Source organism: Ketobacter sp. GenoA1, assembly GCF_003671475.1.
GTDB lineage: Bacteria > Pseudomonadota > Gammaproteobacteria > Pseudomonadales > Ketobacteraceae > Ketobacter.
In genome coordinates, this window is the sequence record NZ_RCHM01000020.1 from 1 (window position 1) to 57,671 (window position 57,671).

A 57,671-nucleotide genomic window follows, 5' to 3' on the forward strand; every position below is an offset into this window, starting at 1 on the left:
GCATGATCCTTATGCGTATCTGAAGGATGTATTGACCCGGCTGCCGACTCAGCCAGCTAGCCGTATCGGCGAGCTGTTACCTCATGGATGGGGTGCGCCTACAAAAGGGTAATCGCCGGACGCTTACGTTTTACCCACCAAACCCAAAAGCCAACTTAAACAAGCTGCTCAGTTACGATGGTGGCAATCTGAAATTGGTTACCTAACGCTTTCGGAAGTGACGCCAGCACGTTTAGGCGAGGCAAGAGACAAACTTCAAAGGGGGCGTCAGCCAGCAACTGTGGTGAGGTATATGGCAGCCCTCTCCCATGCTTTCACCATTGCTTCAAACGAATGGGGTTGGTTAGAAGACAACCCGCTACGCAAGGTACGAAAGCCTGTAGAACCAAGGGGCCGAGTACGCTTCCTTGATGAAGAAGAACGCTCCAAACTACTGACTGCCTGCAAGCAATCTGACTGTGAATCACTGTACCCCGTAGTGGTATTGGCTCTTTCAACAGGAATGAGACAAGGAGAAATCCTATCGCTTGAATGGCCTCAAGTAGACTTGGTTCGCGGCTACATCTACCTATCAGACACGAAAAACGGTGAGCGCCGCACTGTTCCACTGGTTAGCCATGCAAAAGAACTTATTCTTGAACTGTCAAAAATCCGCAGAGTCGATACAAAATTGCTGTTTCCCAGCACGGTGAAGCCTCAATCCCCAGTCGCCATCCGAAGACCCTGGGGGGAAGCTCTCAAAGCAGCCGACATTCATGATTTCAGGTTCCACGATTTACGCCATACTGCCGCCAGCTACCTAGCTATGAACGGAGCATCTTTGGCTGAGATAGCTGAAATATTAGGTCATAAAACTCTCCAAATGGTGAAACGTTACGCCCACCTTTCCGAGCAGCATACCAGCCGAGTTCTGGAGTCCATGAATAGGAGTATGTTTAATGGCTAATGTTTCAGATTCATCCTTAGAACTAGAACTCAGCCAGAATTCTTATTACCTGGAAAGTGCCAGCGAAAAACTCAGTGAATTAATGAACAAGCCTTTTAACGTGTCTAGACTATTCGAGCTAGCGGAACACGGTGAGATTGCCATAGCGTTCTCACCTGAACCCAGCCTTGCTCAGCGTATGTATGCCCAAAAAGACTCGAAAATAAAGCGGTTCTTATATTTGAATCACTCTGACATTCGAGAATTTAGCCCACACAACAGAAACAGAGAAATTCTAAGAAGTGTCACCGCATTCGAAGATGCGAATTATGCGCGAATGTACAACGCCCATGCATCCGGCAATGATACAAAAAAGTTTCCCACAGACAACCATGATTCAACGGACAAATTATTTTGTGAAAATCTAGCTAGAACTGAATTAGTAATAACCAAAGAAGAGCTAGAGCGATTCATTAAAGAGTCAAAACCTACAGCTTCCCTCGAATTCTGTAGTTATCACGATGCTGGACACATTCTATTTAACAATGATGCCATAATCCCCAGGATGAGAGAGCATGAATTAGAAATGTGGACCTATATTGACCATAACAGTTTGCAGCTCTACTTAGACAAAAACCTAACACAAAAAACCACCACAAAAGAATGTCACGACCTAGGGTTAAGCATTGAGAGTTGTTACTTCTCTAAAAGTCAGGTGGAGTCATTTAACCCTAACAGCCCAGAAAATAGCGGACGCTGGCTAACGTTTCAAGAAGTCGCTAGACGCTGGTACTCTTTGGCTCCCAATAGCTCTCCAGAATCGATATACAACCTTATTAATGGCGTTCACATCAGGACCATAAAAAAAGAAGAATTCTTATTACACCCTCTATCTTCTTTCGAGGATTTTTTTGCTGCTGACCCGTACACTGATGTGGCAAATCAGCCTACTCAAGGCATGTTCCAAGAACGTCAGATTGAAAATTTCGAAAAGCATTACTTCAGAGAAAACTCACCATGCTTTCCAGAGCCACAATCTATCGGATATGAGGTTGCCTTTAAGATTCTAAAAGATAAATTTCAATGTTCAGCTGAAGAATTCACAATTTGGTGTTACTGGCAACGAGCAGACCTTAAACCGTACGAAGACCCAGAGTTAAAACGCCCATTTTCAGCATCTAGAGAGGAAATAACTTCATTATCAATATGTTTAATTGGGACCTTTTACAACAAAACCCAAATTGAAAGCTTTTACCCAAATGATCGATATTTAACCCACAAGCAATTTGTTGAACTAATAGTTGACTCAGCAGATTACCCAGAGGAAAGAGCTGAACAACTTATTGTTAATAAGTTCAACCAAGACAGAGGTAAGAACGAAGCTCCAGATGCCATATCAGATACAAACACACTTGGCATGACATGGACATTCAATTTCAAGGGAAAATCCCCTAAAAATGCTGTATACGAAAAAGAAAAAATCGAGTCATTCTTACGACATTCTTTTCAAGGGTATAACAGCTCATCGAAGTCAGCCCGCCCCAGAGTCGCTACCCAAGATATAGAGCCAAAAACTCGCACAAGACACACTAAATGGCACTTAGTTCTAGATGAAATAATAGAGAAACTTGGCGAAGTCCCCCAAATCCACAAAATGATTATAGAGCTGAGGCGCCTTGGCGAATCAGGCCACCCAATCATCGAAGAAGTGACCCAAGACGACTTCATATATGTAAAAGGTAGGGAAAAACCTATCGGAAGAAAGACTTTGGAAAACCTATTATCAACCCGGCGAAAAAAAAGTCCCGAATAAACTCACTTTAACAATCGGGAGTTTATCCGGGAGATTTCTCGGGAAATCCCTATGTTCTACTGCCCCCAGCGACTGACAAATGGTCGCAGCACTCATTAAGCACTGCCAATTGGAGGCATTAGAATGAAACTACAAACAGATCGAAGTAGAAGACTAGCCACCGTCAGAAACACAGCCTTGAAATACCCTGATGCTGGCATAACGGAAAACAGCATTCGTTGGTTAATCTTCAATGGAGCAGAAAACGGTTTCTCAAGATGTATCGTTCGAATGGGGCGTAAAGTATTAATCGACCTGGACAAGTTCGAAAGCTGGATGGATGAACAAGCAGCCAATGGGGGTGCAGTATGACTCTCAATATCAGTTACCCTAATCCAAACTGCTTATGTGCTCGATATTTGGCCCGATTCTTACAAGGCGAAACACTGAAACACAGAGAGGCTGACAGCGCTACAGGGAGCTACCGGCTCGCATCACATGTCCATTACCTTCAGGAAAAGCATGGCTGGCACATTGAGCGCAGGGAAGTTACTGAAGCTACCAGGGACCCCACAGGGAGGGCAGCCACCTTCATGGAGTATTGGCTGGCTACCAGCTTAATTGAATGGGCAGGTTCCCAAGGCCAAGAATATGTTGAAAAGGTTATGGAATTGGAAGCTATCAGAATTGCGGAAAGGCTGGCGGCCACCAGCCCAACCGCAGATGACAATCCTGACGGGACTGACAACTTGAAGACTAGCATGGATTTAGATTCATGTAACGAGAACGACGATGGGCCTGAATAGGAGCAAAACCAAAGGGCGCAAGGATGCGCCTGGAGGTTTCGCAGGCATACCCAGATATGTAATGGACCACCCTGACTACAAAAGCTTGAGCGGAAACGCGGTTAAGGCACTTATGATGTTGGCCTACCAGTACAAAGGCAAAGGTAACGGCAACTTGACGGCAGCTTGGTCAATTGCCCAGAAACACGGTTTTCGGTCTGAACCCACCTTGAGCAGGGCCATAAGGGAATTAATGGCGAAACGGTTGATTATCCGAACCCGTGAGGGCCGATTTCTAAACCCTGGTGGCCAATGTGCCCTGTATGCACTGGCATGGAAACCCATAGATGAATGTCCCGGCAAACGCCTTGAAGTTGGGCCAACAACACGACCGCCACGCCAATTCAGCATCAGAGACAAACAAGGCAACCCGCTTTAGAAATGGATGCCAAAGGCTTTAGTTTCGGAAGCGACAAGGACGTCAAATCCACCTATTGATTCAATATAAACGGTTCCATCACTTCCAATTCTGAAGCCATGGGAGCTTTTACTGCTTTCATATTTGGAAGCCTTCTTATAATACCAGGGGTTACGGAGATATCATTGATACATCAGTTTCAGATTTCTATCGAAATCATTAGGCAAATTGAGGGTTAAACCATGGGTGGCCTTGGAAGTGGAAACAAAAGTCGCATCAGCAACACCATGACAACCGAAGAGTACAAGAGAATCGACATCCGGTTTTTGAAGAGCTTGGGTGTACTTGGCAAATACCGAAGCGGCATCCTCTCCTGGTCCTGTAATGGCTCTCAAACAGGATTTATCAACTATTCCATATCACCCAGCCAATTGAACCTCGATTATCGTTTCCGAGCTTCTGGTGAAGACTGGCAGCCAGTTAAACAACAGATCGATCTAATCCAGACCAATTGCAACTATGGAGGTTCGAGGATGTGGTTTGCCTGCCCCAAGTGTAACCGGCGCTGTGGCGTTCTATACGCAGGAGGACCCTTATTCCTGTGCCGCAAGTGTTACCGGATACCATATACCAGCCAAACCAAAGGGCCAATCGACAGGTTAATTCATAAGCTGCACAAACTGGACGACAGGCTATTCGATGAAACAGGATATCGAAAACGGAAAGGGATGCACTGGAGCACCTTTGATAGGCTCATAAATATCCGTGACGACCTGGAAGGTAGGATCGACCAACTAATATACGGTTTGCACCTTGAAGGCATTCCCAGGGGTGGATATACCAAATAGCCCAGGCACACTGCTGTCACACTAGGGGTTAACTAACCATCACCCCCAACAAGAACCGACAACAGCCATTGCAACCATAACTGACTGATATTATTGTAATTTATTAGCGTGGATTGCTGTGCTTTGTGAACAAAAACCGATTGAAAATCCCCGTGTCGGTGGTTCGATTCCGCCTCCGGGCACCATATAAAGCCCAAGCCTACAGAATATGTGGATTCACCCGTAAAAATGGCTGTTTTACCACTTTATGGTAAAAATCTGCATATGACAGGCTATGGTAAAAAGCCTCTAAGATATTGATCCTAGGGGCTTTTTGTTTTTTAGGCGTTATCAAATCCTCTGTAACTCACCTATTTTTTATCCTTCAGGAGCTTTATCTAGATAACAGCGCTCTTGATCCTTATCCCACCCCAAAAGCACTCAGGTATATTCGTGGCAGATGACGGCTTATCTATGCCGGAATGGTTGTATTAAGCGTTTTCAATTCACGCCTCAACATGAAGGTGATCCATCTGCTCCCACGCCAAATACCTCAGGATGCCCAAAAACAATAAACGAGTCCTTCGCGCGGGAAACTGCCACATTTAGCATGTTGCATCCTCGATCATAGAATTTTCCATTTGCCTTGTTGTTTTCGCCATAAACACTGGAAAATAACACTAGCAACCGCTCATCGCCCTGAAGTTTGTGAACCGTACCAACTGTAAGTCCATAAATACCGTGCTGCTGAAGAAGCTTCTCAATGACTTTTGCCTGTTTATTGAATGGCGTAACTATTCCCACTGACTTTTTCAATACTTCAGCATCGCTCAATTGAATCAGCTTTTTGTCCTGCCTTCTCGCGTAATCCAGAATAGTTGTTCGCTCATCGCATAACCAGCGCACAATGGCTTCACCTGAATTCGCTCGACTCCCACCCATGGATTGCGATGGTGCAAACACCTCATAAAGGAAGGCTATTAAAGATAATCCAAGTCCAGCTATTCGTATTAGTCATATTGCTTCCAAACACAGTGTCCGCTACACCACGATTAGAAATATTTTTCCTGAGGAATACAAAGTTCTTATTCAACGACGACGTTCCTGGGAGAGCCAACTTCGGAAAAATACGCATCAAGCACGTATTGAGCAGCTAACTGAGGGGATTTTTAGCCTTGCCCGCCACGGCATATATCCTAGCGAGCGGAAGCTTAGAGACCTGAAGTATGTAAAACCATATGACTTGAGGCGCGAGGACATAAGGCTACTGCTATGTACATTTCAGGACGTATACAAATCACATGGCTTTTTAGTTGATTAAATCAAACAGATCTTCAAAGCCAAAGATGAACATCGACACATGATATCAAGTATGGAAACCACTCATTATACTTGAGCAAGCATTTCATGACGTGCTCGCCTTGCCATTACTCGATACATATTGGCAAGTATGATTAAGACAGCAACAAACAATGTAGCCAGTGTTAGCTTTAGGTTATCTGTCTGTGACATATAAATAAGGGCTAATACAGTAATGCCATACAGATAAAACCACGCTGAAAACAGGCAGTACAATCCAATTTCAAACCACTTTATCAACTTCAGATTCCTTGGGCTCGGTTCTTGATCATCGACCCTATTAGCCTTTATGAGCTCGTCAAAGCACCTCTTAATGAAACCTGAAATATTACGAATCGCACGCCGATTATGTTCTTGGAATAATTTTTCCGAGATATACGAAAAAGCACCGACAGTAAGCACCATCGCGGACACAAGTGATACCCACCACGAAAATGGTGAGTCCATGAGAAATTCAGCAAGTTTTAAGTCCATAATCTGCTCCGATATAGAATCAATGATGGACAATACTACGGGAACAAAAATACGTTATTCAACAGTGGGGTTACCAAATACTATCTGCTCCAGGGTCTGCTCAAGCTGATGACGATCCGCTTTACGCTTGGCCTTCGAACGACGAGCAAGATTTTGCAACTTTCTCACCACGCTCGGCAGTGTGGCCGCCCTCTCTAGACCGATCAAGCCAAAATCAGGCTGTTCTTCTTCGATAGACCAAAGGAAGTCACATGACGGTTTATTGAGATTGTCGGCAATCCAAGTCAACAACCGCTCCCTATTACCCAGGAGTTGCGCCACTGTCACTGGTTCGGCCGTCATCCCTTTGAAGTGGGCATCAAAGATCGCCTCAAAGTCCACAGGGTCGCGAGGGGCCAGTAGTTCCCAAGCCGGTTTGGGACTGCTGGTCAGGTAGACCAAAAAGGTACGCCACAACGTGGCGTCAGCCCGTTCATCTTCCATCAGCAAACCAATATCGAACAAATCCCTGGGGTGTTGACGGGACAAAGCCGCTGCCAGCTTACCGGCGTACAGATCGGCAAAATCGAGCACTTGTGTTGAAGCAAAGCCGAAGGCCTGTTCCACCTTGGGCTGGACCACCATGGTACGAACCGGATGCACGGCGCCACGCATCACCGGGGTCGTTTCGATTTGCACGCGAGCACGGCCGCGACTGCATATCAACCGCGTGACCCCTCCTGTGTTTGAGCCACCCGAGGTCTGCACTTGTAGCTGTAAAGGGCGGGTACGAAATGTCTCCGCCAACTGCTCTAGCGCCGCCGAAATGCCTGCCACGTCCGCCTCGAAATCCTGCACAGGCAACCAGGTCAGGTCGATATCCACCGACAATCTCGGGAGATCGTGCTCAAACAGATTGATGGCCGTCCCACCTTTCAAGGCAAAGCGGGTTTCTTTCGCCAATTCCGGCAGGATATCCACCAGCAGTTGCACCCGATCGCTATAGCGTTTATCCCAGCTGCTCATCGAGGTCTCCCGGCAGGGTGATCTGATATTTGGGATGTAGACGGCCACCGGGAACCAGCGATCGCTTACCACAACCGAGATTCACATCATCAAGCGATAGGTGCGAATACCAGGCGTGCCCGTGACGTTCGGCCAGAGCGAGAAACAGGCGTTTAGCCTTGATGCTGTGGCAACGGCGCAACAACATTTCAAGCCGTTGTGGACGCAGGGTGGCCATGCCCTGCATCAATGCGTCGGCCTCATAGACCCCGCTGGCATCAGACGCCTCATCACACAATTCCAGCATGGCCCGCTCCGGAGTCGCGCACACTACCATCCCGCTCGGCATTGCCTCACGCCTTTCCAAACCTTGGCTCATTAACGACTGATCCGTTGTCTCATCGGTAAAATGAAGGGCTGGCAGATCAAAAGGGCCCTTGCCGCAGTACTCGACATGCTCCGCCAACGGCAACTTATGCACCCAGCCTGGCAAACGATCCGGCCCATAGAGTGTGATCGCGGCAACCTCGCCCAGCCGCAGGTAGTGTTCATGCCCCTGCCAGGCCAAGGCAAAGCGTCCGCCTACATACAGCGACAAATCTTCCATGCATTGCAGTGTCCGCACCACGCCTTCCCACTTCAGGGACCCACCTTTGCGCATGTACACACCACGGGCCGGCGATACCAACCAACCGCTGGCCACATAGCGGACAACCAGACTACTGGAATAGCCATGCGCTCTTAGCCACCGGCTGGAAACCACACTGGTATCACCGAGTCCAGCTAATAGACGGTTTAATTTACTCTCATTATGATCACTCATAGTGACTATATTACGACTTTAGTAAACCAAGGCAAATACCTGCTAGTTTAAAAAATTAATAAAAAGCCCACTTTCAGTGACTCTATAAGGTTATTTGTAAACTCACAGTCCACTCCCTTTGCCCCAATTCATGGAACGGGGGCTCGTGGATTTTTCAGCGCATCCACCGTATAAGACCTATTCATACCAATGACTTCAATGCTGTTACTGGCAAAACTCATTGGTGGCAGCGCGGGACGCTCAGGAAAAGCTCCGTGTCGCCTACAGTTGAATGGCTGGCGCTGGCATGATGTGCCAAATCTCTCCTACCACAAAGAAAATACTTATATATCAAAATGTTAGTGATTCATTTTTATGGGTGAAACCTGAGCATTTGAAGGCAAGTTATGGGTAAATGGCGGGACACTATGCTGTAAAAGAACGACTTTGGGTGATTAAATCAGCCGATAATGACAGGATATGGGTGATTCAGACGTCATGTAATGGGTGAATCCACAAATAGATTTGGCACCTTACACAAAAGCCCGGTTAATTCCGGGCTTTTTCGTTACTGGACTAAACCACACTCCTCCACGCTACCCTTCACAGACGCGGCACAGCACCGAAACCAACCCATAACTGATTGTTTATATTCACATATCATAGCAATACACGGTGATCGTCAGCCCCTCAGCGCTTCTGAGCAGGCGTAACGCCGTTTTTTGATTGACCCGGCGATACGCCAAACCAGGTTTTGAATGCCCGACTGAAGTGACTCACATCCTGATAGCCAAGCAGGAACGCCACTTCGTCGGAGGTGTGGCGGCTATCGGCCAAGTGCTGCAATGCCAGCTCCTTGCGCAGTTCTGTTAGTAAATGGCGATACGTTTCACCCTCATCGCCCAGACGGCGCTGCAGTGTCCGAGGCGTGACGGCAAGCAGCTCCGCCAACACGTTCTTGTGAGGCTCGCCGTAATACATGAGGATCTCAAGCAGAAAACGGCAGCGATCTGTCCAGCGTTCTTCACCGATCTCCTTACGCTTGACAGCCTCCATCAGTTGAATCCGGGAGACGCTGGCTTTACTGGGATGATGGCGCGTGGCACTGACATCACCTGCATCATTAACAAACAGGATCCGGGTGCGTGGTTGATTGAACGCGGGCGCAACACCCAGAACGGATTCATAGATCGTGGTATCCCCTGTTGTATCCGGATTGGCATGGACCAGATCGATTGCAACCGGGGTTAGTTTACGCGCTTGTTTAACCAGGTCACACAGGGATGCCACAAAACCTTCGGTTTGATGGATGCTGATGCTGGCAGCGCAATTGGGCAGCACATGGAGGGCAACGTTTTGCGCTGTGGCAACCACTTCGATGCGGACCACTTCGGAACTGATGCAGAGGTAACGCGCCAGCATGCGGAAATAATCCAGCAGCGATAGGCGGGATTCCTGAAAAAAATAAGCAAGACGATTTTGTTGGCGGGATGAATAAGGCGATACCTTCAGCCCCAGATTGGGTTCATGCAACCACTGGGCGATAAGATTCAGATTACGGGCAACCTCATCAATGGGAACGCGAGCGCGTGCCTGGTAAACGGCAAGCTTCTGAATCTCTTCACCGTATTGCGCGAGCAACGATGCATAGTCCCCTCTGTTCTGCAGATACTGAATCAATGCATCCCCGTGGGATGCCAGGGTTTCAACTGAAACCGTATATTGCTTTCCCGCTTTTGTCATCGTGATGTTTGACGCCTTGCTGCCACTGGATTGTCTGACTTATGGTAAAAACAGACATCACTATAACCCAGCCAAATGCTGATCTGGAATGCTAAAGGGCCTGAATCGGCCCCACAGAATTTGTCTCAAATTGGCATAAATCCGCCGCTACAAGATCGCTAGAATCCGGAGACGACAATCCAAATACACACCAACAAGAAAGGCTGGATGATAACGATGAAATGGCTTAACTACGTGATTTGCCAGGTACGCATGAACACAGTGCGCCCTGGCACGCGGTCACTTGCGTGTCTGCTGTTGGCGACACTGCCGTTGGTTTCCCAGGGGGCTTCAACTGCCGCCATCACAGCTGAAGGCTATGTCTATGGCTTTCCGCTGGTATTGATGGGGGAAACCATGCAGGGCCTGACCGGGGCCGAGCGTGTCTGTGGTTTGGGCACTGATCTGAATACCTTTGCCCATGTATTTGATCGCCCCGACGCCAGCTTCAAGGCGGTGGTGCGACCCAATGTGGATACCCTCTATTCCTCGGCCATGCTGGATCTTGCGCAGGGTCCCTTGTTGCTGGATATGCCTGCCGTACCGGACCGCTATGTATTGATGGCCCTGCTGGATGCATGGTCCAACAATTTTGCAGGGGTTGGAACCCAGAGCCATGGGGCAGGAGAAGGACACTATGTGATTGTCGGGCCCAATTGGGAAGGGTCGCTGCCGGATGGCTACGAGCGCATTGATGCTCCCACGAATCTGGTGTGGATTGTCGGCCGCACTGAAGTGTGGGGAGAAGAGGATATTCCGCAGGTAAATGCCATTCAGACCCAATATCGCTTAACGCCGTGGGCCCACGAATACCAATCATCGGGTATCGCAGGTTGCATACCCGCCTCAGAAAAAACACCACCGATTGATGTAGTGAAATCACTCAGTACCCAGGAATTCTTTTCCCGCTTGTCTGACTTGATGATCCTCAATCCACCCCCAAAAGAAGACGCCGCGATGGTGAGAGCGCTTGGACAAATTGGTGTGGGGCCAGAGGCGTATTCAACACAAAATTCATTGTCGTGGAGAAAAAGGCTGGCCATGGAAATCGGACGCCGCACTGCCCAGAGCAGTCTGGTATTCGCTACCCGGTTACTGGGTCTGACCGGGTGGGGGCCGGATCCGTCGCTGATTCCCCTGGGCGAGTATGGCCAGCGTTATCTGATCAGGGCTGTGGTGGCGCAGGTGGGATTTGGTGCCAACCGCGGGGAATATGCGGTGTACCAAAATGCCAGCCGTGATTCCAGGCATCGATTGCTGGGCGGGAAATCGGTTTACACGATGACTTTCCCCGCCGAGCAACTACCCCCGGTAAAGGCATTCTGGTCGCTCACTGCGTATGGCAGCGATGGATTCCTGCGTGACAACCCCGTCGCGGAACAACTGGGTGTGAGCTCTTATGCAGTGGGCAGCAACACGGGGCTGGTGCCGTCAGCGGATGGATCAATCACGATCTATATGGCTGCTGAACCGCCTGCTGGTGCGCCGCTTGCAAACTGGTTGTCCACGCCAGAGGGAAGATTTGAGGTGACCATCCGTTTGTACGATCCACGCGACGCAATCCTGAAGAGTGAATGGAAAACACCCCCCATCATTCGGCAATGATCACAACCCAGCGGATTCAGGCAACCAGACAAACCCGCTCAGCACCACCATATACAGATCCGGTTGCTGCAGATAAAAAATCCCGTACTTTGAAGGGTAAAAACCTGCCTCCGGCGCAGCCGCAGGCAGGGTCACGTCATAGTAAGCATTGGGCGCTGACAGCAGAAAATCTTGGGTGATCATGGGCTCCCAGAATGACAGCGCCCCCTTCCAGGTGCCGAAAATCCAGGTGTGGGTGAACAGTTCACCATTGAATTCCGGTGACGACAAATCCAGCAGATGGTTGCCCATGGCCGGCTCCACCGCGCCTACGCTGGTGTGTTGCGGCGGCATCATATCGGCGGGTAACGGCTGCATGGCCAGATCGAAGTTTTCACAACTGAGGGGAATGTCCACCGCGCACATTTCCTCGGCGGTGGGGGCCTCGATGGCGTAACGCTCCTCGCGGCTGATGGTGTAGAAATGGAAATCAAAATGCGGCGGACGGTAAATCCCGGTGGGCGGCGGATGGCCTTGCGGATTCCAGTTCACCACGATGTGCTCAAACGCCGTGACACGACGCACATTGTCGGGCACGTCAAAATCCAGTTCATGGCCGCAACAGTACCAGGTCACATTACCTGCGGCATCCAGTATATCCCACTTGCCGTCACTTTCCGTGGTGGGGGCATTGCTGAATACACCGCCATCAAACAGGATACCCACACTCACCGGATAACGGCCGATCACGGTGCCGAACACCCGGATCTCTCCGTCACCCAGTGACTGCGGTTTGCTAAACTGAATAATGCCCCCTTTACTCCAGGTGAGGGTTGGAAACAGCAATAAGACCGACGCAAAGATCAACAGCGCTTTATTGTTCATGGTATTCCCCTTTTTATGTGCCCCAATGTGTTTTGTATACACCAATCTTTCGTGGTTCACCAGGTTATTGAAACCGGTTCACTAATTGTTCGATCTGCGCCGCCGACAGGGCACCAGCCTGGTCAAATTTCACCTCACCCCCAACGAACAATTTAAAATTGGGAATACTGCGAATACCAAAACGCGCCGCCAGTTGCGGTTGTGATTCAGTATTCACTTTCACCAGTACCGCTTTGCCTGCCAGGGCCTGGGCCGCCTTACTGAATTCCGGCGCCGTCATTTTGCAGGGGCCGCACCACTCGGCCCAGAAGTCCACCAGTACCGGTACCGGGCTGTTTTGAACAATATCATCAAAGGTGCTGGCGTCTGCTTCGATGGGTTGGGATTGCGGAGGCAAAGGTTGTTTGCATTGCCCGCACTTACCCCGGGCTGCCAGATAGCGGGCGGGGATGCGGTTTTTGGTATGACAATGGGAGCAGGTGCGGATCATGCCGGGCCTCAATCAACGGGTTTTGCGTTATATGGGGCCGCTGCAGGGCATTTTAAAGCGTGGCTCGGGCTCTATTGCCCGCGCTCCCCCATCACCGCGTTCACATAGGGCTCCGCCTCTTTCTTCACCCGCATAAAGGAAGGCCGTTGCGAGACCTCTTCCCAATACCGGTAGATGTTGTCAAAGGCACCAAACGGCGCAAAGGAATTGGCGTAAAACAGCACCGGCATCACTGCGCAATCGGCCATGGTGAAGGTATCCCCCGCCAGATAACCCCCTTTGGCCAACTGATCATCCATAAAGCGATACATGGTACCGATGCGTTCGCTGCTGTTACTGATCAATGTCTGATCCCGTTCCGATTCCGGTTTCCAGCTTTCAAAAATCAGGCTCACCACCGGATCATTAAGGTAGAGATCACACATACGGTCCATAAAGCGGGTACGGCGCCCCAGCTCGGCATCCCGCGGGATCAGTACCGGCCCCTGCTCAAAGGTGGCATCAATGTATTCCAGAATGATGGTGGATTCGGGAATCATGCGGCCATCATCACGCACCAGCAGCGGCACTTTGCCGAACGGATACAGTTTGCGGTACGCCTCACGATCCTCGAGGTCCGTTAGATCCACCATGTGCGCGGTAAAGGGCACATTTTTTTCGTAAAGCCCGAGCAAAACTTTCTGTGAATAGGTGGAGAGATAGGAAAAGTACAGATCCATAGCGCGGTTTCCTCTTGGTCGATGATGCAAGTGCATCGGAAAATCCAGAGGGCAATGTTGTTATTCTACTGCACCGGCTGTGCCCCCGGTTATGTCCATAAGAGTAGCCGCTCCCGGGCGTTTCGCCCAGCCCGGGGGGGCTCTGACGAGATTTGATCAGGATTTAAGCAAAGTTTCCCATTCAATGGCCGGATCGCCCAGGGCATAAAATTCCGGATTCAATACACTCTCTTCACGGTTGTAGGTGAGTGGATCAAACTCGGTGTTGATGACGCGGCCTCCGGCTTCCATCAGTACCGCCTGGGCAGCCGCGGTATCCCATTCACTGGTGGGGGCCAGGCGGGGATACAGATCGGCTTTGCCTTCGGCGATCAGGCAGAATTTAAGGGAACTGCCCATGCTGGTCATGTCGGTCTGGTAGCCTGCGGCTTCCAGTTTGGCCAGCAATGCATTGAGTTTTTCGGCGCCGTGACGGCGGCTGCCCACCACCACCAATTGACGGTTTTCCACCGTGCGCACCGATATTTTACGCCATGTGCCCGCATCCACCTTGAACGCACCCACACCCTGGCCACCCAAATAGGCCTGGTTTTTCAGCGGCACGGTCACCACCCCCAGCACCGGCTCATGATCTTCAATGAGGGCGATGTTGACGGTAAACTCCCCGGTACCATTGATGAATTCCTTGGTGCCATCCAACGGGTCCACCAGCCAGTAACGGGGCCAGGTCTTCCGCTCGGCGTAGGATACGTTTTCCGACTCTTCGGAAAACACCGGTATATCCGGTGTCAGGGCGGTAAGCTTATCCACGATGACATGGTGGGCGGCGTGATCCGCCGCGGTGACCGGGCTGTCATCGGACTTGGTGTGCACGGTCACCGGGTCGGCCTGATCATAAACCACCTTAATGGCCTCCCCCGCCTGCTCGGCAATGGCCAAAACGCTTTCCATCAATTCTTTGGTTACCAGATCACTCATTTATTATTTCCTGTTTCGGATTATGTCGCGGGCCATGTACAAAGCGGCCAATGATCGCGCCTCGGTAAAATCGTCCGCGGCCAATAAACTGTCGATGTCTTCCAGCGGGTGTTCAATCACTTCCAGTGGCTCCGGCTCATCGCCGGGCAGTGATTTTTCATAAAGATCCTCCGCCATCACAATGTGAATCATGTGCCCCATGTAACCCGGGGATAAAGACAGGGCTTTCAACTGGGTAAACCGGTGGGCACCGTGGCCCGCCTCTTCCATTAATTCCCGGTTGGCGGCTTCGAACACAGTTTCCTGCCCGTCCATGGCACCTTTGGGCAGCGCCAGCTGATAACTGTGGGTACCGCAGGCGTATTCCCGAATCAGCAACACGTTGCCGTTGTCTTTTATTGCCACCACCAGAACCGCCGGAATGCGCGGCGTGCGCAGGCGTTCGTACACCCGCTCCTCGCCGTTGGCAAAACGCAGTTGTAAACGCTCGATGCCAAACAGGCGGCTTTCCGCCACTAATTGATGATCGAGTATGGTAGGCTTTTGCGGCATGGTAATGGCTCAATTCAAGGAGTAACGACAATCATGATTTGCTGGGATCACATCGAAACCGTGCTGTTGGACATGGACGGAACCCTGCTGGATCTCTACTTCGACAATTTTTTCTGGATGGAGTTGGTGCCCCAACGCTTTGCCGAGGCGAACCATATTAGCCTTGATGACGCCAAAACCCAACTGTTCGCCCGTTTCGGGGAGCACCGCGGCACCCTGAACTGGTACTGCCTGGATTTCTGGAGCGCGGAAACCGGCCTCAATATCGTGGCCATGAAAGAAGAAGTGAAAGACCTTATCGGCCTGCGCCCCAATGCCATCACCTTTCTGGAGAAAGTGCAGCAATCCGGCCGCAAGGCGGTGCTGGTCACCAATGCCCACCGCGGCAGTCTGGACCTGAAGCTGAAACAGATTCCCATGGCTCCCCATTTCGACGGCATTTTCAGCTCCCATGACTTCGGGCTGCCCAAGGAGGATCCGCAACTGTGGAGCCGCCTGCAGGAGGTCATGCACTATGAACCGGCCCGCACCCTGCTGATCGATGACAGCCTGGCGGTGTTGCGTTCCGCCCAACAGGCCGGTATTGCCTACACCCTGGGGGTGCTGCAACCGGACAGCAAGCAAGGCAGCATGGACACAGAAGAATTCATCGGCCTGGATTGTTTCAGCAGCATTTACCCACCGGACGCCGCCGGGGAAGCCTGACCCAGGCTCCGTTTCCTGTTGCTGGTCAATCAGGACAAACGTGCGCGGACATCTGACCATTTGCGCCATGGCATCTGGGCTTCCGACAAGCGGTTTTCTACCATTGGCTCAACACTAGGCACACAGTGTTGCAGTAAGCCCATCATCTATATGAAGCATTTGAGTTGTGTAGTCGATACTTTGGCGCCGCACCGGCGCCTTTTTTTCACCCGCGCAACCCACTTCGATTCCCGGTATAATCCAATATTCCTGTCACGTTCTTATCCACCGGCGCACTCGGCCGGTCATGCAGTCATTCACGGTTAACAACATCATGGGTCAGCACCACAAGCCAAACCACAGTTCAGCCCCCGCCAAGCCCGGCTCGGAAGCAAAAATCCGCCTGGACAAGTGGTTGTGGGCGGCGCGTTTTTACAAAACCCGCTCCATCGCCAAAGACATGATCGAGGGCGGTAAGGTGCACTATGAGGGGCACCGGGTAAAAGCCAGCAAGGAAGTGACTGTGGGGGCTCAGATCCGGTTGCGGCAGGGCTTTGACGAAAAAACCGTGATCGTAACAGCCCTCTGCGAACGCCGGGGCAACGCCACCGCAGCGGCCAGCTTGTATGAAGAAACCCCGGACAGCATCGAAAAACGGGAGCTGGCCGCCGCCCAACGCAAATCCATAAGCGCGGCCACCCCCGGCAGCGCCAACCGCCCCAATAAAAAGCAGCGCAGACAGATCATTCAGTTTCGACACCAGCAGAGCGAGTAACATGAGCGAATCCGACATCAGCCATCGATTTATCATCAACGACAGCGGCGTGCGGGGGCAATGGACCCTGTTGGATGCCAGCTACCAGACGGTGTTGGCAAAGCATGATTACCCCCTGGAGATCCAATCGGTACTGGGGGAAATGATGGCGGCCTCCATCCTGCTGACCGCCACCCTCAAGTTCGAAGGCAGCATGACCATTCAGGCCCGGGGCAAGGGCAATGTCAGCCTGCTGTCGGTGGAGTGTACCCACGATCAAAAACTGCGCGCCATTGCCCGCTGGGAAGGGGACACCCGCGGCCTCGACTTTCAGGGCATGCTGGGGCAATCCACCCTGGCCATTACCATCACACCGCAACAGGGTGAGCGCTATCAGGGCATCGTGCCCCTGGATCGGGCCACCCTGGCGGAATGTCTGGAGGAATACTTCGGCAGCTCCGAGCAGTTACGCACCCAGATCAAGCTGTTTCACGGCAACAACCGGGCCGGAGGGCTGCTGCTGCAGGTTCTGCCCACCCATTCCGGCATTAAAATTGCTGAGGAAAAGCAGCAGGAAGAATGGGAACGCATGACCACACTGGCCAGCACCTTGACGGCAGAGGAACTGCTCAATCTGGACTGCGCCACGGTGCTCCACCGCCTGTTCCATGAAGAGCAGGTGGAGTTATACCCGGCGGAGCCCGTGGTGTTTGAATGCAGCTGCAGCCGCCAACGGACCGCCGATGCACTGGTCCAGGTCAGCCGCGCAGAGCTGGAGGAGATCATCGCCGAACAGGGCCACATTGAGGTCACCTGCCAGTTCTGCAATGAACAATACCGGTTCGATGCCGTGGATGTGACGCTGTTGTTCACGGCGGCCAGCCCCAGTGACACCTCAGAAGACAAGACTATAAATTAGTCAAAATTGCTGGGGGCATGGGCACTTAGCCGTCCGACACGTTTTGTTTGTGAGTGGTCACTTTCAATCCATATCAGACTTGGCAATGTTGCCCTGAAGTGGGGCCCGGATTACCCGGCTTGGGGCGAACAGGAAAGGCTTAGCGTTTTTCTATGAAATTTGCCATAATGCGCGGCTCGAATTCGGGCTGGCGTTAAGCCGAGCAGGTCACCGCCGCAGCAACCATGAAATTCATCGGTCTGCCACGGGTACAGCCCAGTATCAAACCTGCTTGCGAGAAGCTACCGTCGAGGCACTGCCTGCGGGAACGCTATCTCATAACGATAGCCAAAACAGCTTTAATTTCAAACTGTTAGTAAGCGCGGTCACAAGCCGTTTAAAGTGAGGTCATAGGAAACATGTCAAACGCTCCCCAGATTTTTACCGATCCGAGCAGCACGTTATTGATTGAAGAAGCCATCAAACGTGGAGAAGGTGAACTGGCCCATAACGGTGCCTTTGTCGCCAAAACCGGCGCCCGCACCGGCCGCTCCCCCATGGACCGTTTTATCGTAGACGAGCCCAGCACCAGTGAATCCATTCACTGGGGACCGGTTAACCGCCCCTTCCCTGCTGACAAATTCGACGCGCTGTGGAGCCGGGTGGCAGAGCATGTTTCCCAGAGCGATCAGTTCATTTCCAACCTGCACGTGGGCGCCGATCCGGATCATTACATCGCGGTGAAAGTCACCACCCAGACTGCCTGGCACAACCTGTTCGGTCGCTGCCTGTTCATCATTCCGGAGAAATTCAATCCCAAGACCAAAGAGCCCTGGGAAATCCTCCACGCCCCCACGTTTGCATGCGACCCGGAGCGCGACGGCACCAACAGCGACGGCTGCGTGATTCTGAACTTTGCGGCACGTAAGGTTCTGATCGCCGGTATGCGCTACGCAGGCGAAATGAAGAAAGCCATGTTCTCGGTACAGAACTTCCTGCTGCCTGAGAAATCCGTACTGCCCATGCACTGTTCCTCCAACGTGGGTGAAGACGGCGGTGTTGCCCTGTTCTTCGGCCTGTCCGGCACCGGCAAAACCACCCTGTCCGCAGACCCCAATCGTTACCTGATTGGCGACGACGAGCACGGCTGGGCCAAGGGCTCGGTATTCAACATGGAAGGCGGCTGCTACGCCAAGTGTATCGACCTCAGCAAGAAAAATGAGCCGGTCATCTGGGAAGCCATTCGGTTCGGTGCGGTTCTGGAAAACGTGGTAATGGACGAGCAACGGGTACCGGATTACACCGACTGCTCCCTGACCCAGAACACCCGTGCGGCCTACCCGCTGGAAAACATTGAAAAGCGTGTACTGGAGAACCGTGCCGGCGAGCCCAAGCACGTGATCTTCCTCACCTGTGACCTGAACGGCGTTATCCCGCCGGTTTCCCGCCTCAGCAACGAAGCCGCTGCCTATCACTTCCTGAGTGGTTACACGGCGCTGGTGGGCTCCACCGAAATGGGTTCCGATGCCGGCATCAAAACCACGTTCTCAACCTGTTTTGGCGCCCCGTTCTTCCCCCGTCAGGCAGGCGAATACGCCGAACTGCTGATCAAGCGCATCAAGGAATTCGATTCCAAAGTGTATCTGGTGAACACCGGCTGGACCGGTGGCCCTTATGGTGAAGGCAAACGCTTCGACATCCCCACCACCCGGGGTGTCATCACCGCCATCCTGAGTGGCGCGCTGGATGAAGTGGAAACCCAGCACATCGATACCCTGAATCTGGACGTGCCCGTTGACGTACCCGGTGTTGATCCCAATCTGTTGATTCCGAAAAACACCTGGTCTCATCCGGAAGCCTACGAAGCCCGTGCCCAGCACCTGGCCGAGTTGTTCAACGAAAACTTTAAAAAGTACGCTGAAGTGTCTGACGACATTCGCAATGCTGGCCCGAAAGCAGAGTAATCTGCGCCAGCGCCCCGTTCGTTAAGAACGTTAAAAAGCCGCCCCCTTCTGTTACGGTTGGGGGCGGTTTTTTTATCCAGTGAGAGCCCCATGGAATACGACAGCCCGTTTGGCCGTTTTACATTATTACCCCTGCACCACCACCCCAAATCCCCACTCCAGGCCTGGAGCGCCGCCGATGACCTGCTGCTGAAAGAACTGGCCAGCCTGGAACCCGCGCCGCAGCGGATACTGATCGTGAACGATGCCCACGGTGCGCTGGGTACCTGTCTGCATCACAGGCGCCCCTATAGCTGGAATGACAGCTACTGCAGCAAACTGTCCTTGCAGCAAAACCTGCACCGCAACCAGTTGCCGTTTTCTCCTGAGCACTGGCTGGATGCCACCGAGCTGCCAAAGGATCTGTTCGACGCCGTGCTGATCAAGATCCCCAAAACATTGGCCTTGCTGGAATACCAACTGACACGCTTAAGACCGATGCTGTCGGCGCAAACCCGGATCATTGGCGCGGGCATGGTCAAACACCTGAGCAAGAGCATGGTGCAGGTTTTCGAGCAGTGCATCGGCCCCACCCACACCTCACTGGCCACACGCAAGGCCCGCCTGGTGTTCTCGCAATTTGATGCCACGCTGAACCCGCTGACACCCCAGCCGACCCGCTACAGTGTGCCCGGTACCGAGCTGGAACTGGTGAATTACCCCGGTGTGTTTTCACAACAGAAACTGGATCTGGGCACCCGCTTTTTGCTGGAACATTTTCCCGATGCCAGCGCTGCCGAGCACATCATTGACCTGGGCTGCGGCAATGGCGCCCTGGCCTGCTTTGCGGCCCGCCACAACCCCGGCGCCCACCTGAGCCTGCTGGACGATTCCTGGCTGGCCCTGCAAAGCGCCCGGGAAACCATTGAACTGAACAAGATACCCAACCCCTGTGAGCTGATCGCCAGTGACGGGCTGGATGGATTTGAAGACAAGGCCGACCTGATTCTGTGTAATCCACCGTTTCACGAAGGTACACGGCTGGATTCCAATATTGCACTACGGATGTTCAAGGGCGCCAAACGTTGCCTGAATGACGAAGGCAAACTGGTGGTGGTGGGCAACCGGCATCTGGACTATCACCAAACCCTGCGCGCCCATTTCAAGGCGGTGGAACTCTGTGCCAGCAACCCCAAGTTTGTGGTGATAAGCGCCAGCCGTCCACGCTAGCGGTTCAGCCGCAACCGGAGCAGGTTAACCCACCTGCTCCGTTACATGTTTGCTGCCGGAAAACAGGCGCTTTAGTTTCAACAGGCCAAAGTAGGCCGCCCAGACACTGCCCACCAGCACGCGCTGCACCCAGGAGAATAACCGCACTCCCATGGGTTGCTTGCGGTAAACCGTCACTTCCTGGGATTTACCGGTTTTATAATCCTTGCTGATCACCAGGCTGGCATCCTGTTGTCGGGGATCCTTGGCCCATTTCAGTTCATAGGTGTTGCATTGGAAACGATGTTCACCGATGGGAGTGAAGTGATAAACAATGGGCAGACCGCGGATCTTGACCGCCAGCATGCCGTCACTGACAAACACATCGCCGGAAATGGGAACCTGCAAACCCAGCAACGGCCCCCGCACCACCAACGTCCCACAATAGGCCCGCAGTGTTTCCTCATCCATGGCCACCGGATTCAATTGCAGAATGTCTGACTCACTGCGTACCTGCTCGATGAAGGCATCGGGAAACAGCTCAAGGGTTTCCGCCGTGATCGGGCAGTCCATCACCAGATGCACCCGGGTAACATCGCTTTTGTTGCGCAGGGAGTGGGGCTTGCTGAAATCACCAAACCAGAATTCGCCCGGCTTCCAGTAAACCGCCTCATCACCAATGCTGAACTCCACCCGGGGATCGGTAACGATGGGAATATGCAGGCGCACCATGCCGTAGTTCCAGCCGAAGCCCGCGTCGGTGTGCTCACCAATGACTTTACCGGGAGGTAAAAACAGAATTCGCGCCACGTACACGGGGCAGCCGATGTTATCCAGTACCTCCTTAAAGTAGCGGCACTTTTCCAGCACCGCCGTATCCTTGCTGTGGCCGGTATGGGCCGCCAGCGTGTTGCCGTGATCACCGGAAAAATTACGCAAGCCTATGCCGGTCCAGCTGCCATCATGGTACTTACCCACCTGCGGCGCCGATTTAAAATGCTCCGTGGCGGTGTCCAGGTCAGCTTTCAGACGCGCCACATCAAAGCTGCCCCTTAACTGTACACTGGTGGTTTTCATGTCACACTCCTGTCGGTGATCTCACCGTTTTTGTTCTTAGTTGTATTCCGGCAGGGTGCTTATTCCTGAAACACCGCTGCCAGATCCCCGGCCAGCACTCTGGAAAACAGTGGCCTGCCCTGATCCATGGACAAATGGGTCACGTCATAGAAATCATCCCCGTCGAAGGCGGGATGATTCTGGTAATTACGAATACCGACACCACTTTGCCGTGCCAGATGGGCCAGCATCTGCTGCAGCCGCCGCTGCCCCTCCGGCGACAACTTTACCCAGTCACTGTTACGGGGCATCAGCACGATCTCAACCCGCTGCGAAAACCGCTTGGCGGTTTCAACAGTATCAAGAAAATCCCCGATAAGCTCGTCATTGAAACTCAGATTTTCAATATCACAACATTGTATCCGGCCCTGCAAATCCATCTCCATGGCCTTGGGATGACGCATCTGACTGGAGATTTTCACCACCAGATCCCGGGCCTCTGTGGACAAATCCATCATGTCAATGAGGCCGCCCTGAGTCACCGGATTCCAGACGTGGGATTTGTAGGTCACCGGATGTTGCTGCCGGATATACTGGTTTAACTGGTTGCGAAACGCGGCCAGTTGCTGGATATGATCCAGCTGATCCTTCGTCAGCTGTTCCAGCATGGGCGCCTGGGCCTGGGCCTGATTCACCAGAAAACGGATGCCACCGGTGATGGCCTCCGCCGACACACCATGACGCAGGTACTTGATGCTGAGCAGGCGGGCAAAGCGCTCCGGATCTTCCCACAGGGTTTTGGTCACCTGCCGCGGCGACATCAACACCGCCTGAATCTGTTCGGTCATAAACGGGCGAAACGCCTGCCGGGCATCCGTCACCAGAAACGGATTGAACTCCAACAGGGTCAGGCGGGCTTTGCTGTGCTGTCCGGCATAGGCTTCCGCCATGCGCTGGACCAGTAACTTTTGATAGGTGGGTTTCATGTTGCCCATGCCCACATTGAAGCTGGTCACCCGGGCACCGTTTGCTGCTTTCACTGCCTGATCGAAAATACGCGGCGAGAAGCCGTCCTTCACCAGCGACGAACCGATAAACAAGGCAGTATTGCCCTCCGTGGCAGCCATGTAATCCAGTGCGTTGGTCACCGAGCGGATACGCTGAATACCGAAGATGTCACCGGCGTTGCTTTCCGCTGAACGGGTCAGCCAATTCACCAGCCCCATGGCCGGCAGCAGGGTAACGGCGGCAATCAACATGGTGTACAGCGCCGTTTTTCGGCTAGAACTGGAAGTAGATGAACTCATGGCCCGGTTCTCCGATCAGGAAGGTAAAGGTCAGCCCCAGAATCATCAGAGGCACAAAGCGTGGATAACGACGGGTGATCAATTCCCGGCGGTGCACAATGCCGTAATCAATGCAATGAATCAGCAGGATCACCAGTGCCACCATGGCCAGTACACCACCGGCAAAAGGCGGCGCGTCTACGCCGGAAGCCGGGCTGTGCAGCGCAGTAATAATACTGAACGCATCCCCCAGGCTTTCCGCCCGGAAAAACACCCAGCCGATGCACACCAGGTAAAAGGTAAACAGCCATTGCAACCAGCGGAAGGCCGACAGATTGATGCTGCCCAGCCATTGCCCGACGCGGGTTCCACGCAGCAGATGCGTCAGCGAAATAATGGTGCCGTGATAGGCCCCCCACCAGACGAAGGTCCAGGCGGCACCGTGCCACAACCCACCCAGTAACATGGTGATGAACACATTGCGTATCTGGCGTCCATTGCGATTGCCACCCAGGGAAATATACAGGTAATCCCGCAGCCAACTGGACAGGGAAATATGCCAGCGTTTCCAGAAATCCACCGGTGACAAGGCAAAGTACGGGGTATTGAAATTCAATGGAATCTTGATCCCCAGCAGCAACGCGATGCCGATGGCAATATCGCTGTAGCCGGAAAAGTCGCCGTAGATCTGTCCGGCAAAGGCCAGCACCCCGGTGACGGTTTCAATCCAGCTGAGAGGCCCGTCACCATTGAACAGGGTCTGTGCCGGCGCCGCCAGCAAATCGGCAATGGTTTTCTTGAACAGGCCCATGGTGATGAGCACGAAGCCGAATTTCACATCCTCGGGGGTTACCTGGGGAAAGCGCTCGATCTGCGGCAGAATCTGCTTGGCCCGCAGGATGGGCCCGGCAACCAGTTGCGGAAAAAAGGACAAGGTGGCAAAGAAGGGCACGAAATCCTTACGCGCTCTGGTTTCGCCGCGGTACACATCAATGGTGTAACTCATGCTTTGAAACGTATAAAACGAGATTCCCACCGGCAACACTACTTCCAGCGTACCCAGCGACACCGGCATACCGAAAAAGCTCAGGGTTTCCTGCACCGAGCCAATCATGAAATTGGAATACTTGAAGATGCCGAGAATGCCCAGATTGACGGCAATGGACACCAATAACCACTGTTTGCGCTGCCGGGCCTGACTGTGCCCTTCAATTTGCTGGGCAACAAAGAAATCCACCACCCCGCTGAACACCAGCAAGGGAACAAAGCGGTAGTCCCAACCGGCGTAGAACACCAGGCTGGCTGCCACCAGAAACAGCGCCCGCAGGCGGGCCTGGGTGAACACGAAGAAATAGAGGACAAAAAACAGGGCAAAAAAGCCCAGGAATAGTGGCGTATTGAATAGCATTCAGTCGGTCTGCAATGTTCTTTTTATTATCCCGGCTTGCTTTACAACCAGCCTGGGAACTCTGGGGCGACTATTGTCCAGCACGGTTACAGCTGACGTCAATTGATGTCAGATAATCGGTCAGATCAGCCGACTGGCCCAAAATGACCAATAATTAGCACAGCCTGACTGCGTTCTACACCCGGACATTCCTTATACTGGCTATATTAGTGGTACGTGAGCGCCAATTTTACCGGACCGATTGACACATAACCATGACAAGAATCATCAACGGCGCCTTTTTCGGAGGAACACCATGACCGCAGCAGCCCATCAGAATGCCAACCGCATCGGCACCGATGCCATCCCTGTCAGGCACATGGATTTCGAGTTCGACGATTCAGTTCCCACCTTCTGGTTTGCCGGCGATCCCCTGCGCACCATGATCCTGACCGCGCTTTCCGGCACCTTCCCGGAGGGGGAGCGCATGTTCATGCGCTCGGTACGCCACTACCAGAAGGCCATTAAAGACCCGGAGCTGCAAAAGCAGGTAAAGGCCTTCATCGGTCAGGAGGCCCATCACGGCAAGGAACACCAGACCTTTAACGACATGATGACCCGCAAAGGCATCCCGGTGGACTTTATTGACCGCTACACCAAAGAAGGCCTGAAACGCATCGAGAAGTTCTACTCACCGCAGCGCCTGCTGGCCAAAACCTGCGCCCTGGAGCACTTTACCGCTCTGTTCGCTGAGCTGCTGCTGGCCCATCCGGAACTCATTGATGAAGTGGACGACCAACTGAAACCCCTCTGGGTCTGGCATGCCATTGAGGAAAGTGAACACAAGGCGGTGGCCTATGATGTGTTCCAGGAGCAGGTGGACAGCTATTGGATCCGGGTCAGTGAAATGGCCGTCACCACAATCATGTTCAGCTTTTTTTCCACCCTGCACACCGCGCAACTGCTGCAAGCAGCCAAACAACAGCCCGGTCAGCGCCGTATGGGCGTGGGCCAGCGGCTCAAGGGCCTGTGGCAACATCGCGACGTGCTGGCCGAGTTGGGCAAACACTATCTGGCCTATTACAAACCGGATTTTCACCCCTCCCAGAAGGACAGCCGCGCACTGCGTGACAAGGGCCTGGAAATGCTGAGCCGGTACGTGGGCGACAAGGCCTACTTATCCGTTTGACCCTCTGTAACGCCTGGCGACTTTTTTGAGCCTGTATTAGGCCCTACCCGTGCCGGTTCCGATCCTATGATTGAAACCGGCACTTTTTTAGTGCCCGGTTTTCCTGTTTGATCAACGCTGGTGCCTTCACCCCTTCACGGCAGGTTGCCCGGGCCCGCACCTTACACCCGACACCACTCCCGCCGCTGGTTTAGCCCCGCTGAAACCGGTATGATCTAAACCCATTCAGGGCCACTTTTTTCATTTATTTCGACGCCATTCGGCGCTCTTCAGACGTAACGGGACCGCATTCATGGAAATCATCAAGACTCTGGGCGAATTCATCATAGACCGGCAAATGGAATATCCGGATGCCAGCGGTGAGCTGAGCTCGCTGTTCTCCTCCATCCGGCTGGCGGCAAAAATTCTCCACCGGGAAATCAACAAGGCCGGCCTGGCCGACATTACCGGTGCGGCCGGCGATGAGAATGTGCAAGGCGAAGAACAGCAAAAACTGGACGTGTACGCCAATGAACGCTTCAAGAATGCGCTGGCGCAACGGGGCGTGGTGTGCGGAATTGCCTCGGAAGAGGAAGAGGAATTCGTCAAATTCGAGGAGACCAAAAACTGCGATGGCAAGTACGTGGTGTTGATCGATCCCCTGGATGGTTCCTCCAACATCGACGTCAACGTGTCCGTGGGTACTATTTTCAGCGTCTATCAACGGGTGTCACCGGTGGGTACTCAGGTCACCGAAGCCGATTTCCTGCAACCGGGCCACAAGCAGATTGCCGCCGGCTACGTGATTTACGGCTCATCCACCATGCTGGTGTATTCCACCGGCAATGGCGTCAATGGCTTTACCTACGATCCCACCATCGGCGTATTCTGCCTGTCCCATCCCAACCTGGAAATCCCCACAGACGGCACCATTTATTCCATCAACGAAGGCAACTACGTACATTTCCCGGAAGGGGTGAAGAAATACATCAAATACTGCCAGGAAGAAGATGTCGACACCAAACGCCCGTACACCTCACGCTATATAGGCTCCCTGGTATCGGACTTCCACCGCAACCTGATCAAGGGTGGCATCTACCTGTACCCCACTTCCAGCCGCTACCCGCAGGGTAAATTGCGCCTGTTATATGAATGCAACCCCATGGCTTACCTGATCGAGCAGGCCGGGGGCAAAGCCACCGCCGGCAACGGCCAGCGCATACTGGATATCGAGCCCACCTCATTGCACCAGCGCTGCCCGCTGTTTGTGGGCTCGCCCAACATGGTGGACAAGCTGGACGAATTCATCTGCGAATTCGGCTGATGGTGTCATCATGAAACCCCTGCTGACGATGTTGCTCGGCCTGCTGTTAACCCCGCTGCTATGGGCGGTGGAATCGCAGCAGGCCAACTTCCGCGTCGAGGTGATCGCACGCAATCTGGATCACCCCTGGGGGCTGGCCTTTCTGGACTCCGGACAACTATTGGTCACCGAACGCTCCGGCCAGTTGCGCCTGGTGAAACAGGGCCGGGTGGGCAAACCCATCGCCGGCCTGCCGGAGATCTGGGTTGGGGGCCAGGGTGGATTGCTGGATGTGACGGTGCAGGGTGACTGGATCTACTTCAGCTATGCCGAGCCCGGCACACTGCCCCTGACCAACTCCACCGCGGTGGCCCGCGCCAAACTGAGCCCGGACCAGCGGCAACTCACCGATCTTGAGGTGATCTTCCGCCAGCAACCCAAATACGTATCCCGCGGTCACTTCGGTAGCCGCCTTGCGTTTTCCAACGACGGTTACCTGTTTATCACCCTGGGGGAGCGTTACCTGCCCCGGGATGACGCCCAGACCCTGGACAACCACCACGGCAAGGTTATTCGGCTGTGGCCCGATGGCCGGGTGCCCGGGGATAACCCCTATGCCAAAACCGGCGGCGCCAAACAAGGCGCAGCGTCGCAGGCCCTGCCCGAGATCTGGTCCATCGGCCACCGTAACATCCAGGGGGCCGCCATCCACCCAGGCAGCGGACGCCTGTGGATTCACGAACACGGGCCCCAGGGGGGTGACGAAATCAACGTTCCGGCCGCCGGCAAAAATTATGGCTGGCCGGTGATTACTTACGGTGAGGAGTACGGCGGCGGTAAAATCGGGGAAGGCACCCACAAAGCCGGCATGGAACAACCGCTGCATTACTGGGTGCCATCCATTGCCCCCTCGGGTATGGCGTTTTACACCGGGTCAGCCTTTCCCCAGTGGCAGGGGGACCTGTTTGTGGGCTCCCTCAAATTCCAACAACTGGTGCGGCTGGAGCTGGACGGTGAAAAAGTGGTGGCGGAAGAGCGCCTGTTAAAGGCAGAAGTCGGTGAACGCATCCGCGATGTGGTGCAGGGGCCGGACGGTTTGCTGTACCTGCTCACCGACAGCGATAACGGTAAAATCATTCGACTGCAACCCACTCCCCGTTGACCCCAATGGCCATTGAAACCATCACCGTGGACTATCGCAACCCCAATCAGGCCCGGGATCTGATCACGCTGCTGGATGAGTACGCCCATGATCCAATGGGTGGCGGCAGCGCCCTGTCGGCCCAGGTCAAGGCCACCCTGGTGGAGGAGTTGGCCAAGCGCCCCCAGGCGTTCAGCCTGCTCTGTTATGTGAACGGCGAAGCGGCTGCACTGGCCAACTGCCTAGAGGGCTTTTCCACTTTCGCTGCCCGCCCATTGCTCAACATCCACGATTTGATGGTGCGCACGGGCTATCGCGGCCAGGGCCTGAGCCAGATCCTGCTGAGCAACATTGAAGACATCGCCCGCCGTCGTGGCTGCTGCAAGATCACTCTGGAGGTGCTCTCCGGCAACACCCCGGCCCAGGGGGCCTATGAAAAATTCGGCTTCCGGCATTATCAACTGACCCCCGATACCGGCCAGGCCCTGTTCTGGCAGAAGAATCTGTAAAAAAAAGTGCCACCGGCCAAATCCTCATTGCCAGCGGGGTGAAATCGTTATATTAGTGGAACGATTGTTACCTGCACCTGCCCATCCATTCAGCCGAGATGTCGTTATGGAAAACCTGGAAGATGAACTGCGCTTTACCGCAATTAAATTTGGTGTCCTTATTGCCACCCGCGAGTTTGCTGCCGCTCACGCCCTGCTGGCGCCGGAACTCTCGGCCGACATCAGCCCCGGTGATCTGGAACATGAATTCGATGAGATGATTGTGCACTTTGATACGGAAGACGTGGCACCGGTACCGGAAGCATTACAGTGGGTGGATGAAGATGAATTCGGGCAATGGGTTTACGTGCCCATGGAAGGTGATGGCGAACTGGAGGCCATCACCCTGGCCCTGAAAAAAGTGGCCGGCGAGTATCGTATTACCGATCTTGAATGGGGCAAGGAGTGGAAAGGTGCCTGAGCACCGGCGCTGAACCAGCGTATTTATTTTAGTTTTTCATTGACTGAACAGGGAGTTAAGGATGGTAACGTTTCTTATAAAACTGATCACGGGATTGATCGCGGTGGTATTGTTGTTAAGTGCGGGCATGGTGGCCGCCACCTGGGAACCGGATCGCAGTGTGGAAGAACTGCGCGAGCGCTGGGCGCCACCCCCTTCCCAGTTTATAGAGGTTGGAGGCCAGTTAGTGCATTTGCGGGATGAGGGCCCGCGCCAGGATACAACCCCCATCGTGTTACTGCACGGCACCTCAGCCAGCCTGCACACCTGGGATGGCTGGGTTGCCGAATTAAGCCAGACCCGCCGCGTGATCCGTTTTGATCTGCCCGGCTTCGGCCTCACCGGCCCGGCGGCGGACGGCAACTACAGCCTGGCAGCCTATGTGGACTTTGTCATCGACGTGATGGACACCCTCGGTATTGAGCGCTTCGTGCTGGCGGGCAATTCCCTGGGCGGCAGCATCGCCTGGCGCACCACGGCGGCCCACCCCCAGCGCATCGAGAAACTGATCCTGGTGGATTCCGGTGGTTATCCCTTTGAAGCAGAGTCTATGCCCCTGGCCTTTGTGATATCCCAAACCCCCCTGCTGAACCGGATTATGGAGTTCACCCTGCCGCGCTCGGCGGTGGAATCCAGTGTACGGGATGTGTACGGCGACCCGTCACGGGTGACCCCGGAGCTGGTGGACCGCTATTTCGATCTCAGCCTGCGGGAGGGTAACCGTGGCGCCCTGCGCGAACGCTTTGCGCAACTGGAATATCAGGATCAGAGCGCGCTGGTACAAACCATACAACAGCCCACGCTGGTGATCTGGGGCGCACAGGATCGCCTGATTCCACCCAGTATCGCCCGGCGTTTTGAGCAGGATCTTCCCAATGGCCAACTGGTGATGTTTGCAGAGCTGGGCCATGTTCCCCATGAAGAAGCCCCCACCGAAACCGTAGCGGCTGTCACCAAGTTTCTTCGAAATATCAATAATCTGCATTGATGCCCCACCCCCCGCAGGGGGTGGCCGGCATGCCCTTCCGGAATCTGTCACCGCCGGCTGCCTTCCCGAACACATGCCGGGGCGGGTGTCCTTAGCCCCTCCGATCTGCTTTCGCACATAGTGCAATTAATAATTATTTGCATTATGATTTAGAAATGTTTTGGGGAATTAAAGGCCGAGAGTATGATTTCGCTAGATCAGGTTTGCGTGTCGCGGGGTGGGCGCCGCATCCTGGATTCCGTCTCAATCCAGCTGACACCGGGGAAGATCACCGCCATCGTGGGGCCCAACGGGTCCGGCAAAAGTTCCCTGCTGAAAGTCATGGTGGGGGCAATCGCGCCCACCGAAGGGACAGCCTGCGTGGACAGGCGGCCGCTGGCGGATTGGAAACGCAAGGAACTGGCCAGAGTACTGGCCTACCTGCCGCAAAGCTCCGAGCGTCCCAATGGCATGACGGTGGAAGAAGTAGTCGCCTGCGGACGCTTTGCTCACCTCCCCCCCTGGGCCAACCTGAACGCAGAAGACCGCGCCGTTGTTGCACAAGCGCTGCAGCAAACCGAGATGCTGAGCCAGGCGGAGGTGGTGGTGGACAATCTGTCCGGCGGGGAAATGCAACGGGTATGGCTTGCCACCGTGCTGGCTCAGGGTGCGGACCTGCTGCTGCTGGACGAACCCAACTCGTTTCTGGATCTATCCCACCAACTGGAACTGATGGAACTGATCCAACGCCTGAACCAGGATCTGAATAAAACCATTGCCCTGGTCATTCATGACCTGAACCAGGCCATCCAGTGGTGTGATGAGGTGGTGGTCATGAAAGCGGGCAAAGTACAGGCCGCCGGCGCCATTACCTTGCTGCAGGATCCGCTTCTACTGAAAGAGGTGTTCAACCTGTCCTGCCAGTTTGTCCGTGTGCCCGGCAACCACAAACCCGTGTTGCAAGCCAGCCTCTATAGAATGGAAAACGGTGCAGCATGAACCGTAGCGTGCTTATCCTGATATTTTGCAGCCTCTTGTTTGCCTGCTCGGACGCACTGGCGCTCACGGTGGTGCACGACGCCGGCACCACCGACATCAACGGCACACCGCAACGCATTGTGGCACTGACCTGGTCACAGGCGGAGATTCTGTTGACACTGGGGATAACCCCGGTGGGTGTGGCCACGGTACCCGGTTATCGCAAATGGCAGTCAAACTACCCACCCTTGCCGGATTCCGTGGTGGACCTTGGCCACCGTGGCAATCCCAATCTGGATGTGATCGCACGCCTGCAACCGGATTTGATTCTGGGTTATAACTTCCGCCACCAGAATCAACTGGAACGCCTGCAGGGCATCGCGCCCACCTTACTGTATCGTCAGTACCCCAGCGCCTCTGACCCGGATTTTCGCTACTTTCAGCAGATGCTGCGCATCACCCGGGAGTTAGGGAAACTGCTGCAGCGGGAGGCGGAGGCGGAGGCGGCCATCGAATCCCTGTTCACCACCATTGCCGATGCCGAGGCACGTATAGCCGCGGCAGGATTGGCGGGGCAACCGGTGGTGCTGGGCAAGTTTGTAGGCATGGGCATGGGCCTGCGGGTGTTCACCGATGCCGCCATGGCCGCCGACGTAGCCAACCAATTGGGGCTCAGCAATCAATGGCATCACGCTTTGCCGGGGCGGGATTTCAGTCATATCCAGTTACCGCAAATGCTGGCCCTGGGCAATTGCCACCTGATTATTTTTGGCGACGATTCCGATGAAACCCGTATCATGCAGCAATCCGCCATCTGGCCCCACCTGGAGTTTGTACAAAGTAATCGCGTTTACCGTGTACCGAACAGCTGGGGCTTTGGCGGCCCCGCCTCAGCCACGCGCATGGCACAACGCATCAGCGACGCCCTGTTGGAGCGTGCCCCATGAGCCCGGCCGCACCGCTGAATCCAGGCCGGGTCTATCTTCTCTTCAGCGGCTTGACCTGCGCCGTGGTGCTGTTGTGGCTGCTGGTGCAGCTCCCCCTGCCCTTGCATGAGCAACAAAAATTACTGCTGCGCCTGTATGAATTGCCCCGCTTCAGCCTGGCGCTGTTGTGCGGTGGCGCCATGGGCCTGGCGGGATTGCTGATTCAGCAGGTTATCCGCAACCCCTTTGCCAGCCCCTCCACCCTGGGCATCAACGCCGGCGCCATGCTGGGGGTTACGTTGACCGCCAGCATCGGCAGCCACCCGGGATTTTCGCCGGTGGGTGGATTGCTGGGTGGCCTGTTCGCCGGTGGTTTGACCCTGCTGCTGGCCCGGCGCCTTGGGGGCGGGCCGGTGCACATGGTCTTGATCGGCATGATCATCAACCTGGGGCTGAATGGTTTGGCGGCCATCCTGTTGCTGTTCTTTGAGAACTCCCTGGATGGCCTCTACATTTGGGGCGCCGGCAATCTGCACCTGCATGATTATTCCCTGTTGTGGTGGATCGGCACGGTATTGCTGTTGATCTTTCTGGGTATGGTGCCCCTGGCCCGCTCCCTGGATCTGTTCGCCCTGGGCGAAGAACGCGCCAGCAGTCTCGGGGTGGCGGTAAAACCCATTCAGATCATCGCACTTTGCGCGGCCATTCTGTTGGCTGCACTGGTCTGCAGCGTGGTGGGCATGATCAGTTTTGTGGGGCTGATTGCCCCCCATCTGGCCAGTGGCTGTGGCGCCCGTACCAGCGCGCAAAAAGCACTCTGGAGCATGGCCTGGGGCGCACTGATTCTGCTGGGAGCCGATGTGCTGGCACGGCTGCTGGGAGGCGACAACATCAGTGTGCCGGCCGGTGCGTTAACCACCTTGCTGGGGGCGCCCTGCCTGCTGTATTTCCTGCGTCACCGCAGCAAGCATGCATTTCACAGCCCCAGCAAACATACCTTGTCGTTGAGCGCACCCTTCCGGGTGCATGCCGGCCACGCCGCCGTGGTGTTGCTGGCCCTCACCAGCGCGGGAATCGCCTGTACCCTGTATCAAGGTGACCCCACGGCGGACTCTTTTGCATTACGCCTGCCGCGCCTGCTTTACGCGGTGTGCGCCGGCGCCGGTCTGGCCGCTGCCGGCCTTATACTGCAGCTGTTTTTGCGCAATCCATTGGCCAGCCCGGACATCACCGGCCTGACCCACAGCGGGGTATTGTGCGTGGTGCTGGCGGGGGTGTTCCTCTCCGGTATGAGCCAGGCAACCACCATCACCTTGTCCCTGCTGGGCAGTACCACGGGGCTGATGATCATGCTGTGGCTGAACCGGGGTGCCTTTTTCTCACCGGTGCGGCTGGCGCTCACCGGCATCGCCCTCACGGCCATCACCAGCACGGTCACACCCATCGTGTTTGCCCTGAGCGCCAACCAATCCACCGATGCCCTTATGTGGTTGTCGGGCACGACCTACACCGCCACCCTGCCAATGGCACTGGGTTATGCGTTACTAAGCCTGCTGCTGATGGCCACAGTCTGGTTGACCTGGCGTGCTATGAATTTGCTGCAATTGGGTAATCAATGGGCCATCAGCCTGGGCCTGAACCTGCAACGGGCGCGACTGCTGCTGTTGCTTATCGCCTCGGCATTCAGCGGGTTAGCCGTTGCCTTGGTTGGCGGCATCACCTTTATCGGTTTGATGGCACCCCATGCCGCACGCCTGTTGGGGTTATCCAACCACCAACAATTGATACCCATTACCTTACTGCTGGGTGCCTGCCTGATGGTGTGGGCGGACCTGGCAGCCCAGACCCTGATGCACCCCTATGAACTGCCCGCCGGGCTACTGGTATCCCTGCTGGGCGGGCTGTACTTCATCGGATTGATGTCAGTGGGCATTCGAATTCAGAAATAGAGATCAACACAAGTCTTTGGAGAGAGAGGCTTCCATCGCAGTTCTTATTGGGAGTAACAACATGAAAGACACATCGATGAAACACACATCGGTTAACATGAAGCCGGCCAATCTCAAACCGCTGGCCTGTGCCGTGGCCGCGTTCAGCGCCGCGGCCAGCTGTTCTGCCTGGGGGGCGGAACAGCTGGACACTGTCATGGTCAGCGCCTCACGGGTAACCGAAAGTGTGGCATCCATTCCTTACACCACCCAAATCGTAAGCGGTGATGCCATCGCCGAGCAGGCGCAACCGGGGCGTAATCTGGGCCAGATCCTGGGCCAGATGGTGCCGGGGCTGGCACCGGGGGACGACTCTGCCACCAGCGCCTACCAAACCCTGCGCGGACGCAAAGTGCTGGTGCTGATTGACGGTGTGGCGCAACGGGCCAGCCGTGACATTTCGCGCCAGCTCACCACCATTTCACCGCAGAACATCGAACGAGTGGAAATCATATCCGGTGCCACCGCGGTGTACGGTGCCGGTGCCACCGGCGGGGTGATCAATATCATCACCAAACGGGGCATCGATCAGGATACCCGTTTCAATACCAAGGTCGGTTTCACCATGAACACCCAGGATACCGATTCCGACGGCCTCACCTATTTTGGCTCACAAACCGTCAGCGGCATGGTCGGTGACATGGATTACCTGCTGAACATCAACTACGAACAGCGGGGCAATTTCTACGACAGTGAAGGCGATCAGATTGCCACCGATCCCAACCAGGTAAGCCGCGATAACAGTGATACACTGGATATTCTGGCCAATGTGGGCTGGCAGATTGATGAGCAAAGATCACTGCGCGTCAGCCTGGAGCACTTCAAGGAACAGCAGGATACGGATTATGCCGCGGACTTTGGTGAGCCCAGCGCCGCCTATCTTGGTTTACCCGCTGGGATTTTTGCCGCCGGCGGTGACTATACGCCGCGGCCGCAGGATGGCCTTCGCCTCAGCCAGCAACCGGAAACCAGCCGTGACAGCATTACCTTTGATTTTAATCACCAGGACTTTTTCGGCCACACCCTGCTGACGCAATTAAGTTATCGGGAGAACGAGTATTTTTACTATCCCTATCCAAGCAGTCCGCTGTTTCTGGACATCAACTGGTCCGGCGTGGTGGCAGCAGGCCCCACCAACATGAACCAACTGCTCGCCGCCGTAGCCGCCAACATTGACGGCGCCACCGGCACCCTGTTCCAAAGTCAGGTCAACACTGAAGTTCTGGATTTCAAACTGGCGCTGGACAAGCAATTTGCCTTCGACAGCAGCACACTGGACCTGACTTACGGCCTGGACTACATCCACGACGAAAGCGAACAGCGCTCCATCGTATACTCCTACAACGACTGGATCGGCAGCGGACAAACCGACTACAACCGCACCGGCGCAACCTATGACGCCGGCCCTGCCGCCACCACCGAAACCACCGCCCTGTTCCTGCAGGGCAAACTGGCATTGGATGAACACTGGACCTTCAAGGCCGGTGTGCGCTATGAACGGGCTGCAGTGGACGTGGACGACACCGTCTCTGGCATTGACATCGCCAACGCGGAATATTATCGGGCGGAGTTGCAGGACCCATTCCTGCAAGCCCTGGCCGGAGGGGTGGGCATGACACCAAACGCGTTCCTCGGCACCATTGTCAACACGGCGTCCAACCTGTACGGCTATGAGAACTACCTCACCTACAGCGATACCGCATACGAACGTGAAGGCGGCAAGGAAACCTATTCGGAAGCCCTGTTCAACGCCGGTGTGGTTTACGCGTTCAATGCCCAACAGGAAGCCTTCCTGAACTACTCAGAAGGCTTTACCGTACCGGACATGACCCGCCTGCTGCGCTCGGTGACGGTGTTGAGTGATGGCGGTGATCAGGGGCCGATCCTGGACGGCACCAACATCGATGCCACCAAAACCGATTCCTGGGATCTGGGCTGGCGTGGCCGCTTCGATACCATCACGGCGCAAACCTCCCTGTTCTACAACACCTCCGATCAGAACGTAGAGTTCGATCGTGAGACCGGCGTAGTGGTAATCCGGGATCAGGATGAACGCTTCTACGGTTTCGAAGCTTTGTTGGATGCCCGCTTTGATAACGGTACGATGGCCGGCTTTACCTACGCCCGTACCGTGGGTGAAACCAAATCCGATGATGGCCAATGGTATGCACTGGGTGTGGATCGGGTGGCCCCGGAAAAAATCACAGGCTATGTGGGCTACACCTGGGCCGATAGCGCAGACGCCCGCCTGCAAGTGACTCATCTGAGTGATTACAAGAAGGGCAATCAGGAAGCACCCGAAGATCTGCAAGCACAGGTGGTGCCGTTTGAGGGTTACCGAACCTTTGACCTGATTACCAACTTTTACACCTCGGTGGGGGATTTCACCGCGGCTGTGCGCAACCTCACCAACGCAGAGTACTACTCGGTATACAACCAGGTTCGCGGATATCCATCCGGTGGTGCATCGGCGTATCTGCCGGCTCAGGGTAGAACCTTCACCCTCAGTTACAGTATCGATTATTAAAGGCCGACCGGGCCCATCAGCAATAAAAAAGGGAGCCGATCATGTCGGCTCCCTTTTGCTTGTGGCTGCTATTGAGTTTTTACCGGTGGCGCGCAATGCCCGCTTAAGGTGTTAACTTTTCCTGCAGCCAACCCCTGGCCACCGCCTTATCCACGGAGGCAAAAATGGGGCATGGCATGGCAGCCTGCATTTTTGGCCCGGCCAGCCGCTCCACCGCACTGTCTTCCGCCGCCACTCGCGCCACCCCAACGCAGTACTGCGCCAGAAGCTCACGGTTCTGTTTAAACCATAACCCCATGGCGCGCCGCCCCGCATCGGAAAAGTCACTGTGTGTTGAGGTCATGGTCAGCAGTCCGAATGACTGCTGACGCTCAAACAGGGCATTCATTACTTCCAACCACTGATTGACCTGCGCTGCTGATGCCGGCCCGTTAAAGCATACTTCCACCAACGGCCAGCCATGCACTGAAATTGGTGCCTCTGTGTCATGCAGGTTACGCAACGTATCGCTCCTTTTCCGCCTGACCTTTGCCCCATTGCACAAAGCTGTTCTGCTCCAGATTATATAAACGGTAACCCAGCAGATCATTGACAATATTGGCTGAGCGCCAGGCCATTAGACTGGTTTGCGGATCAACAATACCATGATGGTGTCGGCTGGCGTTCACGGCGTAGATGTGATTTTGCTGACCATGCTCCCAGCGTACCTGGTAGTTATCCTGCATGGCCAACAGACCATCTTCTTCCCAACCAACCCGATCCAAAAGGGGCTCGAGACAGCCGGGAATCACTGTCTTGAACCCGGTGCAGAAAATCACAACATCCGCATCCAGCCACTCATCGGCCTGCTGATGATGCACCACCTGCAATGCATAGAGGGAATGCTGGTTCTGCATGGCCACCAGCTCACGGGAAGGCAACAGGGCATAGCCCTTGTTGCGACCCTGAACAATCTGGATCTGATACAACGACTGGTAAATTTCCTGCAGGGTAGATGGCGATATACCATCACTGGCCAGCTTTTGCCGGGCCACCAATTCACGTTTCTGCTGCCGGTTTAACGACAAAAAGTGCTGCACATAACCCGGCGTAAACAAATCGTTGGTGAACGGCGCTTCATCCAGTTGGTCAAAGTTACCGCGGCGTGACAACCAGACAACGGATTCGCACTCGCCCCAGCGCTCGCTGATCAATTCCAGAAAAACTTCAGCACCGGTCTGGCCACCACCCACCACCACCACCCGCTTACCGGCAAAGTTCCGCTGGCTATTGAGAATACTGCCACCATGAAAAATCTGTTGCCCCAAATGAGGGACGGCAAACTCCGGCACAAATGGCTGTGTTCCGGTGCCCAGGCAAAGGTGATCCGCCGACAGGATTCGATCATCGAAACGCAGCCAGAACCGACCCTGCTTATAATCGATCTCTCGTACATGGGCATTGAAATTCACCTGCGGCAGTTGCGCCGCCACCCACTCGAGATATTGCGCAAATTCCTGGCGGGAGATTGCCGCCTGCTCGGCGTTAATGAACGCGTAGAAACGGCCATGATCCACCAGAAACTTGAGGAAACTGTAGGGGCTGGTGGGATCCACCGGTGTCACCAGATCTTTCATCCAGGAAGTCTGCAAGCGGGCCCCCTGCAGCATCAGCCCCGGATGCCAGTGAAAGCTTTTCTTCTTGTCGAAAAGGGCGTAGCTCACGTCCGGCACCTTTTGCATCAGCGCCGCCACACTCAGATTGAAAGGTCCGGCGCCAATACCCGCCAGCGTAATGTGTTGTTGAATCATCAGGCGATCTCCTGTTGTTCCTGCCGCACTGCACTGCGCAGAGGGTTGCTTATGTCGGTTCCCAGAATGGGTAGCGGCCGTTGTGCCCGATCGGCATAGCCTTCAATAAATCGCACCCGGTTTATACACACCTTTTTGATGTTGGGGGTGAGCAGATCGAATAATCGAAAGCGCTCATGCAGCTGAGGGTACGCCCGCTGATATTCGGCAATCGAAAGCGCCAGCGTTGCGTAAAACGCTGTTTCCGACAGCAGGTTCTGCTCCTGCAGCAATGCGGAAAGGTAGCGCAGCACCGTCACAAAATGACCGGTCTGTAAATCATGGATCAGGTATTCGGGCGGCAATCGGGTCAGGGTTGCCCGCACGTCTTGCGGCAGCAATTGCAACTCGGCAAACGGTTGATCCACCAGCCGCAGATCCCCTTGCAGATCCTTGATGGCCAACCGCTTCGGTACGCCGTTTTCGGTAATCAGCGTCAGGTTCTGACCATGGGCAACCAGGCCCACTCCGTACTGACACATCAGGTGATACAGTGGCACCACTACCACATCGAACAACTTCCGCAGCCATTGCCGCGGCGGCAGCCCGGATTCAGCGATCACATGCTTTACCACGGCGTCGCCCTGATTATCCTGCTGTAAAAAGCCGGCCATCAACATGGCGCGCTCGTCACCATGCAGGTTTTTTTGTACGCTGTCGCGCCAGATAACACCCAGCATTTCCTGATAACGGTAAGGAGCCCCTTGCACCTGCCGATAGTCAGGATGGGCACAGGTGATGCCCACCGGCTCCCGTAATACCAGCGTGCCGCGATCATACAGCAACGGATCAGTCCGGCAGCGCTCGTCCAACCACGCAGACAAGCGGGCGCCCACTGCAATGTAGTGGCCGGGTATGCCCCGGTAACAGGAAGTGTTGAGTATGGTCAGCGGCAACTTGACATTGGGGGCCTGGGGAAAATCCAGATTGGCCAGTGTCCTTATGGATTGCAGCGGCAGATAGCGACAGCCGGCTTCACCCAGATCGACCAGCTCACCACGGGCAATCCACGCCTGGAAATGAATACGAATTTTATGCTGCCACTGCCATGGGTGCACCGGCAGCAAAATCCACTCTCCATTCAGACAGTCCACCCGGCTGCGCAGGGATTGATACTCCGCCGCAGACATGGCACTTTTGATCACCCCATCCAGGTCGCTGTCCTGTTCCAGCCCCACCACGCAGTGCGGTCTGGCAACCGCCACCCAACGCAACCGCAGGGGCTGATTGTACTCTGGTGCATAACGCGCCAGTTCATCGGCGCCCCAACCCAGGCGGCCTTTATTCAACACCGCTTTAGGGTGGCCATCCAGGTAGGGTTGCATGACATCCACATCCATCTGCGCCATCTGCCGGGCACTGACCGATTGGCGCAACCACCAGGACTGCAGATCACCCTGCAGGGTTTGCGCGCATTCCTCCAGCAGATTGGCCAGCACAATATCGTCCATACCCAATTCACCCTGGGCATCAATAAAAAACTGGGCTGCACTGTCCACCGGTTTACCATTACGCATGAGCGATTCCGCATTGAGTCGCAACTGTCCCCACAGACTCTGCCAGGCAAAAAAGCGGTAGCGGGCACCGGAGGCCAGGTTCAAAGTCCAGCAGTCGGCGCCGCCTTCCGGTACCAGGCATTCCTCATACTGCAGTTCACTGATGCATTTCGCCACCAGCACGCGGTTTACGTGCTGCCATAGGGCCTGTTGTGTCATCATCATGTTGCTTACGTCCTTATGGCAAAGGGATCAACTCAAAAAAACGCTCCCGGGTACATTCCAGTAACGCAGCCCGTTTATGGGGAAAATCGAACTCCTTCAGATTGTGGAAGGCCGGAATGGTGGCCAGATGTTTCAGCAGCGCCTTGTTGTCCGCCCGCGGCTCACCCATCACCCGCTGTGTGCGGGGGTCATCCAAAAACAGAAAATGGGTCAGCCCGGTAACCCAGGCGGTAAAGTAACGGGTGCCGAGAAAATTCACGTCGCCCACCAGCACATGCAGCCCGCGATCAAAATCCCCCGCGTCGTAATAGGGGCCCAGACGGTCCTCCCGGGTCCAGTACAACTCGAAATAACCAAACGGCACATCATCGAAACAACCAAAGACAGAAAAAATATGTTGGTCCGCCTGCCGCTGTTGCAGATACCGTTGCAATTCCGCTTTGGGCAGGCCCAACTCCCAGATCGGGGCGACTCTCGGCTGATTCATCCAATCGTGAAACAGATCCAGGTCGTTCACCGGATGCACCACTCTGAAGCTCAGGGTTTGTTTCAGTTCGGGAATATAGCGACGGTAAAACGCACCCTGTTCCGGCTGAGGTGGACGCCTGGGATGCCGCACCGCATTGGTAACGTGCCAGCAGGCAGGCTCCGGATAGACGCAACCTTTGTCCAGCCACAATTCCGGCCATTGATAAAAAACCCCGCGTTCAATCCAGTCATCCCGCAACATGCCTGCCGGTAACAGCGCACCGCAATCGCGCTGCCCCACACCGATACGCTGAACGCTGTGATGGCGGGCAAATACCAGATCCAGAATCAACAACAACGCCAACCGGCTGCGCCGGGCATCCTCTCGGCGGGCCGCCACATGCCAGTTTCGCATCAGCAGCGCCTGCTCACCGTCACGATTGAACTCCACCACCAAAGACAACTGATCGCTATCCAGCACCGCCCTCAGTTCGGCAACGCCGTGTTCCAGTAACATACTGGTTCTACCCAGCGCGGGCAGATCGAAGTGCCAGGCCTGAAAACCGGTTTCAGTCTGGATTTCCGTGTTGATGAATTGGCTGGTCATAATAATTCCTATTGGTTCTCCAAGGTCTCTAGCACACCAGGGTGGCCTGCAGCTTCGGTGCAGCATCCATGATGGCCACCGGATTGTGCACCGCACGATAAAGGGCAACGGGGTCTGCCAGGGTGTTCTCATTCATATCCGCCAACGAGCAGATAAAATTCCCTTTTTGCCACAAAGCATCCGCCTCCAGCAGGGTGCGGATAAAACTCTGATCCTGCCGTTGCCGGGTCAAGTGCTGCTGGAAGAAATCACGCAACTGGGCAATGAGTTCAGACTCGTCGATTAAACCATCGGCCCCCATGGCACCGATGACACCGAAGGTTGAATTGATAATGAGGTAGTAGGCGAACAACTTGTTGGCCATGTCATTATCGATCTGATTGTCCGCCGATTCCCCCAGCGCGTTGTGATCGAGCTTGAACAGGCGCGCGCCCACCGCGCTGAATCCGGTGCCCTGGCAATCACGAAAATAGCCGCACACCGGTAAACCATTCTGCAATCCCAGCACAATGTTCTGTTGATGGGCGCCAAACAACATGCCGTAATCCGCCTGCGCCAACAGCAACGGCTTCACCGCCACATCAAGATAGGCAGCAAACCAGCGGCGCGCCGCCTGCGCAAGATCCCAACGCCGGTGAAACGCCAGTGCCCGCACCTGCTCCGCCAGACGACTGCCCTGTTGCAGGGGATGATCCTGGGTCAGGGTGGCCAGTACGTTGTATTGCATACCACTCTGCTCGCGAATCGGGTTATCCCGAAACACCATCATGGATTCCAGCACCTGGTTGCCCTCGTCATCCAACAGGCACAAATAAGCCGGCTCCTGCATGATGCTGAACTGGCTGAAACGTTTGACAAACTGCTTGCCGGTGGCGGTTGCCAGCACTTTGCTGATCAGACAACCGCGCTCGGCTTCCGCTGGCTGCAGGTGTCTGACCGAGTTGGTAAGGCGCACACTGAGAGAGAACTTGAGCATGTAGGGTGCGTGTTCCGCATAGATGGAGCGCATGGATGACGTGGCATGCCAGCTCTGCCCCTGTTGCGGCAGGGCAATAATGTGCTTGTCGGCAAAAGCCCGGCGTAATGCCGGCAGCTTCTGTAATTTACGCAGTTGCCAGGGGTGAGCCGGGATCAGGGCATATCCGCCGGGCACTTGGGCATAATCGCTGGTGAGTGATGGATCGGCATCAATCAGTTGCTGCACCCGTTGCCGCAACGTCACGCTGTCTGCGCTGTGATAGTGAAGGTATTGTTTGCGCACCAGCATCCAGGCCAACGCAAAACCACTGCCCCCTTCAGGGCCATATTGCACCGCTTCGGTGAGCGTCATGGGCTGGCGGACTTTGGGGGCCGGGTGCACCGAATGCCCCACCAGCAACGCCTGCTCGGCCTCGCGAAAACTCAGAGGCGAGGCAAAGAGTTTGTCGATTTCCTTGTCACGCAGCGCCAACAGCAGCTCAAGATTGCGATGGCTCTCTATGATGCGTTCCAGAAACCGGGCCATGGCGCCGATGGTGCCATTGGTCTGCAGGGCGGCGTTTTCCACCAGCATTTTTGCCAGACACAGAAACCTGACATGGCGGCAATGGCCGTTGTCCACAAACTCGCAGCGGGCCGGCATACTAAACCGATGGCGGCCACACTGGGACCAGTACTGCACCCCCACCCACAATGTCTGCCGCCCCATGGGAATAATCAGTACCTGGGCCGGGAAGCCCGCTGCCTGCCACGGTTCCGGGCTGGTTCCCACACGCCAGTCATCAAACTCCCTGACGTAGGCATTCAAAAAGCAATTGGTGGAAAGGTAATCTGCCGCTTCGGAAATAGAAGTATCCATGACTATCGACCCGCTGTGATATTTTACGGGGCTAAGATATCGTGTATCATTCGCAAATGCAAACAATTCTCATTACAAAAGACTTCGGTGTAAGAATCCATTGAATAACCACAAGATCAGTTGGGCGGTGAGCCCCATGGGCCTGGGCCAATCCGCCCTGCTGGTGTTTCTTCCGCTGCTGGTGGAACTGACGGCGCTTGGCTACAGCCAGTGGGCACAACTGTTCGCAGTGGGCATGGCCACCTATGTGATGGGCAGCCTGGCCTGGCCGTTGCTGTTGCCCATACTGGGTCACCGCCGTTGCCTGCTGCTGGGTCTGGGGGGATACGCCGTCAGTGCGCTGCTGTTCACCCTGGTGCTGTGGCTGCACACAACCCAGCAGATCGATCAGAGCCAGGGCTACTGGGGGTTCAGCATGAGCCGCCTGCTCTATGGTGCCTTCGCCTCGGCGCTGTTGCCGGTGGTGCAAAGTTGGAGTGCTGAGATCACCGCACCGGAACAGCGTTTACAGGCGTTCAGCCGCATCAGTCTGCAACTGGCGGCATCCCGCGCCCTGGGTCCGGTGCTGGCCGCCGGGTTGAGTTGGCTGCACTGGATTCTGTTACCCCTGCTGCTGGCCCTGTGGCCCCTGCTGCTGGCCCTGCTGTTGTTTCCGTATCCCGCCCCGGCCAGCACAAAACCGCGGTTACCCTGGCAGCGATCCGTATTGGGCATGATGCCTCCGGCCTGGCTGGGCCTGATCGCACTGCTGACCACTGCGTTTGCCAGCAGCCTGCAGTTTCAACTGAGCCCGGCCCTGCAGGCGCTGACCGCAGCCGACCCGGAGCAGCTGAGCCTGCTGCTGGCCGCACTCATGCTGGCGGCGGCGGTGCTGGGGGTGGCGGCACACAAGCTGCAAATCCGACAACCACCCCACGACCCCCAGATTCGCCAACTGTGGATTGCCTTGCTGCTGGGGGTCAGTGCAATCGCCCTGCTCAGTACGCACAACCCCTGGTGGTTCGCCGCCATCACACTGATCATGAGTACGGCGCTGGCCTGGTTAACCCCCCTCTACAGCACACAGCTTTCATTGCACGCCCACGAGCAACATCTGGTGGCCGGGCAACTGGGCATCACCCATATCAGCGGGCACCTGCTGGGCCTGTCCATTACCGCCCTAGCGTTAGAACAATCCCTGAACTGCGTTTACATCTGGCTGGTGATGCTGGGTGCCTTACTGGCGGTGACCAGCTTGTCGTATCGCCCCCAATGTGGCGCAACACAACCTGTCCGATAGACGGCGTGGGGCGCCATCTGGTACAACTCTGGAACTTGTTAACTCTTTGTCCGTCAGCAGGATATGTGTATGTCGCGTGTGTTGGTTGCTTTGCTATTGCTTGCTCTGGGGGGAGCCGCCGGCCTGCTGCTCTCAACAAAATTTCAGCTTGGCGCCGAGGGCCTGCAGTACCGCCCCGTACAACGCTTTGCCGACGGTGGTATCTACGCCGGCCCCCTGGACGCCGACGGGCTGGCCACCGGCAGCGGCAGCATGGTCTGGCCCAATGGGGATCGTTATGAAGGGGAGTTCCATCGCGGCATGATGCAGGGCAACGGCAGGTTGACCACCCCCTATGGCTTTCGCTACCAGGGGGAGTTTGCGCAAGGCCAGCCACACGGCCGGGGCACCATGGAGTTTACCGACGGTGCGATCTACATCGGGGCGGTGGAACAGGGCAACATGCAGGGCCAGGGCACGCTGACCTACGCCAACGGCAACCTCTACGAGGGGGAGTTCAAACTCAATGTGCAGGATGGCAGTGGCACCTGGATAGTGCAAAATAACCACACCTATCGCGGCCAGCTGAAGCACGCGCTGTACCATGGTCGGGGCGACATCACCTACACCACCGGTGATCGTTACACCGGGCAGTTCCACGAAGGCAGCTACCACGGCGCCGGCCGATTTGTGACGGCACTGGGGGATGCCTACGATGGTGCGTTCAGCAACAACGTTTTTAGCGGCAAAGGGGTCATCACCTCTGCCGACGGTTCCACTTACGTGGGCGAGGTCAAAGACTGGATGGCCCACGGCAACGGTATCAAAACCGACCCCGAAGGCAATCAGTATATCGGCCAATTTGCCAACGGCATGCTGCAGGGCGAAGGCGAGTACGTGGGCGCCGACGGGGAACGTTATCAGGGTCATTTTGAGTATGGCCAATATTCCGGGGCGGGAGAACTGTGGACGGCGGCAGGGGACCACTACCGGGGAGAGTTCGCCTATGGCACTCAACATGGCGCGGGGGAATGGGTCTCCGCGCAGGGGGAGCGCTATCAGGGGCAATGGCGCCGGGGTCAACTGATCTCGGCCCAAGGCGACATCACCATTCACAAACCCGAAAGCATTGTTGAGCACGCGTTATATCAACAGGTTCCCATGCTGGAGGCTGCTCTCGCCAAGGTCACCGCAGGCCGGGATGATCGCATTGAACTGTTCACCCTGGCCATCGCGCCCTATGGTTCGGAAGAGGTGTTCAACCGCGAAATCAATTATATCGAGCAGGATTTTCACGCCCGTTTCGGCAATGGAGAGCATTCCATTTTCTTAAGCAACAGCCGGCGCACACTGGATCAACACCCCTTGGCCACCCTCACCAGCGTAGAGAAGAGCCTGTCCACCTTGGCAGGCCATATGAATCCCGGAGAAGACATTCTGTTTCTGTACATCAGCAGTCACGGCTCACCGGATAAAACCATTGCCTTTGAACAGCCCGGCCTTGCCATGGAAGATCTGTCGGCACAGGCCCTCAGCACCATGCTGGAGCAGTCCGGCATCAAATGGCGGGTGATTGTGTTGTCGGCCTGCTATTCCGGTGGTTTCATCGATGCCCTGCAGAATGATCACACCCTGGTGATCACGGCCGCTGCCGCCGACAAGCCATCCTTTGGTTGCGCCGACAATAACGACTTCACCTACTTTGGCGAAGCCTACTTCAAGGAAGCCCTGCCCAGAAGCACTGGTTTTGTGGAGGCCTTTAGTGTGGCCGAAAGCATTATTAAAGATTGGGAAGCCCGGGAGCAAAAAGATCATTCCCATCCGCAAATCGCCCACGGCAACGCCATTCTTGAACAACTGGAAAAATGGCGCGCCCAGCCGGCCGCCAGCGGCCAGAGCCTGAGCGCTTTGCCCGCGATCACTGATCGATGAGAATCAGTTTCCCGGTTTTTGCATCCCGGTACACGGTGCCCACGCTTTCCATGCCCTGGGCCGCGGAGCCCTGCCCGGAAAGGGTATCCGGTAGCTCCAGCAATTCTTTGCCGGTGGTGACTTCCACCGGCTCCAGGGAAAAGTGCTGACGTAATTCCTGACTTTGCGTAATCAGCGCGATCAACAAACCCAAAGCAAACACCAGCATCACATCCATGATGTTGGCGAAGCCGGACAGGGGATCGGTGTCCTCTTGCTGAAAACGTCCGCCATTGAGCAACTGACGTTTCGCCGCAGGGGTGGAAGGGGTGTTATCCATGCTGCTGCCCCTGTTCCAGTGTCTGCATGGCCTGTTCATACCAGCGGCGCCGGACGCGGCCCAGCCCATAACCCAGCAGGCCGATCAACAAACCCAGCACCGTGGTGTCAAACGCCACCGTCATGGCAGTGGCAAGGATTTCAATATCGCCGCTGCCCAGGGCGGACAATCCCGGCCCCAGGGGAATCAGTGTTCCCATCAAACCCAGTATGGGGCCGCTGCGGGCCAGCAGGTCCACCCGTTCCAAACGGCGCACCGCATAGTGTTCAAAGGGCCGCAAGCCTGCCCCCTGTTGACGGGACAAGGCCCCCAGTTTTTCAGCCAGCGCGATGCCGCTTTCCCACAGCACGGCCACCACGCACAATGCCAGGCCGATCAACACCGGATAAAGAAGCCAGCCCACCACATGATGCAGAATCCCCAACACCAAACCATGAATCATAGTATTACCCTCGTTAATCAATAGGGCCGTGCTTGCCAGGCACGACGAAAACCGCCGGCCAACACCAGCACCATCAGTAAACCCAACACCAGATACGCCAGTTGCACTTTGTCACTGGGTTGGATCGCATTGTCAGAGGCCGTTTTCTGGGGTGCCACTTCGGCGTTGTTCTGCGCGGTCGCCGTGCTCAGCTGGATCTCGGTGGCGCGGTGAATTTCCGGCTCACTGTCCCCCTCGGCACGGGCCGCATCGATGACGGCTTTCAACTGCTGCCATTGGGCAGGATCAAGAAATCCCTCCAACCAGGGCAACATGGGATGATCCGGCACGGTGTGACCACTGCCGGGCAAACCGTTGGCCACCACCAGCTGGGCAAAGTTCTGCGCCAGTTGCCGTACGGTTTCCGAATCCGCATTCCAGAACTTCTTGTGCACGGCCACCAGCATGATGGCCAGCATGTTGGATTTCACGTGGGCGTTGTGCCCCTGCTCCAGAAATGCATCCAGGCCCAGCCCGTAGCGATCATCCATGTAGACCTCTTTCACTTCCTGCCAGGCCCAATCCCCCACCAGGCTGGGGTTGGTCACCTGCCAGCCCCACAGGTATTCCAGGAACTCACTGCCCATGGTGCGGGCCCCGGCATAACCATGCTCCATCAGCCCACTGAGCCATTGTGGATTCAGGAAACGACCCCGCAGTTCCTGGCGCAACGCCAGGCCCAATGGTTGCGTCACCACACGCTCCGGATCGGCGTGGTTAATCACAAAATTATGGGGTGCCGTGCCGGTCAGGGATTCCACCGCCAGGCTCAGGCCGCCGAGATAATCGAAGGCATCATTGTTATCAATCAGGCCGTACAGGTTACTGGAGCGCCCCAGGTAGGTATTTTCCACATCCGCCAGCACATGCCGAAACGCCCCCTGTGCCGCCATGCCGAAGTGCTGCTGATTGAAGCCGTGTCCCAGTCGACGCAAGTACACATCGGCCAGTTCCTCCCGCTGTTGCCAGGCACCGGAACGCTCCACCAGGCGATTGACGCCGGCGCCATAACTGCCCGGTGCGTCACCGAATACCCGCAGCGTGGACAGCAAGGCGGCCTGCTCCGGCGTGCGCCCCTGCGCCAGTAACGCCCGGCTGTCCTGCACCCAGTGTGCCGCCACCTGGTTCTGCCGCAAGGATTCCCGACCGCCTTGTTGCAATTTGCCCAGCGGTTGCAGTGCATGCTGCAGTGTCTGCGCCAGTGCCGGATGCTCCCCCACAATACGATCGGCAGAGGCATCCAGTGCCAGCAACACCGCCCGATCCAGCATCACCATCTGCTGACCGTACAGATCCCGGAACAAGCCGGAGGTGGTGAACACCATGTCCCGCCGCACCCGCTCTTTATCCAGAGTCTGATGTTTGAGTCCTTTCACCAGGCCGCGACTGTTCCACACCGGTTCCAGCCCCAGCATATCCAGCGCAAAGGCAATCATCACCCCTTCATCCCGCACCACGTCCGAGGCCCACAATACCTGCGCTTCCCGCTTGTCCGGATTCTGGGCGTTGTTGGCACGGGCATCCTGTGCCATCGCCTGCCCCAGCTCCCAGGCCACCGGGCTGGGTATCAGGCTGTTATCCAGGGCAAAAAAGTTGCGCCCGGTGGGCAGGCTTTCAGGGCTGCGAATAGGGTCATTGCCTTTGCCGGGTGACACAAACCGGCCGGCCAGGCCATTCAACAGTGCCTGCATTTCACTGCCGGGTGACTGCTGCAGCAGTGTTTGCCAGCTCTGCCGTTGCCGGTGGTCTTCCGGTGCCATGGAATCCAACATCATGTCCACCGCCGGGGCTTTCCAATCGCGGCCGAACACATGCAGACCCAATGGCATAAACCGTTCCTGCAGATCCGTGAGATAGTGGCCGACTTCGTGCACCAACATATCGTCGTCCACTTCGTCAAAGCCAATGCCCATCACCGATAATTCCGCCGACATGGCCTCGGCCAGCTCCTCTTTCAGTTCCAGGGCATCCACTTTCTCGCGAATCTGCTGAACCAGTTTGCTGGTCAGTGCTTTGTTATTACTGTCGTGATGGGATTCAAAGCTCTCAATCAATTGCCGCAGCTGCAGCAACTCATCATACAGCGGTGTACTTTGCAGCGGCGGTGTCAGGTGATCCACCATCACCGCCAGGCCACGCCGCTTGGCCTGAATGCCTTCACCAACACCGTCAACAATATAGGGGTACACACCGGGTACATCGGCGGCAATCAGGCGGGAATAATCGTCACCGGCCAGGCCCACAGACCGTCGCGGCAGAAATTCGTAGGTGGAGTGGCGCCCCACATGCACAATCACATCCACTTTGAAAACATCGCGCAAGTAATGGTAATAGGCCAGATACTGATGCGGAGGCGGAAACGCCAGGTTGGCGTGCAACAACTCTTCATTGATTTCCCATCCGCGGGGTGGCTGCGGACTGATAAACACGTTACCAAACTGCAACCCGGGTATCAGAATCTCACCACCGTGAACCATGACTTTGCCGGGCGGTTGGCCCCAACCACCCAATCCCTCAATGCCGGTTTTACGCAATGCGGTGATGATTTTGCCGGCTTGTTCCCAACAGGGTGTTGATGTGGCGGCAATACTCTGCTCATAACAGGTTTGCAGCTGCCCCAGCAGGTCCAGCGCCCTCTCCCTGCCTTTATGGTCCACGCCTTCCAGCAGGTGCAGCATCTCTTCCATGGTGTGATCCAGCTTCGCCTGGGCCAGCTTGGGTTGCCCGGCATTCAATGCCCACTGCAGTTGCTCGTGCAACAGGCCAAATGGTCCGTGCACCATTTCCTGCTGTATGACGGTGGGCAGGGTTGCAAAATAGGATTGATACTGTTGCGGTGACAGGCGGGTAATCAGCGGGCTCATCTGGGTGAGGGCCGCAACGTCGTTGGGCAGGTTGACACCGCGGGCCTGCATGGCATCCAGCAAGGCATCCTGCGAACCGGGCAGTTGCTCAACGTTATAGCCGTTGCTTTTCAGTTCATTGAGGATCTGCCACAGCGTCGCGGGCACATCCAGGTTGTCGGCACCGATATTGTGACGCCCGGGGGGATGATTGTAGTAAACAATCGCCACCCGTTTATCGCCATTGGCAAGACGCTGCAGGCGCTGCCAACGCTGCACCCGTGCCATCAGGGTAGCCACACCGTCGGCAACGGCCACAATGGGTTGAATCCGGATTCCGGATACCGCGTCCTGCTGAACGGCACCGGCGGCGGCCACCACCAACGGTTGACTGGCACCCTGCATTTCCGGCATGGAAACCTGGTAATAGACTTTATCCACCGCAATCCCATCCGCCGACAGTTGCCATTGCGCCAGTGTACGATCCCGCAGCTTGATCGCCTTCAGCACCGGAACATTGAGCCTGATAAGCAGCTCGGTGGCCTGCTCACGGCCCTCGCCGCCGCCCATCACAAAATCCTGCAACATCACCACCGATGCGATCCGGGGCGCCAGGGGTTGCAGTGACTCCAGGGCCTGAACGCTGGCATCGCCCCAGGTGGCCAGCCCCACCAGACATTCCAGATCGTGCGCCGTTGCCGCCTGTGCGCACATCCGGCTTAGCAGATTGCTGTCACTGGGCCGCTCACCGCCGGCGTGATCCAGTATCACCACCACTGGCCGCCGGGATTGGAGTTTAGGTAGGCGGGCGGAATACTGCTGCTGATACCACCAGCGTAAGCGGGGTTGGGGCCGGGCTGGTTGCGCCTGAATCCGGGCACCGGACTGCTGCGCCATCCAGGTCAATAACCGAATGCTGTTTTCCGCCCCCCCGGCCTGCCAGTAGCTGCGCGCCCGCAACCAGGGTGCCTGCCCGGGGTATTGCGCCAGCAAGGCGGTCAGCCAGCCATCAAAGTCCCCATCCGGCCGTTGTGCCGAAAGGGATTCCACCGTGTTTTTATCCGGGAAAACCGCGTTACCTGCCACTTTGCTTTGGAGAACCAAACGGTGATCACTGTTGAACAGCAACAGATTCGCGATCGGTTGTTGCCGTAAATCGTTCGCCAACTCGTTGACCACGGCACCAAACAAACCGGCCCCGGCAACATAATCCGCCCCCGCCAGCAAGGCACGCCGTTGGTCGGCGGGCAACTCCAGCAATTGCGTGTCGGTCCGGGCCTGAATCCGAATATCGGGGTGTAGCTGCGCCACACGTCGCGCCGCCTCTGCCACTGTTTCGGCATTGCGCTGCGACACCAGAAGCAGTATTTGCGTGGGCTTGGACATGGCAGAAGCCGCTGATTGGGGCACGGCCCACAGACTGGTACTGCACAGCATGGCGCAGCACCACAGGAAACAGGTTGTAACAAGAGTTCGCATTGAATGGCCTCAAGGAAAAAGGTTGACCTTAAGGAGAAGCTGTACTGGAGCCGGAAGAAGAGATAGCAGAAACAACGGCTGTGCAGTACCAGGTTTTCCCGCCCGGTGATGTAACACACTTGATCCGGCCCCAAGTATCTGGCTTCAACGCGTTTAATGGCGTATTTACAGTTGCGGGTACAGCCCCGGATTTACACCGGGTTCCTTGGCAGAATTGGACGGAGCGTCTCAATCAGCCGCGATCGTGGTGAACGTTATAGAGATTTGCCGGTTAGGTGTCAACCTGTGAATCGGTTTCCCCCTGCCGGTACCAGCCGATGGAATCCTGCACAGCGCCTAATACCAACTGGCCCAGGATCTCACCAAACAGCACATGCTTGCCGCAGTATTGCACCTGTTCCCTGCCCTTTGCCGACACCACCGCCACGGCATCCGTACCGGTGCCGGTTGCCAGTGCGCAGGTCAACGGGCTGCGAATACCCGCATTTACCAGTGCGGCGGTTTTGGCCTCGGTGATCATCTGCACGGCTTCCACCATGGCCGCCTCAGTCAGGCCAACCGAACTCAGACAAACGATATTGATGGTGCCCACTTCCACCGGTGAGGTGATCATCTGCTGATACTCGGCAGGATCCCCTACCCGGCGTGCATTATCCAGACCACAGGTGACCAACACCGTCAATTCAACCCCTTGCACCTGCTGACGATAGCAACGCAGAGAGGCCATGGAGGCCGCCGTCATCATACCCACTGTGGTCCCCCCGGCACCCAGACCATCGGCATAGCTCTGCAATGTATGAGCCGGTTGTTCCTGTTTCGCCAGCTGCCTGGGCACCTTGAGGTTTAACACATGGTCGGCGTGCACCAGCCCACCGTTCAACACACAGGAGCTGAGCACCCGGTGCGGGCCTGCGGGCAACGCCAGCCAGATGTGCTGATCACTGCGGTGCAGGTTGAACCAACGGGAAGCTTTGATATCGGACATGGAAACGTTCATTCTGTTACAGGGTGCGCATCAGGATACGTGGATTGCAGGGCTGAGTCTTGCTAATCTTCCCTGCTGCACATTCGCTTCTTTCGCTCAATCTATCAGGTAACACAATCATGAACGAGAAAATGATCTTTCTGCCGGTGCTGATTCATATCCTGTTGACGTTATCGGTGTTTATTGCCCTGGCCAGTGCCAAGAAAAAAGCCCTGCAGGAGGGTGGTGTCAATGAGGATCGCCGCGGCCTGTTCGATGACGCCTGGCCCAACAAGGTGATTCAGATCAACAACAACATTCGTAACCAGTTTGAATTACCGGTACTGTTTTATATCCTGATTTTTATGCTGTGGGAATTGGGTGGGGTCAACAGCGTGGCAGTGATCGTCGCCTGGCTGTTCGTGATCAGCCGCATGCTGCATGCCTACATCCACACCGGCACCAACTACGTGCCCTTGCGCCGCAAGGTGTTTATGTTCGGCGCACTGATGGTACTGGCCTTGAGTGTTCTGGTATCCAAAGCCCTCTTTTCCGGCTGACGTCACCCGGCCTGGCGGCCAGACCATACGCCCGCTGCAGTAGGCACCACAGCGGGCGTTGCAGTGGGGGCGAACAGCGCCCCTCAAAACAAAGGCTTTGACTCGTAAATCAAGCCCTTATTGCCGGCCTGAGAGCGAATGGCTTCATAGATCTTACCATCCAGCGACTGGGCCACTGCTTCCTCTTCCAGTGTTTCCGCAATGTAGTCCTGACGCTGCTTACCCAGCTTGGCGATCTCCTGCTGCAGTTGCTCACGCTTTGCAGCGGTTTTGTTTATTTTAGCCTTTTGCTCATCCTTGCTCAGATTCAGCAAAGGGGCGGGCAATTCCGCTGCCGGCACGGCATCCAAATCCAGACGGCCACTGGCAACATCCGCCACCAGTTCACCATCGGCAAACAGATTATCTGCTCCGGCTGCCTTGGTATTAAACTCGGCCCGTTTGGCCTGCACTGCCGCCGGCGCCGACGCAAACACTTCCCGTGACGCTTTCTCTTTCTGTTGTAGTTGTTGCCGCCGTTCCTTGCTGCCGTAATACAATTTGGTGGCATCCAACTCACGGGATAAAGCTGCGATCTTTTCATCGAAAGGGGTATGCACGGCCACAGCGCTGCCGCTTTGCTCCACTTGAAAGAACTCACCCTGATTCAGGCTGGCAATTTGCTGCCAAACCTGGCGGGTATTGCGCTGGTTTCCCGCCTGAATACAATTAATGACGATGCCTTTGGCCTGTGCCTGCCGAACGATCTCGGGGTATTGTGGCTCATCTGCATAATCCATGTGCGGTGGCGCATCCCCCACCAAAAAGATCACTTTATAGGTATCGGTATCCTGACTCCAGGACACTTGATTTACGGCTGCATGTAAGGCCGCATTGACACTTTCCGGGCCATCGCCCCCACCCTGCGCCTTGAAGTCGGACAGAGAAACATACATGGAATCCAGATCCTGTGACAGATCCAGCACCCGGGTGACGTAGGCATCCCCCCGGTCACGAAATGCCACCAGCCCCATGCGCATATCCGGTGCCGGCTGCGCGGACGCCATGGAGGAGGCAATGGACCAGATATTATTTTTGGCTGCATCGATCAGTCCGCTCATGCTGCTGGTGGTATCCAGCACAAACACTGCTTCGATTTGCGGACGAACCTGAGTTGCGGGTGAGCGTGGCGTCGGTGAATCCACCGCGCCGACCCGGTGCGGATCACCGCTGAGTACACCTGGAAAACCATCGGACAGGTTCATGGCGACTGCAGCGGCGGTGGCAACGGTGAGCGCCCCGGCCAACAGTAAAGATTTGGTTGCAATATTCATATTGAATGCTCCTTGTGAATGTTCTTAGGTAAAACAGAATGAATGAGACACATAACTTACAAGCGCTTTAAGGCGGCTTCGGCATGATTGCGGGCCACACTGAAACGATCATTTGCATGTCCAACCCGCATGCCCGCAACGGATCGATCAGGCAGGAAAAAGCTGAGCGCCTGCACAAAGAAAAAACCCCACAGGGACAAGAAAACGGAGTGCGTTACCTGGGCGATCCAGACAGATACCGCCACTGACAGCAAGCACAGCACCGCATCCACCAGCACCCACCAGGCCTTGGAATAACGTAAGCCACTGCGTACCAGCCAGATCAGAGCAGTCAACAGCAGCAGCATGGAAACCAGTTTAAAGCCCATCAACAACGCGCAGGCTGATACCAGCACCCACCCCAAAATCATTAGCGACAGCCCGCTGCGCTGGTGATGACACGCGTACAGCCACAGTAGATACAAAGCCGCCAGCACCAGCATTGTGATTGACAATGCCAGGCTGGTTGCCAGCCAAAATCCGGCAAGCAGTACCACACCCGCACCGCCACCGCTCAAACCAAGTGCCACCAGAACATGGGCACTGAATTCACCGCGCTTCATGATTCCACCCCTCCATTGCCGGACGTTGGCCGGAGTTGTGTATTCGCTTTGGCTTTCAACAAGGCCAACTCCACATCCGCCTCGGTTATGACATCCCTATCAACACTGCCCGCATACGCGGTGGCGGGTTGACAGCCGGCGCCGCTGTCACGGGGCAGTGAACCGGCCCGCTGCCGAATCCGCTCCAGCTCCTGCCGCTGCACTTGCAGTTGCCCCTCCAGATCATCGGCACCCTGTTGACTGGCTTGCAGCTGATCGTCACACCATGCTGCTTCACGCTGGGCCAGCAATTGCTTACGCAACAAAGACCGGGCCAGATCATCGTTTCCCTGGCCCAGGCACAAATCGAGATCTTCCTGTAGCGATAGGAGATCCTGCTGAATTCGCCGGCGCCGTTTCTGCAAACACTGCTGTTCCTGCAGCAGACGATCCCGCTCCTGGCACAGCAACAGGTGTTCTGCCTCCATATCCCGCAGCGCCTGCTTCAACAGTAATGCAGGCTCTTCAATACTATCCATCACACCATGCACGTCGGCTTTTATCAGTCGCACCATTCGGCTGATGATCGTCATCGCAACTCTCCTTAACACATTCAGTTTTATTGCGTCGCTGCCTGGCCCAACGGGAACCGGCAACCCGATAACAGGATAAAAAACATGAGCCGGCCCGTTGAGGCACAGTTTGGTAAAATTACCCATGCGGGAATTTACAAAAAGTTTACGTGCAGGCAGGTGGTCCACTTGCTAGGATGATCACGGTGTTACCGAGGAGAATACAGGTGCAGGGCAAGCCAACGTTACTGGTGGTGGAAGATGAAACCGCCATTCGAACCGGCCTGGTGGATGTTTTCACCTTTCATGGGTTTGAAGTGGATTTTGCAGAGGATGGAGCAAGCGGGCTGGACAAGGCACTGAGCGGCCGGTTCGACATGATCCTGTTGGATGTCATGCTGCCGCTGCGCGATGGCTATGAGGTCTGCGCAGCCATCCGTGAGCAGGACCGGAATCAACCCATCATCATGCTCACCGCGCGCAATACGGATGAAGATATCATCCACGGCTTGGCCCTGGGTGCCGATGATTATGTTGCCAAGCCGTTTTCGGTGACACAACTGGTGTTAAGGGTACAGGCAGTCCTGCGCCGATCGGGGCTCGATGCCGAGCAGAAGAATATCATCCCTCTGCAAGGGGCGGATATCGACGTGCACAATCTGGCGGCGCAGATAAATGGCAATGGTGTCAGCTTTACCCGCCGAGAGATGGAGCTGCTGCAGTACCTGCATCAGCACAACCAGCGCCCGGTCCCACGGGAGGAACTGCTGCATAAAGTATGGGGCTATGCCCGCGACATGGACATCGAAACCCGCACCGTGGACATTCATATCGCCAAACTGCGACGCAAGCTGGAACCGGATCCCAAACACCCCATTCATTTAATCACCGTTCGCGGTGGTGGCTATCGATTACTGTCCGGATCAGGCATCCACTGATGGCAACCTGGAGCATCACCCGATTACGCTGGGTACTGGGGCTGTCATTACTGCTGTTGATCATTCCTACACTGGTGCTGGCGTGGAAGGCAAGCCAGCAATTAAAATGGGAAGCCCTGTATCAACAACGGCAGCTGGCGGAAGAGCTGACCAAAAGTATCGATCTAAACCTGCAGCGCTGGATTGCAGTGGAACAATCACGCCCGGTTACCCACTATCGATATCTGCTGCTGCAATCAAGCCAGGGCCAAACCAACTATCTGCAACGCTCCCCCCTGTCAAAGCTACCGGATGGTGAAAGCCCTCCTGGCCTGGTGGGGTATTTCCAGGTTGATGATGCCGGCGACCTGCAGACACCGCTGCTGCCGCAAAGTGAAGCCGACGCCATGGCCTCAGGGCTTGCAGCGGACGACATCGAACAGCGCCGCAGAATAAAACGCAACATACGCTCAATTCTCAGCGCCAATCAACTGGTGACGCCAGCTAGTGTTGCCGAAGAGGAAGCGCAGGCGGATTCCGATGGCAGCGCAGCTCTGGCGCAGACTCAGGCTCAGGCACCGTTTGAAAAACTGGCTCAGAATCAGATTGCCGGCAACCGCGTGCAATCTCTGGGCAAAATAGCGGAGTTGGATCTGGAGCGCAGTTTTGCCGATGCTGAGCCGGCTCTGCAAAAGCAATCCCCACCTAAGGAAAAAGCCCGGCACGCACCCCAATCGAGGGAAGCATCACCGGCGCCCGCCGCCAAGCCAGCGCCATCAATCGGCGAGGATTTCACAGCCCTGGATGCAGCCACACAGGACAATCCGCAATCCGCCATTACCATTTTTTCCAATACCGCGTCCGCTTTCAGCCTGGCCCTACTGGAAAGCGGGCACCTGCTTCTATTTCGTGATGCCTGGTACGACGATCAACGCTGGGTGCAGGGGTTGCTTCTGGATCAGCAGGCCTTTATTGATAACAGCATTCAACAGGTATTCCAGCAAAGCAATCTGTCGCACTTCACCAATCTGGTGGTTGCCTTCAACGGCAATGTGCTGCGCATTCTGCCCGCCATGGGCTATCAACGCTACGCCCTGGGTTACTCATCCCTTTCTGTACAGGATGTCTCCGGTACATTGATACTGCAAACGGCTTTGTCATCACCGCTCACGGAGCTGGAGCTGATTTTCAGCGCCAGGCACTTGCCGGATGGGCCCGGCGGGGCAATCATTACCTGGGCCAGCCTGATCCTGATGCTGTTGCTGATCAGCATCTTCACACTGCTGTACCGGTTTGGTGTTCGGCAAATTCGCATGCTGCAGCAACAACAGAATTTTATTGCCTCCGTCAGCCATGAACTGAAGACGCCACTGACCTCGATCCGTATGTTCAGCGAAATGCTGAAAGAAGG

At 55.5% G+C, this 57,671-nt stretch carries 52 protein-coding genes and 1 riboswitch (1 of these 53 running past the window's edge); of the genes, 26 read left to right on the forward strand and 26 right to left on the reverse strand.

Annotated elements, in window-relative coordinates; genetic code table 11:
* The 5 genes from D9N13_RS06055 to D9N13_RS06075 form a co-directional block, all read left to right on the forward strand.
* Positions 1 to 112 (forward strand): transposase domain-containing protein (locus tag D9N13_RS06055; protein ID WP_290588140.1); only part of this gene is annotated, 112 nt, incomplete at its 5' end.
* 180 nt (positions 113 to 292) lie between these two features.
* On the forward strand, positions 293 to 946 hold the full coding sequence (locus tag D9N13_RS06060) for a tyrosine-type recombinase/integrase (protein ID WP_290587255.1): 654 nt from the start codon (positions 293 to 295) through the stop codon (positions 944 to 946).
* Positions 939 to 2,738: a hypothetical protein gene (locus tag D9N13_RS06065; RefSeq protein WP_290587258.1), complete on the forward strand. Its 1,800-nt coding sequence runs from the start codon at positions 939 to 941 to the stop codon at positions 2,736 to 2,738. The genes D9N13_RS06060 and D9N13_RS06065 overlap by 8 nt, the downstream gene beginning before the upstream one ends.
* 123 nt (positions 2,739 to 2,861) lie before the next feature.
* Positions 2,862 to 3,089, forward strand: coding sequence for a hypothetical protein (locus tag D9N13_RS06070; RefSeq protein WP_290587261.1), 228 nt, complete (start codon positions 2,862 to 2,864; stop codon positions 3,087 to 3,089).
* Positions 3,086 to 3,523, forward strand: a complete 438-nt coding sequence (locus D9N13_RS06075; RefSeq protein ID WP_290587264.1) for a hypothetical protein — start codon at positions 3,086 to 3,088, stop codon at positions 3,521 to 3,523. The genes D9N13_RS06070 and D9N13_RS06075 overlap by 4 nt, the downstream gene beginning before the upstream one ends.
* A gap of 579 nt (positions 3,524 to 4,102) precedes the next feature.
* On the opposite strand, the gene D9N13_RS06080 is transcribed toward D9N13_RS06075, so the two are convergent.
* The 6 genes from D9N13_RS06080 to D9N13_RS06105 all read right to left on the reverse strand — a co-directional run bounded on the left by D9N13_RS06080 (position 4,103) and on the right by D9N13_RS06105 (position 10,109).
* Entirely contained in the window at positions 4,103 to 4,315 is a 213-nt protein-coding gene (locus tag D9N13_RS06080; protein ID WP_290587267.1) for a hypothetical protein, read from the reverse strand.
* Positions 4,316 to 5,260: 945 nt separating this feature from the next.
* Complete coding sequence (locus D9N13_RS06085; protein ID WP_290587270.1) at positions 5,261 to 5,653, reverse strand: AAA domain-containing protein; 393 nt, start codon at positions 5,651 to 5,653, stop codon at positions 5,261 to 5,263.
* Between the two features lie 480 nt (positions 5,654 to 6,133).
* Complete coding sequence (locus D9N13_RS06090) at positions 6,134 to 6,580, reverse strand: hypothetical protein (protein WP_290587274.1); 447 nt, start codon at positions 6,578 to 6,580, stop codon at positions 6,134 to 6,136.
* Positions 6,581 to 6,634: 54 nt separating this feature from the next.
* Complete coding sequence (locus D9N13_RS06095; protein WP_290587277.1) at positions 6,635 to 7,585, reverse strand: nucleotidyl transferase AbiEii/AbiGii toxin family protein; 951 nt, start codon at positions 7,583 to 7,585, stop codon at positions 6,635 to 6,637.
* The gene (locus tag D9N13_RS06100; RefSeq protein WP_290587280.1) at positions 7,569 to 8,387 is read right to left on the reverse strand and encodes a type IV toxin-antitoxin system AbiEi family antitoxin domain-containing protein; all 819 of its coding nucleotides are present in this window, start codon (positions 8,385 to 8,387) and stop codon (positions 7,569 to 7,571) included. Before D9N13_RS06100 ends, D9N13_RS06095 begins: the two co-directional genes overlap by 17 nt.
* 669 nt (positions 8,388 to 9,056) lie before the next feature.
* A complete protein-coding gene (locus tag D9N13_RS06105) occupies positions 9,057 to 10,109 on the reverse strand; it encodes a helix-turn-helix domain-containing protein (RefSeq protein WP_290587283.1) in 1,053 nt (350 codons plus the stop codon).
* Between the two features lie 216 nt (positions 10,110 to 10,325).
* Between D9N13_RS06105 and D9N13_RS06110 the strand changes: the two genes are divergently transcribed.
* Complete coding sequence (locus tag D9N13_RS06110; protein WP_290587286.1) at positions 10,326 to 11,753, forward strand: DUF1254 domain-containing protein; 1,428 nt, start codon at positions 10,326 to 10,328, stop codon at positions 11,751 to 11,753.
* Here the strand turns inward: D9N13_RS06110 and D9N13_RS06115 are convergent, their stop codons facing one another.
* The 5 genes from D9N13_RS06115 to nudE form a co-directional block, all read right to left on the reverse strand.
* Positions 11,754 to 12,617, reverse strand: a complete 864-nt coding sequence (locus D9N13_RS06115) for a hypothetical protein (protein ID WP_290587288.1) — start codon at positions 12,615 to 12,617, stop codon at positions 11,754 to 11,756. It abuts the gene before it with no gap.
* 64 nt (positions 12,618 to 12,681) lie between these two features.
* Entirely contained in the window at positions 12,682 to 13,107 is a 426-nt protein-coding gene (trxC, locus tag D9N13_RS06120) for a thioredoxin TrxC (protein WP_290587290.1), read from the reverse strand.
* A 71-nt stretch (positions 13,108 to 13,178) separates the two neighbouring features.
* On the reverse strand, positions 13,179 to 13,826 hold the full coding sequence (locus tag D9N13_RS06125) for a glutathione S-transferase family protein (RefSeq protein WP_290587292.1): 648 nt from the start codon (positions 13,824 to 13,826) through the stop codon (positions 13,179 to 13,181).
* 156 nt (positions 13,827 to 13,982) lie between these two features.
* Complete coding sequence (gene cysQ, locus D9N13_RS06130) at positions 13,983 to 14,804, reverse strand: 3'(2'),5'-bisphosphate nucleotidase CysQ (protein ID WP_290587294.1); 822 nt, start codon at positions 14,802 to 14,804, stop codon at positions 13,983 to 13,985.
* A gap of 3 nt (positions 14,805 to 14,807) precedes the next feature.
* Positions 14,808 to 15,356 carry an ADP compounds hydrolase NudE gene (nudE, locus tag D9N13_RS06135; RefSeq protein WP_290587296.1) on the reverse strand — a complete coding sequence of 183 codons (549 nt, stop codon included), beginning with the start codon at positions 15,354 to 15,356 and terminating at the stop codon, positions 14,808 to 14,810.
* 33 nt (positions 15,357 to 15,389) lie between these two features.
* Here nudE and yrfG point away from each other — a divergent pair, with 33 nt between their 5' ends.
* From yrfG to D9N13_RS06160, 5 genes are all read left to right on the forward strand, one after another.
* Positions 15,390 to 16,061, forward strand: coding sequence for a GMP/IMP nucleotidase (yrfG, locus tag D9N13_RS06140; RefSeq protein ID WP_290587298.1), 672 nt, complete (start codon positions 15,390 to 15,392; stop codon positions 16,059 to 16,061).
* 313 nt (positions 16,062 to 16,374) lie between these two features.
* Positions 16,375 to 16,815 carry a ribosome-associated heat shock protein Hsp15 gene (gene hslR / locus D9N13_RS06145; RefSeq protein WP_290587300.1) on the forward strand — a complete coding sequence of 147 codons (441 nt, stop codon included), beginning with the start codon at positions 16,375 to 16,377 and terminating at the stop codon, positions 16,813 to 16,815.
* A 1-nt stretch (position 16,816) separates the two neighbouring features.
* Complete coding sequence (gene hslO / locus D9N13_RS06150) at positions 16,817 to 17,713, forward strand: Hsp33 family molecular chaperone HslO (RefSeq protein ID WP_290587302.1); 897 nt, start codon at positions 16,817 to 16,819, stop codon at positions 17,711 to 17,713.
* 398 nt (positions 17,714 to 18,111) lie between these two features.
* Positions 18,112 to 19,656 (forward strand): phosphoenolpyruvate carboxykinase, encoded by a 1,545-nt coding sequence (locus D9N13_RS06155; RefSeq protein ID WP_290587304.1) that lies wholly within the window; start codon positions 18,112 to 18,114, stop codon positions 19,654 to 19,656.
* 90 nt (positions 19,657 to 19,746) lie between these two features.
* On the forward strand, positions 19,747 to 20,865 hold the full coding sequence (locus tag D9N13_RS06160; RefSeq protein WP_290587306.1) for a methyltransferase: 1,119 nt from the start codon (positions 19,747 to 19,749) through the stop codon (positions 20,863 to 20,865).
* Positions 20,866 to 20,889: 24 nt separating this feature from the next.
* Here the strand turns inward: D9N13_RS06160 and D9N13_RS06165 are convergent, their stop codons facing one another.
* Genes D9N13_RS06165 through D9N13_RS06175 form a run of 3 tightly spaced genes read right to left on the reverse strand, consistent with a single transcriptional unit; the run spans position 20,890 to position 24,594 of the window.
* Positions 20,890 to 21,921, reverse strand: a complete 1,032-nt coding sequence (locus D9N13_RS06165; protein ID WP_290587308.1) for an aspartyl/asparaginyl beta-hydroxylase domain-containing protein — start codon at positions 21,919 to 21,921, stop codon at positions 20,890 to 20,892.
* A 59-nt stretch (positions 21,922 to 21,980) separates the two neighbouring features.
* Entirely contained in the window at positions 21,981 to 23,207 is a 1,227-nt protein-coding gene (locus D9N13_RS06170; protein WP_290587310.1) for a hypothetical protein, read from the reverse strand.
* Positions 23,182 to 24,594, reverse strand: a complete 1,413-nt coding sequence (locus D9N13_RS06175; RefSeq protein ID WP_290587312.1) for an MBOAT family O-acyltransferase — start codon at positions 24,592 to 24,594, stop codon at positions 23,182 to 23,184. The genes D9N13_RS06170 and D9N13_RS06175 overlap by 26 nt, the downstream gene beginning before the upstream one ends.
* Before the next feature lie 295 nt (positions 24,595 to 24,889).
* On the opposite strand from D9N13_RS06175, the gene D9N13_RS06180 reads away from it, so the two are divergent.
* The 10 genes from D9N13_RS06180 to D9N13_RS06225 all read left to right on the forward strand — a co-directional run bounded on the left by D9N13_RS06180 (position 24,890) and on the right by D9N13_RS06225 (position 36,579).
* Positions 24,890 to 25,762 carry a metal-dependent hydrolase gene (locus tag D9N13_RS06180; protein WP_290587314.1) on the forward strand — a complete coding sequence of 291 codons (873 nt, stop codon included), beginning with the start codon at positions 24,890 to 24,892 and terminating at the stop codon, positions 25,760 to 25,762.
* Between the two features lie 292 nt (positions 25,763 to 26,054).
* Positions 26,055 to 27,065, forward strand: coding sequence for a class 1 fructose-bisphosphatase (fbp, locus tag D9N13_RS06185; protein WP_290587316.1), 1,011 nt, complete (start codon positions 26,055 to 26,057; stop codon positions 27,063 to 27,065).
* A gap of 10 nt (positions 27,066 to 27,075) precedes the next feature.
* On the forward strand, positions 27,076 to 28,206 hold the full coding sequence (locus D9N13_RS06190; RefSeq protein ID WP_290587318.1) for a PQQ-dependent sugar dehydrogenase: 1,131 nt from the start codon (positions 27,076 to 27,078) through the stop codon (positions 28,204 to 28,206).
* Between the two features lie 5 nt (positions 28,207 to 28,211).
* Complete coding sequence (locus D9N13_RS06195) at positions 28,212 to 28,694, forward strand: GNAT family N-acetyltransferase (RefSeq protein ID WP_290587320.1); 483 nt, start codon at positions 28,212 to 28,214, stop codon at positions 28,692 to 28,694.
* Between the two features lie 106 nt (positions 28,695 to 28,800).
* Complete coding sequence (locus tag D9N13_RS06200) at positions 28,801 to 29,154, forward strand: hypothetical protein (protein WP_290587322.1); 354 nt, start codon at positions 28,801 to 28,803, stop codon at positions 29,152 to 29,154.
* A 61-nt stretch (positions 29,155 to 29,215) separates the two neighbouring features.
* On the forward strand, positions 29,216 to 30,181 hold the full coding sequence (locus D9N13_RS06205) for an alpha/beta fold hydrolase (RefSeq protein ID WP_290587324.1): 966 nt from the start codon (positions 29,216 to 29,218) through the stop codon (positions 30,179 to 30,181).
* 183 nt (positions 30,182 to 30,364) lie between these two features.
* Positions 30,365 to 31,159, forward strand: a complete 795-nt coding sequence (locus D9N13_RS06210; RefSeq protein WP_290587326.1) for an ABC transporter ATP-binding protein — start codon at positions 30,365 to 30,367, stop codon at positions 31,157 to 31,159.
* Complete coding sequence (locus D9N13_RS06215) at positions 31,156 to 32,085, forward strand: iron-siderophore ABC transporter substrate-binding protein (protein WP_290587328.1); 930 nt, start codon at positions 31,156 to 31,158, stop codon at positions 32,083 to 32,085. Before D9N13_RS06210 ends, D9N13_RS06215 begins: the two co-directional genes overlap by 4 nt.
* Positions 32,082 to 34,013: an iron ABC transporter permease gene (locus D9N13_RS06220; RefSeq protein ID WP_290587330.1), complete on the forward strand. Its 1,932-nt coding sequence runs from the start codon at positions 32,082 to 32,084 to the stop codon at positions 34,011 to 34,013. Before D9N13_RS06215 ends, D9N13_RS06220 begins: the two co-directional genes overlap by 4 nt.
* Positions 34,014 to 34,074: 61 nt before the next feature.
* Complete coding sequence (locus D9N13_RS06225) at positions 34,075 to 36,579, forward strand: TonB-dependent receptor (RefSeq protein ID WP_290587332.1); 2,505 nt, start codon at positions 34,075 to 34,077, stop codon at positions 36,577 to 36,579.
* Positions 36,580 to 36,682: 103 nt separating this feature from the next.
* On the opposite strand, the gene D9N13_RS06230 is transcribed toward D9N13_RS06225, so the two are convergent.
* The 5 genes from D9N13_RS06230 to D9N13_RS06250 are packed head-to-tail and all read right to left on the reverse strand — an operon-like array spanning position 36,683 to position 43,041.
* Positions 36,683 to 37,081: a hypothetical protein gene (locus D9N13_RS06230; protein WP_290587334.1), complete on the reverse strand. Its 399-nt coding sequence runs from the start codon at positions 37,079 to 37,081 to the stop codon at positions 36,683 to 36,685.
* Positions 37,074 to 38,369 (reverse strand): lysine N(6)-hydroxylase/L-ornithine N(5)-oxygenase family protein, encoded by a 1,296-nt coding sequence (locus D9N13_RS06235; RefSeq protein WP_290587336.1) that lies wholly within the window; start codon positions 38,367 to 38,369, stop codon positions 37,074 to 37,076. Before D9N13_RS06235 ends, D9N13_RS06230 begins: the two co-directional genes overlap by 8 nt.
* A complete protein-coding gene (locus D9N13_RS06240; protein ID WP_290587338.1) occupies positions 38,369 to 40,129 on the reverse strand; it encodes an IucA/IucC family protein in 1,761 nt (586 codons plus the stop codon). The genes D9N13_RS06235 and D9N13_RS06240 overlap by 1 nt, the downstream gene beginning before the upstream one ends.
* Before the next feature lie 13 nt (positions 40,130 to 40,142).
* Positions 40,143 to 41,204 (reverse strand): GNAT family N-acetyltransferase, encoded by a 1,062-nt coding sequence (locus D9N13_RS06245; protein ID WP_290587339.1) that lies wholly within the window; start codon positions 41,202 to 41,204, stop codon positions 40,143 to 40,145.
* 28 nt (positions 41,205 to 41,232) lie between these two features.
* The gene (locus D9N13_RS06250; protein ID WP_290587342.1) at positions 41,233 to 43,041 is read right to left on the reverse strand and encodes an IucA/IucC family protein; all 1,809 of its coding nucleotides are present in this window, start codon (positions 43,039 to 43,041) and stop codon (positions 41,233 to 41,235) included.
* Between the two features lie 100 nt (positions 43,042 to 43,141).
* Between D9N13_RS06250 and D9N13_RS06255 the strand changes: the two genes are divergently transcribed.
* Both D9N13_RS06255 and D9N13_RS06260 read left to right on the forward strand, forming a co-directional pair.
* Positions 43,142 to 44,320, forward strand: a complete 1,179-nt coding sequence (locus D9N13_RS06255) for an MFS transporter (protein WP_290587344.1) — start codon at positions 43,142 to 43,144, stop codon at positions 44,318 to 44,320.
* A gap of 69 nt (positions 44,321 to 44,389) precedes the next feature.
* The gene (locus D9N13_RS06260; RefSeq protein ID WP_290587346.1) at positions 44,390 to 46,231 is read left to right on the forward strand and encodes a C13 family peptidase; all 1,842 of its coding nucleotides are present in this window, start codon (positions 44,390 to 44,392) and stop codon (positions 46,229 to 46,231) included.
* Here the strand turns inward: D9N13_RS06260 and D9N13_RS06265 are convergent.
* From D9N13_RS06265 to D9N13_RS06280, 4 genes are all read right to left on the reverse strand, one after another.
* Complete coding sequence (locus D9N13_RS06265; RefSeq protein WP_290587348.1) at positions 46,218 to 46,550, reverse strand: DUF2149 domain-containing protein; 333 nt, start codon at positions 46,548 to 46,550, stop codon at positions 46,218 to 46,220. The two genes, D9N13_RS06260 and D9N13_RS06265, sit on opposite strands and share 14 nt — an antisense overlap.
* Entirely contained in the window at positions 46,543 to 46,992 is a 450-nt protein-coding gene (locus tag D9N13_RS06270; RefSeq protein ID WP_290587350.1) for a MotA/TolQ/ExbB proton channel family protein, read from the reverse strand. The genes D9N13_RS06265 and D9N13_RS06270 overlap by 8 nt, the downstream gene beginning before the upstream one ends.
* Positions 46,993 to 47,009: 17 nt before the next feature.
* Positions 47,010 to 51,311, reverse strand: coding sequence for a cobaltochelatase subunit CobN (locus D9N13_RS06275; RefSeq protein ID WP_290587352.1), 4,302 nt, complete (start codon positions 51,309 to 51,311; stop codon positions 47,010 to 47,012).
* Positions 51,312 to 51,485: 174 nt separating this feature from the next.
* A riboswitch (cobalamin riboswitch) is annotated at positions 51,486 to 51,560 on the reverse strand.
* 64 nt (positions 51,561 to 51,624) lie between these two features.
* A complete protein-coding gene (locus D9N13_RS06280) occupies positions 51,625 to 52,338 on the reverse strand; it encodes an adenosylcobinamide amidohydrolase (protein ID WP_290587354.1) in 714 nt (237 codons plus the stop codon).
* 119 nt (positions 52,339 to 52,457) lie between these two features.
* Here D9N13_RS06280 and D9N13_RS06285 point away from each other — a divergent pair, with 119 nt between their 5' ends.
* Positions 52,458 to 52,877, forward strand: coding sequence for an MAPEG family protein (locus D9N13_RS06285; protein WP_290587356.1), 420 nt, complete (start codon positions 52,458 to 52,460; stop codon positions 52,875 to 52,877).
* A gap of 83 nt (positions 52,878 to 52,960) precedes the next feature.
* Here D9N13_RS06285 and D9N13_RS06290 read toward each other — a convergent pair whose 3' ends face one another.
* From D9N13_RS06290 to D9N13_RS06300, 3 genes are read right to left on the reverse strand one after another with little or no spacing between them, the layout of a single operon-like run.
* Positions 52,961 to 54,190, reverse strand: coding sequence for a VWA domain-containing protein (locus D9N13_RS06290; RefSeq protein WP_290587358.1), 1,230 nt, complete (start codon positions 54,188 to 54,190; stop codon positions 52,961 to 52,963).
* Between the two features lie 56 nt (positions 54,191 to 54,246).
* Positions 54,247 to 54,792 (reverse strand): hypothetical protein, encoded by a 546-nt coding sequence (locus D9N13_RS06295; protein ID WP_290587360.1) that lies wholly within the window; start codon positions 54,790 to 54,792, stop codon positions 54,247 to 54,249.
* A complete protein-coding gene (locus D9N13_RS06300) occupies positions 54,789 to 55,364 on the reverse strand; it encodes a PspA/IM30 family protein (RefSeq protein ID WP_290587362.1) in 576 nt (191 codons plus the stop codon). Before D9N13_RS06300 ends, D9N13_RS06295 begins: the two co-directional genes overlap by 4 nt.
* Positions 55,365 to 55,540: 176 nt before the next feature.
* Here D9N13_RS06300 and D9N13_RS06305 point away from each other — a divergent pair, with 176 nt between their 5' ends.
* Together D9N13_RS06305 and D9N13_RS06310 are read left to right on the forward strand one after the other, a co-directional pair.
* A complete protein-coding gene (locus tag D9N13_RS06305; RefSeq protein ID WP_290587364.1) occupies positions 55,541 to 56,281 on the forward strand; it encodes a response regulator transcription factor in 741 nt (246 codons plus the stop codon).
* On the forward strand, positions 56,281 to 57,671 hold the 5' portion of the coding sequence (locus D9N13_RS06310) for a sensor histidine kinase (protein WP_290587366.1). 595 nt of this gene lie beyond the right edge of the window; only the first 1,391 of its 1,986 coding nucleotides appear in the window; it begins with the start codon at positions 56,281 to 56,283; its stop codon lies off the right edge, out of view. The genes D9N13_RS06305 and D9N13_RS06310 overlap by 1 nt, the downstream gene beginning before the upstream one ends.

Coding starts and splice junctions, on each gene's coding strand:
- D9N13_RS06060 (WP_290587255.1), top strand. CDS start 293: ATGGCAGCCCTCTCCCATGCTTTCACCATTGCTTCAAACGAATGGGGT.
- D9N13_RS06065 (WP_290587258.1), top strand. CDS start 939: ATGGCTAATGTTTCAGATTCATCCTTAGAACTAGAACTCAGCCAGAAT.
- D9N13_RS06070 (WP_290587261.1), top strand. CDS start 2,862: ATGAAACTACAAACAGATCGAAGTAGAAGACTAGCCACCGTCAGAAAC.
- D9N13_RS06075 (WP_290587264.1), top strand. CDS start 3,086: ATGACTCTCAATATCAGTTACCCTAATCCAAACTGCTTATGTGCTCGA.
- D9N13_RS06090 (WP_290587274.1), bottom strand. CDS start 6,580: ATGGACTTAAAACTTGCTGAATTTCTCATGGACTCACCATTTTCGTGG.
- D9N13_RS06095 (WP_290587277.1), bottom strand. CDS start 7,585: ATGAGCAGCTGGGATAAACGCTATAGCGATCGGGTGCAACTGCTGGTG.
- D9N13_RS06100 (WP_290587280.1), bottom strand. CDS start 8,387: ATGAGTGATCATAATGAGAGTAAATTAAACCGTCTATTAGCTGGACTC.
- D9N13_RS06105 (WP_290587283.1), bottom strand. CDS start 10,109: ATGACAAAAGCGGGAAAGCAATATACGGTTTCAGTTGAAACCCTGGCA.
- D9N13_RS06110 (WP_290587286.1), top strand. CDS start 10,326: ATGAAATGGCTTAACTACGTGATTTGCCAGGTACGCATGAACACAGTG.
- D9N13_RS06115 (WP_290587288.1), bottom strand. CDS start 12,617: ATGAACAATAAAGCGCTGTTGATCTTTGCGTCGGTCTTATTGCTGTTT.
- trxC (WP_290587290.1), bottom strand. CDS start 13,107: ATGATCCGCACCTGCTCCCATTGTCATACCAAAAACCGCATCCCCGCC.
- D9N13_RS06125 (WP_290587292.1), bottom strand. CDS start 13,826: ATGGATCTGTACTTTTCCTATCTCTCCACCTATTCACAGAAAGTTTTG.
- cysQ (WP_290587294.1), bottom strand. CDS start 14,804: ATGAGTGATCTGGTAACCAAAGAATTGATGGAAAGCGTTTTGGCCATT.
- nudE (WP_290587296.1), bottom strand. CDS start 15,356: ATGCCGCAAAAGCCTACCATACTCGATCATCAATTAGTGGCGGAAAGC.
- yrfG (WP_290587298.1), top strand. CDS start 15,390: ATGATTTGCTGGGATCACATCGAAACCGTGCTGTTGGACATGGACGGA.
- hslR (WP_290587300.1), top strand. CDS start 16,375: ATGGGTCAGCACCACAAGCCAAACCACAGTTCAGCCCCCGCCAAGCCC.
- hslO (WP_290587302.1), top strand. CDS start 16,817: ATGAGCGAATCCGACATCAGCCATCGATTTATCATCAACGACAGCGGC.
- D9N13_RS06155 (WP_290587304.1), top strand. CDS start 18,112: ATGTCAAACGCTCCCCAGATTTTTACCGATCCGAGCAGCACGTTATTG.
- D9N13_RS06160 (WP_290587306.1), top strand. CDS start 19,747: ATGGAATACGACAGCCCGTTTGGCCGTTTTACATTATTACCCCTGCAC.
- D9N13_RS06165 (WP_290587308.1), bottom strand. CDS start 21,921: ATGAAAACCACCAGTGTACAGTTAAGGGGCAGCTTTGATGTGGCGCGT.
- D9N13_RS06170 (WP_290587310.1), bottom strand. CDS start 23,207: ATGAGTTCATCTACTTCCAGTTCTAGCCGAAAAACGGCGCTGTACACC.
- D9N13_RS06175 (WP_290587312.1), bottom strand. CDS start 24,594: ATGCTATTCAATACGCCACTATTCCTGGGCTTTTTTGCCCTGTTTTTT.
- D9N13_RS06180 (WP_290587314.1), top strand. CDS start 24,890: ATGACCGCAGCAGCCCATCAGAATGCCAACCGCATCGGCACCGATGCC.
- fbp (WP_290587316.1), top strand. CDS start 26,055: ATGGAAATCATCAAGACTCTGGGCGAATTCATCATAGACCGGCAAATG.
- D9N13_RS06190 (WP_290587318.1), top strand. CDS start 27,076: ATGAAACCCCTGCTGACGATGTTGCTCGGCCTGCTGTTAACCCCGCTG.
- D9N13_RS06195 (WP_290587320.1), top strand. CDS start 28,212: ATGGCCATTGAAACCATCACCGTGGACTATCGCAACCCCAATCAGGCC.
- D9N13_RS06200 (WP_290587322.1), top strand. CDS start 28,801: ATGGAAAACCTGGAAGATGAACTGCGCTTTACCGCAATTAAATTTGGT.
- D9N13_RS06205 (WP_290587324.1), top strand. CDS start 29,216: ATGGTAACGTTTCTTATAAAACTGATCACGGGATTGATCGCGGTGGTA.
- D9N13_RS06210 (WP_290587326.1), top strand. CDS start 30,365: ATGATTTCGCTAGATCAGGTTTGCGTGTCGCGGGGTGGGCGCCGCATC.
- D9N13_RS06215 (WP_290587328.1), top strand. CDS start 31,156: ATGAACCGTAGCGTGCTTATCCTGATATTTTGCAGCCTCTTGTTTGCC.
- D9N13_RS06220 (WP_290587330.1), top strand. CDS start 32,082: ATGAGCCCGGCCGCACCGCTGAATCCAGGCCGGGTCTATCTTCTCTTC.
- D9N13_RS06225 (WP_290587332.1), top strand. CDS start 34,075: ATGAAAGACACATCGATGAAACACACATCGGTTAACATGAAGCCGGCC.
- D9N13_RS06235 (WP_290587336.1), bottom strand. CDS start 38,369: ATGATTCAACAACACATTACGCTGGCGGGTATTGGCGCCGGACCTTTC.
- D9N13_RS06240 (WP_290587338.1), bottom strand. CDS start 40,129: ATGATGATGACACAACAGGCCCTATGGCAGCACGTAAACCGCGTGCTG.
- D9N13_RS06245 (WP_290587339.1), bottom strand. CDS start 41,204: ATGACCAGCCAATTCATCAACACGGAAATCCAGACTGAAACCGGTTTT.
- D9N13_RS06250 (WP_290587342.1), bottom strand. CDS start 43,041: ATGGATACTTCTATTTCCGAAGCGGCAGATTACCTTTCCACCAATTGC.
- D9N13_RS06260 (WP_290587346.1), top strand. CDS start 44,390: ATGTCGCGTGTGTTGGTTGCTTTGCTATTGCTTGCTCTGGGGGGAGCC.
- D9N13_RS06265 (WP_290587348.1), bottom strand. CDS start 46,550: ATGGATAACACCCCTTCCACCCCTGCGGCGAAACGTCAGTTGCTCAAT.
- D9N13_RS06270 (WP_290587350.1), bottom strand. CDS start 46,992: ATGATTCATGGTTTGGTGTTGGGGATTCTGCATCATGTGGTGGGCTGG.
- D9N13_RS06275 (WP_290587352.1), bottom strand. CDS start 51,311: ATGCTGTGCAGTACCAGTCTGTGGGCCGTGCCCCAATCAGCGGCTTCT.
- D9N13_RS06280 (WP_290587354.1), bottom strand. CDS start 52,338: ATGTCCGATATCAAAGCTTCCCGTTGGTTCAACCTGCACCGCAGTGAT.
- D9N13_RS06285 (WP_290587356.1), top strand. CDS start 52,458: ATGAACGAGAAAATGATCTTTCTGCCGGTGCTGATTCATATCCTGTTG.
- D9N13_RS06290 (WP_290587358.1), bottom strand. CDS start 54,190: ATGAATATTGCAACCAAATCTTTACTGTTGGCCGGGGCGCTCACCGTT.
- D9N13_RS06295 (WP_290587360.1), bottom strand. CDS start 54,792: ATGAAGCGCGGTGAATTCAGTGCCCATGTTCTGGTGGCACTTGGTTTG.
- D9N13_RS06300 (WP_290587362.1), bottom strand. CDS start 55,364: ATGACGATCATCAGCCGAATGGTGCGACTGATAAAAGCCGACGTGCAT.
- D9N13_RS06305 (WP_290587364.1), top strand. CDS start 55,541: ATGATCACGGTGTTACCGAGGAGAATACAGGTGCAGGGCAAGCCAACG.